The sequence below is a fragment of the Mesorhizobium sp. M0862 genome, assembly GCF_040319795.1.
In the GTDB taxonomy this organism is placed as follows: Bacteria; Pseudomonadota; Alphaproteobacteria; order Rhizobiales; family Rhizobiaceae; genus Mesorhizobium.
This window is the reverse complement of the sequence record NZ_JAMYOJ010000012.1, coordinates 1-56042: the sequence shown is the minus strand read 5'-3', so window position 1 is coordinate 56042 and position 56042 is coordinate 1. Positions and strand designations below refer to the sequence as shown.

The window sequence follows — 56042 nt, the reverse complement described above, 5'->3', positions numbered from 1 at the left end:
CGTTGCGCTCTATTCGGACGCATTGGAATCGATCGTCAACGTCATAGCCTCGGCCGCCGCCTATTGGGCGGTCCTGGTCAGCTACAAGCCGGCCGACCAGGACCATCCGTTCGGCCACCACAAGGCCGAGTATTTTTCGGCGGTGCTGGAAGGCGTGCTGATCGTGCTCGCCGCGCTTTTGATCCTCAACGAGGTCTGGCGCTCCTGGCAGACGCCGACCCCGCTCGAACAACCCTGGGAGGGCTTGGCGATCAACGGCGTCGCCACCGTCATCAACGCCTTCTGGGCCTGGACGCTGATCCGCGCCGGGCGCAGCGCAAAATCACCGGCGCTGGTCGCCGACGGCCGGCACATCATGACCGACGTCGTGACCTCGGTCGGCGTCTTCGGCGGCCTCGTCGGCGCTATCCTGACCGGTTGGCAGATCCTTGATCCGGCGCTTGCCGTCATCGTCGCGCTCAACATCCTGTGGCAGGGCTGGCACGTCATCGGCTCGTCGATGAACGGGCTGATGGACCGCGCAGTGGACACGACCGAACACATCCACATTCGCGACATCATCTCGGCCAATTGCAAGGGCGCGCTGGAGGTTCATGACCTCAAGACCCGCATCGCCGGCCGCGCCACCTTCATCGAGTTCCACCTGGTCGTCGACGCCGACATGACGGTCGGCGCCAGCCACGTCATTTGCGACCGCATCGAGGACGCGCTGAAGGCCGAAATCCCCTCGGTGCGCGTCACCATCCATGTCGAGCCGGACGACGAGGCGAAGCTGCCGAAAGGCACGACGGCGGTGCCGTTCGCGTGAGGCGAGTTACCACGTTTCGATAGTGAGATCTTTGATCCGCTCGAATTCCCGGATATTGCGGGTTATCAGCGTGAGGTCCCGAGCACGTGCCTGCCCGCCAATCAGCGCATCGTAGGGACCAATCGGGGTTCCCAGTGCCGCAAGCCCAGCACGAATCTCGCCGGCATGTCTCGCGTCGTCTCGGCCGAATTCAAGTACCGGGAACTGCAAAGCTTCGATGCGCGCCAGATTTTGGACCTTTCGCTGGCTCTTTTCAGCGCCGTAGTACAGCTCATGCAAAACGACCGCCGAGAGAGCAAAGTCTTGTGGTGCATGCCGTTTGAGCAAAGCCAGCAGACCCTCGTCGCCCGCGATGATCGCTATGACGGCATTGGTGTCGAGCAGGTAGGTCACTTAAAGAGGTCATCCAAAGCAGGTCGATCCTGACCATCCTGACGCTCCAGCGCTCCCTGGACGAAATCGTCGTCAACCGGTCCGATGACCTGGTCGAGCCATGCCCAATCCTGCGCAAGCGGCTCCAAGATGACAGTTTGCCCATGACGACGGATCGAAACCTCGTCTGCCTCGAACCGAAACTCCTTAGGCAAGCGCACAGCTTGTGACCGGCCTGACCAGAACACCTTTGCCTTGTCCATGTGCTATCCTCAAATGAGATATAGCAAAGATATATACCATGGTAGCGTCATAGACAAGATCGAACTCAACGAGTGCAGGCCGTCTGCGGCATAGCCTCCAAACGGTAGACCTTGTCATCGGACTTGGTCTTGCCATCCGCCGAGCACAGATCGACAATCGCCAGGCTGCTATTGGGGTTGGCCAGCATCAGGGTGCCGTTGGCGCCGCGCTTGAGGAAGATTTCCTTTTGCGCGATATCGCAGGAAAAGTTGCTCATCTTCGAACTGGCCGCGCAGCGCCATTGATCCGCTTCACCCTGGCAGGAATAGGTCTGCGTGACCTTCGTCCCGTTCTTCCTGGTGGTCACCGAGACGGCGACATCGGAGCCGTCGGGCCAGTTGGCGACATCGCCTGAGGCAAAGGAGGCGAGTTCGACCGGCCCGCGGAAGACCCGGATCGACTGCGTCACCTGGTCGGGATGCGAGGAGAGATGCGCGGCATCGTAGTCTCGCCCGAAGCAGAAGGGTTGGTCCGGTTTCAGTCGCTCGCGCAAGGGAGCCCCAAGCGCCGGATCGATCGGGTCGATCTTGGCGAATTCAGCCTGGCAGGTTGCGGCCGGCATCGGGTCGAGACGGAAATTATCGTCCTCCGAGCCCAGCGCCTGCCGGTCATATTCGGCTTCGCCCAGTTCGTCCTCCGATCCGGCGTCGAGATAGAGATCGGACGAGACATCGGTGAGGATCAGGCGGCCTTTGTCGTCGAGCTTCAGCGACGCCATGGTGCGGTCGCAGTCCATGCCGCAGCGGATCGGACCTGACTTGCCGTCCTCGGACTCGTGATTGCACCAGCCGCCGGCCCATTGCGGCGCCTTGGCGCCGCGCACCGTGGTGGTGAGAAAACCGTTGTAGGAGGTGTCGGCGTTTGCCATCGGCTCTTCGTTCGGATGGCTCACCGGATCATGGCCATAGAGGAAGAAGATCCGCGCCACCTTCTGCTTTGGATGCGCCTTGAGGTGCGCCGCATCATAGACGCGGCCGAAACACGCATCGGCGCCATTCGGGCTGAGTTCGGGTAATTTAAGCGCATCGCCGGCAAGGGCCGAACTTGCAAGCGCGCCGAGCAGCACGCAGCCAAATCCAGCGCTGGCAACAACCTTCCACTTCCTGAACGCCATGTGACCCCCTCCTCGCATCGACAGGACGTAACGTGAATTTATGCTAGTATCATGGCCGCAGCCACGCAATTTGCGGGGAGCGCCAAGCCGAGAGGATGCCATGCGTCGACGCGACATGTTCCGGGCCAGCCTTGCCGGTGCCGCCGGCCTGTTCGGGCTGAGCCGGGCCGCCGCCGTTGAAGACAGACCGAAGGTCGCCTATCACCTCAGCGACCTCGATAAGGTCAACTTCGTGCTCGGCAACATCAAGAACCACTATGAAGGCACCGGCGGCAATGTCGACATCGTGTTGGTCGTGCATGGTCCGGCCCTCGCCGGCTTCAAGTCGAAAGGCATATCGGCGGCGATCTCGGGACGCTTTGCCGGCCTTGTCCAACAGGGCCTTGAGCCGCATGCCTGCGGCAACACCATGCAAGGCATGGAGATCACGCTTGCCGACCTGCTCGAGGGCTTCCACGCCGCCGACAAGGGCGGCGTCGTCAAGCTCGCCGAACTGCAGCGCCAGGGCTACGCCTATCTCCGGCCCTGAGCCGCCACGGGCTTGAACGTGAAGGCCATGAGAGCCTACGAAGGGTGGCCAAACAGCCCGAAGGAAAGTGCTCATGACCGCGACCACCCTCGTCATCCCCGATCTTGCCGGCAAAGCGGTGCTGGTCACCGGCGCTTCGACCGGCATCGGTGCCGCCCTTGCACTGGCCTACGCCGCCCAGAAATGCCGGGTCGCCCTGCACTACAATTCGAGCCGGGAGGCCGCAGAAACGCTGGCCAAAAACATCCGCGACAGCGGCGGTGAGGTGTTCCTGACACAGGGCGACTTCTCACAGGCAGCCGATGTCGAGCGGGTAGTCGAGGAGAGCGCCGAAACATTCGGGCGGCTCGACGGGCTGATCAACAATGCCGGCGGCATGCTCGGCCGCGTGCCCTATGCGGAGCAGACCGAGGCGCACTACGACGCGGTGATGGACCTCAACGCCCGCTCGGTGCTGACGGCCTCGCGCAAGGCGATGCCATGGCTGAAGAAGCAGGGCGGCTTCATCGTCAACACCTCGTCGATCGCGGCGCGCAACGGCGCCGGCGGCGGCGCCGGGCTGTACGGTTCGGCCAAGGCCTTTGTCTCCAATGTGACGCGCGGCATGGCCAAGGAACTGATCGGCTTCGGCATCCGCGTCAACGCGGTGGCGCCGGGCACCATCGCGACACCCTTCCATGAGCGCTATTCCACCGACGAGCAGATGAAGGGCATGGTCGCCACCATTCCTCAAGGGCGTGCCGGCACGGCCGAAGACTGCGTCGGCGCTTATCTGTTTCTGTCCTCCGATCTTTTGAGCGGCTACATCACCGGTCAGGTCATCGAGGTGAACGGTGGCCAGTTGATGCCGTGAGCCGGCAATTGCATACTGCGTCTCGCAACCATGCATGTCGTGCGCACGTTTGCTGAGGTTGGAAGAAAGGGGAGAGGCAATGTACGGATTGATCGGAAAGATGCGGGCGGCGCGCGGCCAGCGCGACGCGATCATTGATGTGCTGCTCGCCTCGACCGGCGCCATGCCGGGTTGCCTGAGTTATGTCATCGCCCGCGACCCGGCCGATGCCGACGCGATCTGGGTGACCGAAGTGTGGACCGACGCCGCAAGCCACAAGGCTTCGCTGCAGCTGCCGGAGGTCCAGGCAGCGATCGCCAAGGCCCGGCCGATCATCGCCGGCTTCGAATTCCAGGTCGAGACCCATCCGGCCGGCGGTTTCGGCCTGCCCGCCATCAAGAACGAGTGACATCCCAACGCGGGGTCGGGGTCGTGAATTTCGTCCGAGACAGCGTTCGCATTTTTCTCTTCCAGGTCTAAGACCCAAACATGGACTCTTCGCCAGACCAACCGGCCGTCGAACGCATGGCGCGCATGCGTCCGGTTCGGCAGTGGCTGGTGCTGCTGATCGTCTCGCTGCTGTTCGCCGGCGCGCTGGAATACGCCGCACTGCCGGCGGCGCTGCTGATCGGCCCGATGCTGGCGGCGATCCTTGCCGGCACCAATGGCGCCACGGTGCGCGTGCCGCGGCCGCTGTTCGCCGCCGCCCAGGCCTTGGTCGGCTGTCTGGTCGCGGCGTCGATCTCCACCGACATTTTTTCGGTGTTCTACAAGGAATGGCCGCTGGTCCTTGTCGTGGTGCTGGCGACCCTTGCGGCGTCCAGCCTGCTTGGCTGGTTGATCAGCCGCTGGCGCATCCTGCCCGGCACCACCGCGGTCTGGGGCTCGTCGCCGGGTGCTGCCACTGCCATGGTGCTGATGGCCGGTGCCTTCGGCGCCGATCAGCGCCTCGTCGCCTTCATGCAGTATCTGCGCGTCATCTTCGTCTCGATGACGGCAGCACTCGTCGCCAAGATGTGGGTCGACACTTCCGGCATCGAGGTACCAGCCATCGTCTGGTTCCCGCCGATCGAACCGGCAGCCTTTGCCGCCACGCTCGGCGTGGCGCTGGTCGGCGGCCTGCTCGGCCGGTTGTGCCGGCTGCCGTCACCCTTCTTCCTCGGCACCTTCATCATCGGCACCATCGTCCATCTCGGCTTCGGCGTGGCGATGCAATTGCCGCCATGGCTGCTGGCGCTCTCCTATGCGATGGTCGGCTGGTCGATAGGGCTGAATTTTACCCGGGCGATCCTGCGTCATGCGACACGGGCGCTGCCGCAGATCGTCGGCTCTATCGTCGTGCTGATCGCCTTTTGCGGCGGGCTAGCCTGGCTGATCAGCCACGTCCTTGGTATCGATCCGCTGACCGCCTATCTCGCGACCAGCCCCGGCGGCATGGACAGCGTCGCCATCATTGCCGCCGCCGCGCAGAACGTCGACATATCCTTCGTCATGGCCTTGCAGTCGACCCGCTTCCTGGTCGTGCTCATCGCCGGGCCGAGCATAGCGCGGCTGGTGGCGAGAGCCGTCAGGGACTGAGATTCAAATATCCAGGGAAGAGGAAAAGTGCCCATGAAACGTCGTGTGAATGCCGTCGATCTCTCAGGCCGGGTCGCCGTGGTGACCGGCGGCGCGCAAGGCATCGGCCTTGCCGTCGCCCGGCGACTGCTGTCATCGGGTGCCAGCGTCGCCATCTGGGATGTGGACGAGACCGCCATGGCGAAGGCCGTTTCCGAACTCGCCCCGCTCGGCCGGGTCGAGGGTTTGCTGTGCGATCAATCGCTGATGGAGGCCGTCGACAGCGCCGCGACCGAAACCGAGCGCTCGCTTGGTCCGGTCGATCTGCTGGTAAACAATGCCGGCATCGCCGGACCGGCAGCGGCGGTGGCGGATTATGATCCTGCCGCCTGGCGCCAGATAATCGACATCGACCTCAACGGCGTCTTCTACTGCTGCAAGCGCCTGGTGCCCGGCATGATCGCGCGCAGCTACGGCCGCATCGTCAACATCGCCTCGGTCGCAGGCAAGGAAGGCAATCCGAATGCCGCCGCCTATTCCGCCGCCAAAGCCGGCGTGCTCGCGCTGACAAAATCGCTCGGTAAGGAACTGGCCGGCCACGACATCGCCGTCAATGCGCTGACCCCATCGCCCGCCCGCACCCGCATCCTCGAACAGCTCACTGAGGCCCAGGTCGCCTACATGCTGGGCAAGGTGCCGCGAGGCCGGTTCGTCGAAGTCGAAGAGGCGGCTGCGATGATCGCCTTCATGCTATCGGACGAAAATTCCTTCACCACCGGCGCAACGTTCGATCTCTCCGGCGGCCGCGCCACCTACTGAGAAGCGCTGCTGTTCCTCGCTGTCGCCGTCGCTGTCGGCCGCGAAGGACTAGATCATGATGAGATTTCGTTGAAATTTCATCATGATCTAACCCTTTGTTGGAGCATGATCTTTTCCAAAAACCGGTACCCACTTTTTGGGATCATGCTCTAAGAGCCGCCCAGCGTCGCGGCAAGCCGGTCGGGAAGGAAATCGACGAAGGCGCGAACCTTCGGCGACAAATGACGATTGGACGGCCACAGCAACCGGAACTGGCCGCGGCCGTCGACATGGTCGTCCAGCACCGTGCGCAGCAGGCCGTCACGCAGCGCCTCGCGGACCAGGAAATCGGGCATCGAGCTGATGCCGAGCCCGGCCATCGTGGCGCCCTTCAGCGCCTCCGTGTTGTTGCAGGTCAGCATCGAGCGGACCTGCGGCTCGGCGCTGCCGCCGATGAACGGCCAGCCTTGCAGCTTGCCGCTGTTGGGAAAGCGGAAGCGGATGCCGTAATGGTTCACGAGATCGTCCGGGCCGCTCGGGTTGCCGTGCTGCTCGATATAGGAGGGTGCCGCACACAACAGCAGCCGGAAGGGTGCAAGCGGCCGCGCCACCAGGCGCGAATCCGGCAGGTCGCCGCTGCGGATCGCGATGTCGACGCCTTCGTCGATGAGGTCGACGATGCGGTCGTTAAAGTCGATGTCGAGTTCGATTTCGGGATAGCGCGCCATGAACTCCGACAGCACCGGGAACAGCAAATGATAGGTCACGATCGGCGTCGAAACGCGCAGCCGCCCATGCGGTGTTTCGCGGCTCCGCGACAGCATCGCCTCGGCATCGTCGATGTCGTCGAGGATGCGCCGCACCCGCTCGTTGAACAGCTTGCCCTCTTCGGTCAACCCGATGCGGCGCGTGCTGCGCTGAAGCAACCTTACGCCGAGATCCTGCTCGAGCCTGGCGACGCTCTTGCCGACGGCCGATGCCGAGATGCCGAGCGTGCGGCCCGCAGCGATGAAGCTGCCGAACTCAGCCGTGCGGGCAAAGGCCAGGAGCCCATTGAGGCGTTCCATCGCATCTCTCCATTCGAGCGTTTCAGTCCGGTATATCTGGAGATTTAACACTATTCTTCTCGAAGTGTCGCGAGCCTATCTTCCCGTTACGACCGGCGCAGCAAGCTTGCGGCAGGCCGGCGGATCCTGGTTCAGATAGGAAATCCATGACCTCGAAGACCACAAACGGCGCGGTCGCGCCATGGCTTGTCCTGTTGTCGGTATGCCTTGCCGCCATGACAATGCCCTTGACCTTCACCGGCCCGGCCGTCGCGCTTTCCCGCATTGCGGCCGACCTCGGCGGCAGCCCGATCGCGCTCAACTGGGTGACCAACGCCTTCATGCTGACCTTCGCCGCCACCTTGATGGCATCAGGCGCGCTGGCCGACAATCATGGCCGCAAGCGGCTCTTCCTTGTTGGCCTCGCCACCTATGTGCTGGCATCGCTGGGATCGATGTTCGCCCCTGATATCGTCTGGTTCGATGTGCTCAGGGCTGCGCAAGGGCTCGGCAGTGCCGCCGCCTTTGCCGGCGGCGCCTCCGCTCTTGCCCAGGAATTCGATGGGCCATTGCGGCTGCGCGCCTTCTCCTTCCTCGGCACCAGTTTCGGCATCGGCCTCGCTTTTGGGCCGATCGCGTCGGGCCTGCTCATAGATGCTTTCGGCTGGCGATCGATCTTCGTCTTGGTGGCAGTGCTCGCGATTGCAGCCGCTTTGCTCGGCCTGCGCACCATCAGGGAATCGCGCGATCCGGATGCGACCGGCCTCGACTGGGCGGGAGCCGGCACCTTTACGATCGCGCTGGCATCGCTGACCTACGGCGTGCTGCAAGCGCCGCAGAGCGGCTGGACCGATCCCCTGGTGATCGCGCTTCTCGTGGCGGCCGCCCTTTGCTTTGCCGCTTTCGTCGTCGTCGAGCGGCGCGTGCGCCGGCCGATGCTCGATCTCTCGCTGTTCCGCTTTCCCCGCTTCGTCGGCGTCCAGTTCCTGGCGGCCGCTCCCGCCTATGGCTTCGTCGTCCTGCTGGTGCTGTTGCCGATCCGCTTCATCGGCATCGAGGGGATGAGCGAGATCAAGGCGGGGCAGTTGATGATCTGCCTGTCGGGACCGCTGTTGATCCTGCCACTGCTCGCCGGCCAGGTAGCGCGCTGGATCGCTCCGGCAACGATCTGCGGTGTCGGCCTGCTTGTGGCCGCCGGCGGCCTTGTCTGGCTGAGCCTGACACCGCCTGTCGCCGCAGCGCTGGTGGCGCCGCTGATCCTCATCGGCGTCGGCATCGCCTTGCCCTGGGGGCTGATGGACGGACTTGCCGTCGGCGTCGTGCCGAAAGAGCGTGCCGGCATGGCGGTCGGCATCTTCAACACCACCCGCGTCGCTTGCGAAGGCGTGGCGCTGGCGATCGTCATGGCAGTCCTGTCGGGTTTCACGGCAGCCCAACTGGCAGCTCAGGGAACGGCGTCTTCCCTGGATGCAACCGCCGCCGCGCAGCTGCTGGTGACCGGCAACATCGGCGAAGCGGCAGCCCGCTTGCCGGGTGCCGGAGCCACGGTCCTGGTCCAGGCCTATGAGATCGCGTTCGACAGGCTGCTGATCGTGCTGGCGGCAATCACCATCGTCACCGCCCTTGTCGTCTTTCTCGGCTTGCGCCGTGGATCGGCGGTGGAACACGAGACCATTGCTCTGCCGGTTTGCCAGGAAGGGTAGCTGAGCCGCGTCAGGAGATGACGAGGCTCGCTATGCGGTGGCCGTCCAGCACGAAGGTCATGTCACCCTCGCCGTTGAAGCCATTGCCTTTCACGGCAATGCGGACGCGGTAGCTGCCCTCGACCTCGGCGATGCGGACAATGCGAAGATTGGACTTCACGCCGATATTGTCCGACTGGTTCCAGCGCGCGATCTGCTGGCGGCCTTGGAAGGACCGCCCCCACTCGGTCAGGGACGCGTCGGCTGTGAACGTGTCGAGAACGGCTTCGCTATCACCCGCATTGGTGGCCTCGATAAAGCGGCGGATAGGTTCGGGTGTGGCCATCAATCGAGCCGGTGCATCAGATCGTCATCCAGCCAGCGGCCGAAGAAATAGACCAGCTGCTTGTGCCACCATGGCCAGTCATGACTGACATCGCCGCCCCAATAGTCGACCCAGGCGGGAATGGATTTGTCGCGCAGGATCTGTTCCAGCCTGCGCGTCTCGACCAGCATCCGCTCTTCCCAGGCGCCCTGCCCGCAGCAGAAGATCATCCTCAGCGCCTTCAGCCGGGCAAGCAGTTTTGGGTCCACGATGCCGGGCAGATAGTCGAGCGGCGAATTGTAGAAAATGTCGCCTTCCAGCACCTTGCCGAAGAAGTCGCCCGCCGAATAGACGCCCGACAGCGCGATGACGCCGCTGGCGAGTTCGGGAAAGCGAAAGACGAAGTTCGAGGAATGATAACCGCCCATCGAACAGCCGGTGAACAGCGGCTTTAATTTGCGCCCGCCATTGGTTTGCTCAGCGGTCGCCAGAAACTCCGGCAGCGCCTCCTCGCGCACATATCGGAAATAAGCCTCGTGGCGACCGATACGGTGGGCGGCGCCGGCATGCTTGTTGAAGAACGATTCCGAATCGACGCCGTCGACCGCAAACAGCTGGATGCGGCCGGTATCGATGAATTCGGCCAGCGCTCCAACCCCGCCGGAATCCTCGAACTGGTAGAACCGCCCCTGCGACGTCGGGAACACCACCACCGGCCGGCCGGCATGGCCGTAGCGCTTGTATTCCATGTCGCGGCCGAGGTTGCCGGAGAAATGCTTGTGATAGGAGATGTCCATCGCGTTCAAGCCTTTTCCGCGTGGATGTAGGCGACGGCCGCGCGCAGTGCTGCTTCGTCTTTCGAGCGCATCTGGTAGGCGTAATTTCCCATAGCGCGGCTGAAAACCTCTTCAATTGGCTGATGATGGACGATCTTGTCGCGATGCGCGGCTATCACGTCCTCATGGCTGTGCAAATAGTCGAGGCGCCGCTTGCGGCTGGCATAGGCGGTGAAATATTTGCCCTCGTAAGGCCCGCCGGCGGCATCCTTCACCACCATGTCCGCCCAGGCCGCGTAGACGTCGATGTCGAACGTGTAGTTGATCGCATCGGTCATCCAGGCGCCGGGCGGCCGCATGTTGACCTCAAGCGCGATGACGCGGTCGTCCTTGGTTTCGAACAGCTCGATGTGGAAGAAGCGCTCGCGCACGTCGAACGCTTTGAGGATCTTGCGGCCGGCTTCTTCGATCGCCGGTCGGACCTTGGGAAAGCAGGTGTAGCTCATGTGGCGGTCCTTGTTGACCACTTCCATGATGCTCTGGTCGTAGCGGTGGCTGGCCGCCAGCACCACCTCGCCGTCACGGTTGACCAGCCCATCGAAGGTCACCACCAGCCCCTCGATGAACTGCTCCATGACGAAGGTCACGTCCTCGGGCTTGTCTCTGAAGAACTGGTCAAGTTCCCTGGCGTTGGAAATCTTGAAGGTGTTCGAGGCGCCGGAACCGGAATCGGGCTTCACCACCACGGGATAGCCGACGCGGCGGATGAAGGTCATGGCACCGGCCCGGTCGGAGCATTTGCGCTGGGCGATGGTGTCGACGCCGCTCTTGCGAAAGAATGCACGCATGCGGCTCTTGCGCTTCAAATTCCTCACGAAATCGAGCTTGGTTCCGTAGATGTTGAAGTCGGTGCGGATGTTGGCTTCCAGCTCCAGCCAATGCTCGTTGAGGGACTCGAAGCGCTCGATGCGGCCCCATTTGTGGATGAAATGACCCATCGCCCGGAACACCGGATCGTAGTCCTCCATGTCGGCGATGCGGTAATATTCCGACAGGGCCACCTTCAGCTTGCCGTCCAGCGCCTCATAAGGCGCATCGCCAATGCCCAGCACCGTGGCGCCGGCCTTCTTCAGCCGGTCGCAGAAATCGGCGCCGTTGGCGGGAAAATGCGGCGAGAAGAAAACGAAATTCACGGATGACCCCTCAGACGGCGAAGCATTGCGGCCCCGGCTACACGCAAGTCTGGCGCATTTGCCGCGCATGGGGAAGAGTGCTCGCGAGTGGTGGAATGGCAGCCCACTTGCCTGTCCATGGCGGCTCCTGTATGAAACCCGCCATGAACACGCGCGTCTCCTCCGTCGCTTCCCGTCTGACCGGCTTTGCCGGCGAGACCGTGCGCGCGCTGGCATCGACCCTGCTTCTTCTCGGCCTTATCGGCGATCGCCGGGTTCGCTGAAGGAGCGCCCGGCGGTCGAACCGCCGCTTACGCGCACGCTCCTTGGCCAGTTCAGAAATTGGCAATTCACATCAAGCGAACGAAAATCTGATAAGGCGCTGCTCGCCCTGGAATCCGTCCGAAGACCGATCCGCGAGCCGCCGGGAGAACAAGACGATGAACGCACGAGAAGACATCCGCACCGGCGAAGCCGAAAGCGTAAAACGCGCGGCCGGCCACATGCCGGGCGCGGCCCGAAAATACCAGCCCTACCCGACGGTCGGTCTCACCGACCGCACCTGGCCCAACAAGGTCATCGACAAGGCACCGGTCTGGTGCTCGGTCGATTTGCGCGACGGCAACCAGGCGCTGATCGATCCGATGGGTCATGAGCGCAAGGCGCGCATGTTCGCCCTGCTGCTCGACATGGGTTTCAAGGAGATCGAGATCGGTTTCCCCTCGGCCTCGCAGACCGATTTCGATTTCGCCCGCTGGTGCATCGAGGAAGGCAATGTGCCGGCTGATGTTTCGCTACAGGTGCTGGTGCAGTGCCGTCCCGAACTCATCACCCGCACCTTCGAATCTCTGAAGGGCGCCACCAATCCGATCGTGCATTTCTACAATTCGACCAGCGAGTTGCAGCGTCGCGTCGTCTTCGAGAAGGATGTCGGCGGTATCAAGCGCATCGCCACCGACGCGGCCAAGATGATCACCGACATGGCGGCCAAGGCCGGCGGCGGTTATCGCTTCGAATATTCGCCCGAAAGCTTTACCGGCACCGAGCTCGAAGTCGCGCTGGAGATATGCAACGCCGTCACCGAGATCGTGAAGCCGACAGCCGACAACAGACTGATCATCAACCTGCCGTCGACGGTCGAGATGTCGACGCCCAACATCTATGCCGACCGGATCGAATGGATGTGCCGCAACCTGGACGACCGCGAGAACCTGCTGATCTCGCTGCACCCCCACAACGATCGCGGCACCGGCATCGCCACCACCGAGCTCGGCCTGATGGCGGGTGCGGACCGCGTCGAAGGCACGCTGTTCGGCAATGGCGAGCGCACCGGAAATGTCGACATCGTGACGCTGGCGCTCAACATGTACACGCAAGGCGTCGATCCCCATCTGGATTGCTCCGACATCAACCGGATGAAGGACGTCTACGAATATTCCAACCAGCTGAAGATCTCCGAGCGCCATCCCTATGTCGGCGAACTCGTCTACACCGCCTTTTCCGGCTCGCACCAGGACGCCATCAACAAGGGCATGAAGGCCTTGAAGAAGGCCAACACGCCGGTCTGGGAAGTGCCCTATCTGCCGATCGATCCGGCAGATGTCGGACGCAGCTACGAGGCGATCATCCGCATCAACTCGCAGTCGGGCAAAGGCGGCATCGCCTATGTACTGCAGGCCGATTACGGCCTCAATCTGCCGCGCAACCTGCAGATCGAGTTCAGCCAGGAGATCCAGGCGATCACCGACGCCGAAGGCAAGGAAGTGCCGGCAAAACGCATCCATGACCGCTTTATTGAAACCTATGTCGACCAGCCCGGCGCACGACTGAAGTTCCTCGACCATCACACCTATCCCGATACCGAGAAAAAGGGCCGGCGCGTGGTCGAGGCGGTGATCCTCGACAACGGCAAGGAGACGACAATCGCCGGCTCCGGCACCGGCCCGATCGACGGCTTCGTCGATGCGCTGTCGCGTCATGTTGGCGTCGACATGTCGGTGCTTGATTATTCCGAACATTCGCTCCAGCGCGGCTCGAACGCCTCGGCGATTTCCTATGTCGAGATGGAATATCCCGGCGGCAAGCTGTTCGGCGCCGGCATCAACACCAACATCGTCGCCGCCTCGCTGGAAGCCGTTGTTTCGGCCGCCAACCGGATAATCGGCCGCAAGGCCGGCTGATATTTTCCCGGGCGCCGAATGTCCGCGGCGCCCGGAAATCCCCCATTTGCCGAGGGAAATTCCGGTCTTTTGTGTCAACCACCGGCAACTATCCGGTGTGTTACGCGATCGCATAACATAAGCATGCTTGTATGGAAGTGCAGGCTCTATATGATTGCGCCTCAACCTGTGCCGACTTCGAGAGGATCGACACTTGCAGCATGCCACGCCTGCCGCCCCCGCAGTGCGCGAGACACTGGAGCGACTGCTCGCCAGCGAAACGTTCGGACGTTCCGAGCGCGCGCGCAAGTTGCTGCGCTATCTTGTTGAGCGCGAGCAGGCCGGCGAAGCCGACAGGCTCAAGGGTTTCTCCATCGCCATGGACGTCTTCGGCAAGGACGGCGATTTCGATTCGTCGACCGACGCCGTTGTCCGGGTGCAGGCAGGCCGGCTGCGCGAACTTCTCCAGCATTATTTCGCCAATGAAGGCATAGCCGAACCGGTTCGCATTGCCATTCCGCGCGGCGGCTACGTGCCGTCCTATGAGCTCAACGCCATACGCCTGCCGGTTGGGCAGGAGCCGCTTGCGGCGGCGGTAGCCGCCTTGCCCGGATCGCCCGACCAGGCGGCTCTTGACGCCGTTCCCGCTGCCGCGACAGCTTCGGGGGTTACAGAACCTGGGCCTTCGCTGGCGCGCCATCTCCAGTTCTTCTGGGTCGCCATGACGCTGGTCATTCTCATGCTGGGCGTGCTCATCCTGCGCCAGGGCAGCGGCGCATTGCTTGCCAGCAGCGATCCTACCGCGGTGGTCGAGACCGCGGGCGTAACGAGCAGCATCGCATCGCCGTCGATGGAGGCCCTGCCCCTCGTCTACATCGCGGTGAAGGCCACCGGCCCCGAGGCCGGCCGCGTCGCCGCTTCGCTGCGCGCCGGCCTTGCCGGTTTCGACACGATCGACTTCATCGGCCGCGACGCCGACAGCAAGCGCGATCCGAGCACCGACCCGACCAGCTTCGTTTTCGATGTCCTGCCGGGACCAATGGCAGGTGACGTGACGCTCGAACTGCAGAGCGTGGCGACCGGCCGCGTGCTTTTGTCCCGCAGTCTGACGGCCGCCGACAGCGCACCTGGCACCGTCGAGGATCGTATCGCCGCCATCCTCAGCTCGACCGTTCCCGCCTCCGGCCCGCTCTACAGCTACATCGAACAGAACGGCATTCAGACCGGGCTGACGAGCTGCCTGATCCTCAACGACAGATACTATCTCGACCAGAGCACCAGGACGCACGAGGCCGCCTATCGCTGCCTGGACAACCTCGCCGGCCAGGGTGCGAAATCGTCGTTGGTCTATTCGGAACTGGCCTCCCTGACCCTTGAGGCCGCCACCGATCATTACGCCTATCCGCCTGGCGCGACGGTCGAACAAGCAATGTCTTTCGCCCATCGCGCCATCCAGATGGGACCGACCAGCCCCTATGCGCACCGCGCCTATGGCTACCTCAATTCGCGCCTCGGCAACACCGAGGAATCGATCCGCTGGATGCGCAAGGCCTATGAGCTCAACCCCTACGACCTCGGCATGGCTGCCGCTTACGGCTATGGCCTGATCTTTGCCGGCAAATATGCCGAGGGAACACCCATCCTGACCCATGCCGTCGAGACGTTCAGCGGCCATCCGACATGGTGGGATTTTGGGCTTTTCGCCGGGCAATTCATGCTGGGCGACATGAACAAGGCCGCGATAGCCAGCGAGTCGCTGCGCACGACGGCGATGAAATCGCATTATCTGGCGGCGCGGCTGATCGGCGCCAAGGCTGCCGGCCGCGAACAGCTGGCAGCCAAGCTTCTGGATGAGCTGACCACCAAATTCCCGAAATTCGCCGCCGATCCGCGCGCGGCCTTCGCCGAGCGCAAATATCCCGCCGATCTGACCGACCGGCTGGTTGAGGCGCTGCGCGCCGCGGGCCTCGGCAACGCCAGCTAGTCTTTCCGGATCGCGAAAACTTTACTGGCCATCGGTCTGGACTGGGAGCAATCCAGCCTCGATTCGAATTTCCTCTCCAGTCTTGCAATAATCGCACATTTTCATGGTCTCATCCCTCTATGTTGCCGAGCGGGGCGCCGGGCCGAAGACGGTCGTCCTGCTGCATGGCTTCGGTGGTTGCCATGATATCTGGCGCGAGGTGACCGCGTCGCTAGGGCCCGATGTCAGGACCTTGGCCTACGATCTTCCGGGACACGGACTGTCTCTCGAATTTCCTGGCAGCGGCCCGGCCAAAACAGCGGCGCGAGCGGTTCTCGCCGATATCGCCGCACGCGGGATAGCAAGGGTGCATGTCGCCGGTCATTCGATGGGCGGCGCGGTCGCCTCCCTGATGGCGCTTGCCGAGCCTGAAAGGATAGGCTCGCTGACGCTTCTGGCGCCGGGCGGTGTTGGCCCCGAGATCAACGGACCGCTGTTGCGCCGCTACGCCGCGGCCGCCGACAGACGGGAAATCCGCGCCTGCCTTGCCGCCATGTCGGGACCGCGAAGCCCGCCGCCCGAACGCATCGTTGGCGTCCTGGCGGACCTACGCCGTCGCCCCGGCCAGTTGCGCAAGCTGATTGAGATATCGGCCGTCATGACCAGGAACGAGCGGCAGGGGGTCATACCCCGCGAACAGCTGGACACCCTCGACATGCCGGTGATGGTGGTTTGGGGAACGGACGATCCGGTGCTGCCCTTTACCCAGGCTGATTGTCTGCCGGCGCATTTTCATATTCATCACGTGCTCGATGCCGGCCATATGCTGGTCGAGGAAGTGCCTGATGTGGTCGCCCAGGCCGTGCGCCGAAACATGGCACGCCGCGGCAGGCGCCTGCGTCCGACATTCGAGGCCGCGGCGAGCTAACTTACTTGCGCCCCGCATCTCGCCAGTGCATTTTGCCGCCGCCTGTGTTAACTCGCAATTAACCATATCAGCGAGGCGACGCCGATGAAGGACACTGGCGAAAACATCACCCCCATCGACACCTCCCGCAAACTGTCCGACGCCGTTCGCGATGTGAAAAATGCCTTCGCCGATCGCGACGATGTCGTGGTCGACATGCGCGAGGCGCACCGGATGCGGCTTGATCTGCTCGCCGCCGAGCTCGCCCCGGTCTTTGCCGACGTGCCCGCCGACATGGACAATTTCGACTTCGTCGTCTCCTCCGGCCTGCAGCCCCGCCTGTGGATCGACGCCGTCAGCCATGTCGCCATGGGGCGCGACCGCCGCACCTACCGCTTTCTCAGGGATACCCGCATCGGCCGCGTCGTGCTCGCCGAATCGACCGATATGAAACCGGTCGCCGATCAGGTCACGCGCTATGTGGCGGAGCGTATCGTCGAGCGTCAGCGCATGATGGAGGGCGGTGTCGAGCCGGCCGTCGCCGACCTGAAACGCGCCGCCGTGCCGGAAGCTGAGCCGCCCTTGCAAGCAGCCGTGCCCCGCAGGGGCTGGTCGACGTTCCTTTCCGGTCTCGGCTTGGTCGCCGCCGGCGCGCTTGTTGGCCTGGCGGTGGCGGCCGCGCTGTTTTGGGATCGCCTGATGGCGATGAAGATCAGCTTCTGATCAACGATCTGGAGGCCTCGGTGTCTGCGCGCCGAGTTCAATGACCTGCAGGTCCGATGGCGGCAAGGCCGGCCCGGTCAGGCCGCGCCGCGTCAGGCGAATCAGCCAATTGCCCTTCTCCCCGTCAATATCGAGCAGATTGTACTGTGCCGCCGGGTTCTTGCTGCCTGGCGACTGCCCGGCGGCGGCGACGCCGACGACCGGAATCCTGGCGCCGCGCCCGCCGATGAAGAACAGCGACGGCAGATGCGAATGGCCGTGCAGCACGAGTTCGGCGCCATGCCTATGAACGGTCTTGTGGAAGCGGGAGATGCCGAACAGGCGCTTTTGCTGGGCGACGGCGCCGCGCACCGGCGGATGATGGATCATGATCACCCGCAACAGGCCGCGTTTGTTCGTTGCGTCGAGCACTGTCGCCAGCCTTTGCGCCTGACCTTCGAGGAAGAAGCCGTTGGCCATGAACGGCGCCGTGGCGCGCGCCGTCGAAACGCCGATCAGCGCGACATTGCCGCGTACGCGCAGATAGGGAAAAGCGTTGCGGTCGATCGGCGCAGTCACGCCGTCGCCGCTCATCCACGCCGCCCAGGAGCGGCAGACCTTGTCGAAGGCGCCCGGCACATAGGCGTCGTGGTTGCCCGGCACCACCGAGACATCCTCCGGCGAACCCAGCGTCTCAAGCCAGTGCTTGGCCATCTCGATCTCGCCGTCGAGCGCCAGATTGACCAGATCGCCGGTAACGGTGAGGTGGTCGGGTGTGCTCGCCTTCATGTCGGCGACGATGGTGTCGATGACGGCATCGTGCATATGGCGGCGGCGGTTGCGCTGCCAGTTGACGTAGCCGACGACGCGCTTGGACGCGAGTTCGCGATAGGTTACACCGGGAAGCGGCCCCAGATGGACATCGGAAATATGCGCGAGCCTGAACATCCTTCCTTCATAGGCGACGCGCTCCCCGCTTTCCACTCACTGTTTCCTGCCCATCCACGGTTTCGCTAGTCATGGCTATATCGGACCCGGAGCAGGCGTTTCGCCAGACCGGCTGGGCAGGCCTCAGGGCAAGGCTGTTCCATCTCTATTTCCTGCTGCGGCGGCCGATGACGCTGGGCGTGCGCGGCCTGATCCACGATCGCGCCTCGAACACTGTCTTCCTCATCCGCCACACCTACGTTCCCGGCTGGCAATTGCCGGGCGGGGGCGTCGAAGTCGGCGAGACGCTCGGTGAGGCGCTGGTGCGCGAACTGGCCGAGGAAGGCAACATCGCGCTGACAGCCCAGCCGGTGCTGAAATCGATGCATTTCAACCGCCGCTCCAGCCGCCGCGACCATGTCGGCCTCTATCTCATCGAAACCTTCAACCAGACCGCGCCGAAACTGCCGGACCACGAGATCGCCGAAGCAGGCTTCTTTCCGCTCGACCGCTTGCCGCATGGCACGACGCCGGCGACGCTGCGGCGGCTTGCCGAGGTTTTTGAAGGCGAGCCGGTATCGCCGTACTGGTAGGCTGTCAATCCGATGCTCACGCCGCCTGCCTGAACCGCGCCCGGTCGTGCGGCGCGCCATAGTCGAGCCCAGGCCCGACCGGCACGATGCGCGTCGGGTTGATGCTCTCGTGGCTGCCGTAATAGTGCATTTTGATGTGGTGCAGGTTCACCGTGCCGGCGATACCGGGCACCTGGTAGAGGTCGCGCAGATAGTTCGAAAGGTTCGGATAGTCGGCGATGCGGCGCAGATTGCATTTGAAATGGCCGACATAGACCGGGTCGAAACGCACCAGCGTGGTGAACAGCCGCCAATCGGCCTCGGTGACACGCTCGCCAGTGAGATAGCGCTGTTTTGACAGTCGGCCCTCCAGCGTGTCGAGCGCCGCGAACAGCTCGCCGAACGCCTCTTCATAGGCCGCTTGCGTGGTGGCAAAGCCGGCGCGGTAGACGCCGTTGTTGACGGCGGGAAAGACCAGCGCATTGACCTTGTCGATCTCGCCGCGCAGGCCTGGCGGATAGGAATCGAGAGCGGCATCGCCCCACTCGTCGAAGGCCGAATTGAGCATGCGGATGATTTCGGCGGATTCGTTGGAGACGATGGTCTCTTCCTTCTTGTCCCACAGCACCGGCACCGAAACCCGGCCCGAATAGGCTGGATCGGCCTTGGTGTAGATTTGGTGCAGGAAGTCGAGGCCGTAGAGCGTGTCGCCGGTGGCGCCATCCTCGGCCAAAAACGTCCAGCCCTCAGCACCGAGGAAATGATGTACGACTGAAACCGGGATGATGTCTTCTAGCTTCTTCAGCGCGCGAAAGATCAGCGTGCGGTGCGCCCACGGACAGGCGAGCGAGACATAAAGATGGTAGCGTCCGGGCTCGGCCTTGAAGCCGCGCGTACGACCTTGCGCCGGCGCGCCGTCGCGCGTGATCCAGTCACGCCACTGTGTCTCGGCGCGGATGAACCTGCCGCTGCTATCGACATTGGCCGGACGGTCCTGCCATTTGCCTTCGACCAGCAATCCCATACGAAATCTCCTTGCGTGCCTTGGCCAATGTAGTCGCAAGGCGGCAATGCCGAAGCCGTCATCTGCTGAACAGAGCGTCACTCGTATGAAACGCCGGATGAAAACAGCCGATTGCAGCCGCCGGAAATTGATGCTAGCGGACACTCCGCATGTTCGATCTTGGCTTGATCCGGTTTGACCGACGACGAAAGGGCGCCCGCGCTTAGAAAGCGCTGACTGGCGAACGCTGCCGCTTGCAGCAACCTTTCCTCTTTATCGGACCGCGAAGACCATGAGCCTTGCCGACGTGAAATACCTGCCGGAAACTCCGGCGCATGATCCCGAAATCGAAGCCATCAACGACGAAGCCTTTGGCCCCGGCCGTTTCGTGCTGGCCGCCTACAAGATCCGCGAGACCGGCGGCCACGAGCGCTCGCTGTCCTTTGTCGCCATGGATGGCGACATCGTCATTGCTTCGGTGCGCATGACCCGCATCGCCGCCGGCGCCGGCCGCGCGCTGATGCTCGGGCCGCTTGCCGTGCGGCCCGCCTTCAAAAATCTCGGCATCGGCCGCCGGCTCGTGGCGATCGCGCTGGAGGCGGCCGCCAAGGCCGGCGCGCCGGCGGTGATCCTTGTCGGCGACGAGCCTTATTACGGCCCGCTCGGCTTCAGAAAGATCCCCCGCGGCCAGATCTCCATGCCGCGCCCGGTCGACCTCGACCGGCTGCTGTCGCACGAGATCGTGCCCGGTGCCGTGGCGCGGCTCTCCGGCGAGGTCGGCCATGCCAGCCTTGCCAGGATCGCGGAGCAGGCACCAGTGATGGCCTGAGCTCCAGGATCGGTCACGGCACCGGTCGCGATGGATCCCCATTGGTCAGGTTGCACCATGGCGGCGACCTCCGTAGCATGACCCGGAACAGCACGGAGCATGCAGCATGAACCCGAACGGCCAGATTGCGATCGTAACCGGCGGCGGCTCCGGCCTCGGCGAGGCAACCGCCCGCGCGCTGGCCGACAAGGGCGCGCGCGTCGCCATTTTCGATATCGGCATCGACCGGGCATCGAAGGTGGCGGGCGACATTGGCGGCGCCGCCATCCAGTGCGATGTGAGCAGCGCCGACAGCGGTGCGGCCGCGGTCACCGAGGTGGAAAAGAGACTTGGGCCAGCGCGCATCCTGGTCAATTGCGCGGGCATTGCCATCGGCGTGAAGACGATCGGCAAGGATGGTCCACATCCGCTCGACCAGTACCGCAAGGTGATCGAGATCAATTTGATCGGCACCTTCAACATGATCCGCCTCGTCGCCGACCGTGCCGCCAAACTCGAACCGCTGCAGGGCGGCGAGCGCGGCGTCATCGTCAACACCGCGTCGGTGGCCGCCTATGATGGCCAGATCGGCCAGGCCGCCTATGCCGCATCCAAGGGCGGCGTCGTCGGCATGACGCTGCCGGTTGCCCGCGACCTGGCGCGCTCCGGCATTCGTGTCTGCACCATCGCGCCCGGCATCTTCAAGACGCCTATGATGGCCGGCATGCCGCAGGAGGTGCAGGATTCGCTCGGCGCGGCCGTGCCCTTCCCGTCCCGCCTCGGCGAGCCGTCCGAATATGCCGCGCTCGCCCTGCATATCGTCGAAAACCAGATGCTGAACGGCGAAACCATCCGCCTCGATGGGGCAATCCGCATGGCGCCGAAATAGACGGCCATGGCGGCCGGCGCAGTGAAGACCGGTCCGCTGGCCGGCCTGAAAGTCATCGAGATGGCTGGGCTCGGCCCGGTGCCTCTGGCCGGGCTGATGCTGTCGGAGATGGGCGCCGAGGTGCTGCGCATCGAGCGCACCGGTTCGGACCAACCCCTGCTGCCCCTCTCCGATGCGTACAATCTCGACCGTCACGGCCGCTCCATCCTGCGCGTCGACCTCAAGCAGGCCAAAGGAACGGAACTGCTGCTGCGCCTTGCCGAAAAGGCCGATCTGTTTGTCGAAGGCTTTCGCCCCGGTGTGATGGAGCGGCTTGGTCTCGGCCCGGATGCTGCATTGGCGCGCAATCCGGCGCTGATTTACGGCCGCATGACCGGCTTCGGCCAGGACGGGCCGCTCGCAGGTCGTGCCGGCCACGACATCACCTACCTCGCCTATTCGGGTGTGTTGCATGCCATCGGCCGGGAGGAAGGTCGGCCGGTGCCGCCGCTGAATCTGATCGCCGACAATGGCGGCGGCGCCATGATGCTGATCGCCGGGGTGCTTGCAGCGCTGTTCGAGCGCTCGCGCTCCGGCAAAGGCCAGGTGGTCGACGCGGCGATGGTCGAGGGCGCTTCGATGCTGGCGGCCCCCATACACGCCTTCATGTCGGCAGGTCTGTGGAGCGACCGGCGCGGCGCCAACCTGCTCGATTCTGGTGCGCCCTTCTACGACACCTATGAGACGGCGGACGCACGCCACGTTGCGGTCGGCTGCCTTGAGCCGCGCTTCTTCGCCGCATTCGCAAGGCTGCTGCCGCTCGGCGAGGATTTTGTCCGCGGCCAATACGACAAGGCGTTGTGGCCGGACATGCGCGCGGCCATTGCCGACCGGTTCCGGCAGAAGACACGCGACGACTGGGACGCGCTGTTTGCCGCAAGCGATGCCTGCGTGGCGCCGGTTCTGTCGCTGGCCGAAGCCAGGGATCATCCGCACAACCGGGCGCGTCACGCATTTGTGAAGGCCGGTGCGCTCGAGCGCCCCGCGCCCGCGCCACGCTTCTCGGCCTCGCAGCCGGCGCTTGCCGGCATGTCTGAAGATGACGATCAGCTGCCCCAGACCGTGCTGGCGCGCTTCGGCTTTTCGACAGCCGAGATCAAAGCGCTTGTCAAAGCCGGCATGATTGGCCAACAACTGGATTTAGAAAATCAACTTACCTGGTGAGCATTTTGGACCAGTCGAAGAAGGACGTCATTCGCGCGACGGACGCCGAGGCGATCAGGCTGGCCGCAACGCTGATCCGCAGCGCCCGTTTCGGCGCCCTCGCGGTGATCGAGCCGTCGACCGGCGCACCGCTGGCCTCCAGGGTCGGAGTCGCCACCGACATCGATGGCACGCCTCTGATCCTTGTCTCGGCGCTGTCAGCCCATACCGGCGCCATCCTTGCCGAGCCGCGCTGCTCGCTGCTTGTCGGCGAACCCGGCAAGGGCGATCCGCTGGCGCATCCCAGGATAACGCTGGTCTGCCGGGCGCAGCCGCTGGAACGCGGGTCGAGCGCGCATGCCCGCGCCGAGCGGCGCTATCTCAACCGCCATCCCAAGGCAAAGCTCTATGCCGAGCTCGGCGATTTCTCGATCTTTCGGCTCGAGCCGGAGCGCGCCAGCCTGAATGGCGGCTTCGGCAAGGCCTACCTGCTCGACCGTGCCGATCTCATCACCGAGGGGGCGATCGTCGACGAGCTGGCCGCCAGCGAACAATCCGCTCTCGACCACATGAATGCCGACCATCTCGACGCCATCGCCGTCTATGCCCATCATTTCGCCAGGGTTGAAGGTGATGGTTGGACCATGACCGGCTTCGATGCCGATGGCATGGACCTGGCATCGGGCGACACCGTTTGCAGGGTCTATTTTCCGCAGCCGTTGAAGACCGCGCGCGACCTGCGGCCGGTTCTGGTCGACATGGCCAAAGCCGGTCGTGCGCCAGCTACGCAAGGATAATCGTCATGAATCAAAAGCACGTCTTGAGATTTGGGCGAAATGATCTACGATTCAGACGACGCTGAATCAGCAGCGTGATCCATAGCTGAATTATAGCAGCCAACGCTATTTGCCCCCATAGCGTTTGGATGAGCAGGAAAACATGGGGCATCGATGGTCTCGACCAAACTAATCGCCAATGCCGAATCGGCGGCGACATTTCTGACCCTTATGGGCAACGAAAAGCGGCTCTTGATCATGAGCTATCTGGCCGACGGTGAAATGTCGGTCGGCGCCATCGCCGAAAAGGTGATGCTCAGCCAGTCCGCTTTGTCGCAACATCTGGCCAAGCTCAGGGCGCTCGATCTTGTCGAGACCCGCCGCGACCGGCAGATGATCTACTATTCCTGCAAGTCCGAAGCCGTGCGCGAACTGTTGCGCATGCTGGACGGCATTTTCGGGATAGGCGACTTGTCCCAAATGGCAACGCGTCTGCGCCGCGCCGGGACTTGACCTGCAGGGCTTGACTGGCGGCTCCGATCGCTCCTTACCTCGCTGACGATTTTTCGCCGGCCGAGGTATTGATGGATCCGATCCAGATCGACGACGCGCGCGATCCGCGGGTCGCCGCCTATCTCGACATCCGCGAGCGCGATCTCACCGGCCGCCATGGCCGGTTCGTTGCCGAAGGCAAGGTGGTGCTGGACGTCCTGCTGTCAGCCGGACGCTTTGCTGCGGAGTCGGTCCTGGTCCTCGAAAACCGGCTGGCCGGGCTCGACGACATCCTGCGCAAGGCCCCTGCCGACCTGCCGGTCTACGTTGCGGCAAGCGCCGTCATGGACAGGATCGCCGGCTTCCACATGCATCGCGGTATATTGGCGATCGGCAGCAAGGGCACGCCACAGCCCGCCGAGGCCTTGCTCGACACCTTGCCTGCCGAAGCGTTGATCGTCGTTCTCATCGGCATCGCCAACCATGACAATATCGGATCGATCTTCCGCAATGCCGCCGCCTTCGGCGCCGATGCCGTCTTCGTCGACGCCACCTGTTGCGACCCACTGTATCGCAAGGCGATCCGCGTCTCCGTCGGCGCCGCGTTGAAGGTGCCCTTTGCGTCCTTCGGCGACACTGAAGCTTTCATCGCGAAGCTCGGCGAGTTGGGCTTCGGCCAGGTCGCTTTGTCGCCGCGTGGTGAGGCTGACATTCGCGATGCCGCGCGACCGAAACGACTGGCGCTCTATCTCGGCACCGAAGGCGAGGGCCTCCCGGAGAGCCTGCTTGCCCGCCTGCGGACGGTGCGGATCGCGATGTCGGAAGGGTTCGACAGCCTGAATGTTGCTGCCGCGTCAGCCATTGCGCTGCACCATTTTTCGCCCTGATAGGCGTAGTCAGGCAATTTCAAGCCGAGGCTTGAAACTCAGCTCGGCAAATCTGCCTTCTGCAACGCCCGGACGCGATCGGCCAGGCTGGTGGTTCCTGACCGCGTTTCCTGCGGCGCCGCCAGCGCCTTGGCGATCGGTGAATCCGGTCCTTCGAGCTTGGCCGTCAAATGGACGACCTCAGCCGCCAGATTGTTCATCTGTTCGCGCAAGGCAGAACCGGCATCATTGCCATTGCCGGGGCCATTCCCGGGCTTCGCGGATCCAGAACCGCCAAGCTCCGCCTTCATCCGCTTGTTTTCGCGGGCCAGCGTCGTCAGCCTGGCTTCGAGCCGCTCTCGGTCGCCTTCGAGCTTGGCGAGCGTCTTGTCCATGTCCTCGTTCCTGGCGCGGGCACTGTCTTGCACACCAACCAGGCCAGCAGCCGCAGCGGCTCCCGTAGCCTCGCCCTTCACCCGCTCGCGAAGCCGGGCCAGTTCCTTTTCGCGGCGATCGAGCTTGTCCTCGCGATCGGCGAGCGTGGCGAGCAGGCGCTCGAGCTTTCTGTCGAGCTCGGCGGTTCTTTTCTTTTCGGCCTTCAAGGCATCGCGCGTGGCCTTGCCTTCGGCGACGACTTCCTGATGGCGCTTGTCGGCCTCCTTGCGCTGGCCGCGCAGCACTGAAATGTCGTTGGCGAGTTTTTCCAGCTCGGATTCGCGCGCCACCAGTTCGATCTGACGATTGCTGGAGGAGAAGGACGCGTCGTCGTACATATGCTCGAGCTTTTCCAGCTCGAGCGCGCGCTTTTCCATCATGCGCTCTGTTTGTGCAAGCCTGTCAGACAGCTGTTGTATCTGCTGCTCGCGATGCAGGAGCAATTCGTTTTTTTCCCCGAGCTCCGAAAGCGCCTGCTTCTTGTCATTGCGCTCGACCGCCAGGCCCTTCAGCGCCTCGCGGCCGCGATTGATTTCGACGAGTTGCTCATTCGCCTGCTCACGCAGCGTCTTGATGCTGATTTCGAGCCGGCGCGTCGTCATGGCGAACTCGGCCCGCAAGCTGTCCTTGTCGGCCTGGATCTCGGCCAGCGTTCGCGGCACCGACGCCTCGACACGCTTGCGTGTCAGCGCGACCGCCCGCCGCCAGATGGCCGGCGCGACCAGCAGCGCCAGAAAGCCTGCGCACAGAAAGCCGAGGGCGAAGAACAGGATCGACTGAACCAAGGTGACTACCCGTTACGGGCGGGCCGCTATCCGGCAACCGCCAAGTCTGGACTTTGCCATGTTCGCATGACGCAAATCCAGCGCTGCGGCAAGGGTTTGCCGCAGCTGCACCGGGTCAGAATCTGTTGATCGGGTCGAAGTGTGGTCGGAATCGCTCAGAATGGATTCCAGGTCGGCCTCTGCGTCAGCTTCAGATAGCCGAGATTGACGCCAAGCCGCGCGCCGACGCCGGTGCGGATCGGCACCAGCAGCACCCTGTTGTTCTGCAGCACGTTGAAGCCGACGCCGGCCACGACATAGGCCGAACCGGCAACGCCGCCGAACCGATTGTAGAGATTGCTGACGTCGTCGAGGTTATAGACGAGCATCATCACCCGCGATCCCTCGCCGCCGAAATCCCAACCGAGCGAAGGCCCTTGCCAGAACACCTTATGGTCGCCGGCATTCTTGGTGTAGAGCGTACCTTCGCCATAGGTCAGGCCGCCAATCAGCGCGCCGGATCCCTCTTCGCCGAGCAGATAGCCATTGGGCAGGCCGTAGGAGGCAAAAATCTTCTCGACGACGGTGGCGAGACCGCCCGACGTCGCGCCGAAGAACTTGTGACCGGAATCGACGATCTCCTGAGCGGTGTATTCCTGTGCCCGCGACGCAGAGGTTGAGAAAGCGAGAGCGCCCATGAGGGCAATCGCCATGAAGAAGACGCGGACAAACGTCCGGTCGTAAAATCGGGAAACCATGCTTCCAATCTCCGTCAGGGAGCACTTTCGCCGACGCCTCGCACCCCGTCCGGCTCTTTAGGCGGCCGTTAAGGATGACTGTTACGGGCAAACTATGCCGTAATCCTTTTTCAACCATTAACCTCCCACATGAACATGGCGGTTCGAAGGCTGTTTCTGACGGTCTGCGCGGGCTCCCATCCTGTGCAAAGATGCCGTTTTTCTCACAAGAATTGTGGATTGTTGCTGCACGCTCGGGCGCTGTGTATTCAGAATGCCTGGGGGGAGAGAGCGTGATTCGGGTGGTGAGCGTGGCTGTCGGCCGCGCGGCCACCAGGATGTGAATTTTAGCAGGGATTTTTCGCCGATGGCTGAGCTTTTCTCTCTCTCCGCACCCGATCTCGCAGCCTTGTTGTGCAGCCGAGTCTGCCACGACATCATTTCGCCGGTCGGCGCCATCAACAACGGCCTTGAACTCCTGGACGAGGGCGGCGCCGACGAAGACGCCATGAAACTGATCCGGCAGAGCGCCAGAAACGCTTCGGCCCGCCTGCAATTCGCCCGCATCGCCTTCGGTGCCGCCGGTTCGGCGGGCATGATGATCGACACCGGCGATGCCGAGTCCGTCGCCATCGCCTTCCTGAAGAACGAGAAGCCGGAATTGATCTGGAACGGGGTTCGCGCCCTGCTGCCCAAGAACAAGGTCAAGCTGCTGCTCAATTTGCTGCTCGTCGCCAATGCCGCCATCCCGCGCGGTGGCAGATTGGTGGTCACGCTGGAAAACCTCGACACCGAGCCGCGCTTTGCGCTTGCCGCAAGCGGCCCGATGCTGCGCGTGCCGCCGAAATTCCTCGAGCTCCATTCCGGCAACAAGCCCGAGGAGCCTATCGACGCCCATACCGTCCAGCCCTACTACACGCTGCTGCTGGCGCGTGAGGCCAACATGACGATCTCGATTCACGCGACCGCCGAAGAGATCGTGCTGTCCGCGGCCTGAGCGAAGCCGCTCGGCAGGACGTCCGAGCATCAAGAACAATCAAGTATCTTTTCCCGCTGATATTTGCGGCAATTCAGAACAGGCAAGTTTCATTGCCGGCAACGCCCCTGCAGAATGGGGCTGCAAACGACATGTTTGTAAAAACTTTACCTAACGGCTTTTCTGCTTCTTTACCAGATCGGACTAGTGTGCATCCCGATACCCGGATGCCGCCGGTTCGCCCCATGGCAAAGAGGACCCGGAAATGAAGCGCTGCATGTTTGTCGACGATTCGAGCGTCATCAGGAAGGTTGCAAAACGGATTCTTGGCGGCTCCGACATGGTGGTGATCGAAGCGGCAACTGGACTTGATGCTGTCGAGATGTGCGCTGCCGAGATGCCTGATGTGATTGTCGTCGACGGCGCCCTGCCGGACATGCAAGCGGTCGACGTCATTCGCCAGGTTCGCGCCATGGAGAGCACGATCAAACCGCAGATTCTGATCTCACTGGTCGAGGTCGATGTTGCCTCGATCATGAAGGCAAAGCGCGCCGGCGCCCAGGGTTATCTGTTGAAGCCGTTCAACCGGCCGCAACTGCTCGAACGTTTTCGTACCTTGAAGGTTGCCGCCTGACTCGGCACGTCCTCGGCCAAGAAGGACAGCAAAAAACCCGGCCTGAGCCGGGTTTTTTGCGTTGATTCAATTGGATGATGTTCGCTCAGGCGCTGACGCGGATGTCTTCCGGCTCGCGCAGCACATAGCCGCGACCCCAGACCGTCTCGATGTAGTTCTGGCCACCGGATGCTGCGTCGAGCTTCTTGCGCAGCTTGCAAATGAAGACGTCGATGATCTTCAGTTCCGGTTCGTCCATGCCGCCATAAAGGTGGTTGAGGAACATTTCCTTGGTCAGCGTGGTGCCCTTGCGCAGCGAGAGCAACTCCAGCATCTGGTATTCCTTGCCGGTCAGATGCACGCGCTGGCCGCCGACTTCGACGGTCTTGGCGTCGAGATTGACCACCAGATCGCCGGTGGTGATGACCGACTGGGCATGGCCCTTGGAACGGCGCACGATGGCATGAATGCGGGCGACCAGCTCGTCCTTGTGGAACGGCTTGGTCATATAGTCGTCGGCGCCGAAGCCCAGGCCGCGCACCTTGTCCTCTATGCCGGCCATGCCGGACAGGATCAGGATCGGCGTCTTCACCTTGGACAGGCGAAGTGTCCGCAAGACTTCGTAGCCGGACATATCGGGAAGGTTGAGGTCGAGAAGAATGATATCGTAATCATAAAGTTTACCGAGATCGACACCTTCTTCGCCGAGGTCGGTCGTGTAAACATTAAAACTTTCAGATTTGAGCATCAGCTCGATGCTCTGAGCGGTTGCACTGTCGTCTTCTATCAGCAGAACGCGCATTTCATTCCCCTTTTCTGCCGCCGGACCATGTCACGACCCATCCGGGACCGGAGCAGTGATTGCCTGAACAGAGGCTGCCATCGAATGGTTAACAAAACCTAATTCCGCACCAAGGACGGTACCAGATTTTTTAACCCCTTTCTACACCCTCTTGAATCTAATGATGAATCACAGAACCAAATCGCTAATGCTACACATTAATAAGTCGGACTAAGTGACTCTAGGGACTCGCTGGCCGGCTTCCGTATCGGGAGCCGGAATTTTTACCCGGCCTTAAGTCCTCGCCCTTATGATTAACAATGCGCGTAAACGAATGGTTACCGCCGGCAAAAAACTTTAGGGATTTGTTTCCCATAGTTCGGGGAATGCCGGTGGATACGGGCGGCGCCAGGCCCTGGCGGGCGGATTGGACGATATGTGCAGGTGTGCGTTTCCGGGAGTACCGAATCATGAAGTCACGTGAAAACCTCGTTCGGCTGAAGCAATTTCAGGTGAATGAGAAGCGGCGGCAGCTGCTGCAGCTCGACATGATGATCGCCGAGTTCGAGCGCATGGCCGTTGAACTGGAGCTTCAGATCACCGCCGAGGAGAAGAAGGCCGGCATCACCGACATCAATCATTTTGCCTATCCGACCTTCGCCAAGGCGGCGCGTCTGCGCCGTGATAACCTCAGAAACTCTCAAAGCGACCTCGCCCAGCAGCGAAGCGCTGCCGAATCATTACTCGGCGAAGCTGAAGCGGAGCTTTCCAAGGCCGAGATGCTGGAATCGCGCGACACCAAGATCCGCGACGCGGAACTCGGCGGTCGCAGCGCCATGATCGGCTGACGGCAGGGTTTTAACCCGACCGGCGCCGCCTGACGCCGCGCTTTGCTTTGCGTGTAGCGCGCCAAAGGCTCCGGCGCTGCTGATCCGGCCGTAAGGCGGCCGCAGCTTCAGGCCCGTGTCAAATCCCCGTCCTGGTTCGCCGCCGCCCTCGCCCGCGCTTGCTTGATGTCAGGCACATGCTCTTCCGACCAGGAGCGTATCTGGGTGAGCAGCCCCGCCAGGTTCTGGCCAAGTTCGGTCAATTCATATTCGACCCGCGGCGGGATCACCGGAAAGATTTCGCGCCGCACAAGCCCGTCGCGCTCGAGGACGCGCAGCGTCTGCGTCAGCATTTTAGGCGTGATGCCTTCGAGCTTACGCGCCAGTTCGCCGTTGCGCATCCGGCCACGGCGCAGCGCACAAACCGTCAGATAAACCCATTTGCTGGCCAGCATCTCGAGCACGGCGTGCGAAGGACACGTCCGCTGGAAGGCGTCATAGCCGGAGCCGCAATCATTATCACTATCCATTAGGTGCCTATATATGGAAAAGGTACATACTGGACAAGGGAATATTACTATCCAAATGATAGTGGCACGGAAACCCCAGCAGGAGCCTCCCATGCGTGCCGTTGTCCAGAATTCAGTCGGCGGACCCGACGTCCTCGTCATCGCCGATCGCCCCGCGCCCTCGCCCAAGTCAGGCGAAGTGCTCGTGCGCGTGCATGCCGCCGGCATCAATCCGGTCGATGGCTCGGTGCGCGCCGGTTACTATCCTTTGCTGGGCGAACCGCCCTTCAGTTTGGGCTGGGATATTTCAGGCACGGTCGAGGCGGTGGGCCCAGGCGTCGATGGCGGCCTCAAGGTCGGTGACGCCGTGTTCGGCATGCCGCATTTTCCCAAGCAGGCCGCGGCCTATGCGGAACTCGCTGTGGCGCCGGCCGATGAAATCGCACCGAAGCCCCAAGGCATCGACCACAATCATGCCAGCGCGCTGCCGCTGGCCGGCCTGACCGCCTGGCAAGGCCTTGTCCGCCATGGCGGCCTGAAGCGCGGCCAGCGCGTGTTGATCCATGCCGCGGCCGGCGGCGTCGGGCATCTGGCGGTGCAGATCGCCAAGGCGCACGGCGCTTGTGTCATCGCCACCGCCAGCCCGAAGAAACTCGATTTCGTCCGCTCGCTCGGCGCCGATGAAGTGGTCGACTACACCAAGCGAGATTTCACCGCCGAGGTCAGCGACGTCGACCTGGTGCTGGAGCCGATGGGCGGCGACCATGCCGACCAATCGCTGACAGTCCTGAAGGACGGTGGGGTCCTGGTGTCGCTGCTCAATGTCCACGACACCACCCGAGCCAAGGCTGCTGCGCGTGGGATCCGCGTCGAGCGCATGTCCGTCGTGCCCGACCGTGAAGGCCTCGTCGAACTTGGCAAACTGGTCGATGCGGGAAAGCTTGCGGTCCATGTGGCAAAGGCGTTTCCGCTCGAACAGGCGGGCGCCGCGCACGCTTTTCTCGCCACTAGGCCGATCGGCAAGGTGGTGCTGGCGGTCTGAAGCAGGCATTACCGACAGGCAAAAGGGCGCGGTTACCGCGCCCTTTTCTGTTGTGGTCCTGGCTCTAGTGCCGGTATTGCTGGATGCGCGTCGTGCGCAGCCCGGCAAGGCCGTATTCGTCGATCGACGCTTGCCAGGACAGGAATTCCTCGGTGGTCAGCTTGTAGCGCTGGCATGCCTCGTCGAGGCTCAAAAGCCCGCCGCGCACCGCAGCAACCACTTCCGCCTTGCGCCGGATAACCCAGCGACGTGTATTCGTCGGCGGAAGATCGGCAATCGTAAGAGGGCTGCCGTCAGGCCCGATAACATATTTGACTCGCGGTCTAACAAGATCGGTCATCGTACTCTCTACTAAAAACTCAAAGACCCAATCCCCACCACATTACCGCCACAGCTTTAAAAATTGCCTAAGCGAACCCTAATGAGTAGGTAAGGATCATGAACGCCGCGTTAGTCTTTTTATCGGCATTTGAGGCAACTGCGGGCAGACGCGCGATTCTCCCGCAAAATCGGCATCGCCGCAAAGCTGGCGCCACCGGTGTGGTTGACCTATATTCGCGCCACTGCCATTGAAGCGCCGCGCAGAACGAAAGAACCATGAACAGCCTCGACCTTCCCGCCAGCCCGCAAAACACCCGCATCGTCGTCGCCATGTCGGGCGGTGTGGATTCGTCTGTCGTTGCCGGCCTTTTGAAGCGCGAAGGCTATGATGTCGTCGGCGTCACGCTGCAGCTCTACGACCATGGCGCCGCAACGCACCGGGCCGGGTCGTGCTGCGCCGGCCAGGACATTGACGATGCCCGCCGCGTTTCCGAGACACTGGGCATTCCGCATTACGTGCTCGACTATGAGGAGCGCTTCCGCAAGGCGGTCATCGACCCGTTCGCCGAGAGCTATGTCGCCGGCGAAACGCCCATTCCGTGCGTCTCTTGCAATCAGACGGTGAAGTTCGCCGACCTTTTGGCCACCGCCAAGGACCTTGGCGCCGATGCGCTCGCCACCGGCCACTATATCCGCTCCGGGGCCAATGGCGCCCACCGCGCGCTATTCCGGCCCGTCGATGCCGACCGCGACCAGAGCTATTTCCTGTTTGCCACCACGCAAGCGCAGATCGACTATCTGCGCTTTCCGCTGGGTGGGTTGTCAAAGCCTGCGGTGCGGGCCATCGCCGAAGAAATGGGGCTGACCGTTGCCGCCAAGCAGGACAGTCAGGACATCTGCTTCGTGCCGCAGGGCAAATATTCCGACATCATCGCCAAGCTGAAGCCATCTGCCGCCAACCCAGGCGACATCGTCCATATCGACGGCCGCGTGCTCGGTCGCCATGACGGCATCCTGCGCTATACGATCGGCCAGCGCCGCGGCATCGGCATCGCCTCGGGCGAGCCGCTTTACGTCGTCCATCTCGACGCCGACCGGGCCCGTGTCATCGTCGGCCCGCGGGAGGCGCTGGAGACGCACAAGATCTATCTGCGCAACATGAACTGGCTGGGCGATCGCGCGCTGTCCGACATTCCGGTCGCCGGCATGGAGCTGTTCGCCAAGGTGCGCTCGACGCGGCCGCCGCGCCCGGCCGTGCTGCATCACCGCGCCGGCAGCACCTTTGTCGAACTGGTCGACGGCGAGTCCGGCATCGCGCCGGGACAGGCCTGCGTGCTCTATTCCGACGACGGCAACGAAGCCCGCGTCTTCGGCGGCGGCTTCATCGAGCGCTCCGAGCGCGGCGCCGAGGCCGAAGCCATGCTCAGCCGGCTCGCAGCCAGGCCGGCGCAGATTCCCGCAGAGTAAACACTACCCTCTCGGAGACAGTTTTAGTTTCCGTCTGCCTTCAGAGCAGGGTTTCGAAACGGTCTCAGGACTTTGTGTGCGTGACTGTACCCGCCGTCAGGATGCGCAGCACCCTGATGGCTTCCTCGCCGCTGGTGCGCGGCTCGGCCCGGGTCTCGATACACTGGATGAAGTGCTCGAGCTCGCGCGTCAGCGGCATCCCCTGGCCGACCGCGACATAGGACGGCTCGTTGGTGGTGAAGGCCCACTGGCCGCTGTCCTGCCACACCGCGTGGCGGTAGACGGCCAGCTTGCGCTCCCATGGCTCGACATCGTCGAACACCGCCATTGCCTTGGTGCCAACCACGGTCAGCCGCCGCTCGCGATAAGGGTTGAGCCGCGAGGTGAAGAGATGGCTGCGCAGCCCGTTGGGAAAACGCATGTGCAGATGCGCGAAATCGCTGAGACTGTCGAGGAGTGCCGCCCCCTCGCCCCTGACCTCGATCGGCTCGGTGCCGGTGATGGCCAGGATCATCGACAAATCGTGCGGCGCCAGATCCCACAGTGCGTCGTTCTCGGTGTGGAATTTGCCGAGGCCGAGCCGGTGCGAGTGGATGTAGCGGACCTCGCCGAGCTCGCCATTCTCGATCAGCGCCTTCAGCGTCTCGAAGGCGGGATGGAAGCGCAAGACATGGCCGACCATGAACACGCGGCCATTGTCCCTGGCCGCCTGCACGGCGCGCTCGGCGTCGGGCACGGTCAACGCAATCGGCTTTTCCACCAGCACGTCCTTGCCGGCCTCAGCGGCGCGCACGGCAAGATCGGCATGGAATTGCGGCGGCAGCGCCATGACGATGGCGTCGATATCATCACGCACGAACAGCTGGTCGGGCTCGATCGCCAGGCAATCCTGCTCGCTGGCAAAGCCTTCGGCCCGCGCCCGATTGGCATCGGAAACCGCATGCAGCGCGCCGAGCGCCTTGAGGGTGCGGATGTGGTTGCTTCCCCAGTATCCGCAACCGAGGACTGCAATGCGCGGCTTCATCAGCTTCAAACTCTAATTTCTTGGCCGAGACATAGCGGCGTGCCCCGTCGAACTCAACCCCGGTGGCTTACCGGAGATGCCAGCCCGGCAGCGCTTTTACCGGCCACAATATGCCGGCGCCCCTCGCGCATCGATGCTTGACAGGCTCGCCCTCCCAACCTTATATCCGCGCGACCTTGGCGAACGCCTCGAAATGCCTTTCGATTTAAGGCGGATTTCGGGCCTTTCGCCGCCCTGGCGGGGTAGCTCAGTTGGTTAGAGCACGGGAATCATAATCCTGGGGTCGGGGGTTCAAGTCCCTCTCCCGCTACCACCTTCAAAGTCCAAACAATTCTCCGGTCCCCTCATGGCTCCCTGCAACCCCAGCGTTTGCAGGGTGTGTGGCCAAAAGCTAGGGAGTGCCGCAGCGTTCTGAGCGTGAAAATTCTCTCTGAATGCCCCATCATTCTCCGATGCTGGGGAGTAGCCCCAAAAAATCCCCAGGTTTTGGCGACAGCAATATCAATGCGTTAGCGCCGGCCGTGCTGCGGGCCGTTTTGCGGTTCGCTCGCCTGTCAAGAAAGACCACAACCAAGGCGCCGCTCGCCAGGTTCGGCTTGCGCTAAAGCGATCATCCGCCGCCAGTTCTCGAATGACCGCAGTTCGCCGGAAGCGGACTGACCGCTCTTGGCCCCGGGGAGCGCAAGAAAAACCACAATTGATATGCGTCTTCTATCAACCAATAACGGCATCCCTAATGAAATGCCCCGCGACAAACCGCTCCACGTAGTCGCTCCAGAATCTGGAAATCAGGTTCCCGGGGAATCGCCGTCCACGCAGATTTTCGTCGACTGCCACAATGATGACCCGGAGCAACCCTATAGCATCCGGACGGGTCAGGATTGCCTCCAGTACCGAGCTGACATGCCTGTCACGCTTTTCCGGAATTTCTGCGTTCCACAACTGGACAATGAACTCTACAGCGACCCCCACAAGTGAGTGCGCTTCGACGGTTTTCCGGGAAATGACCTCCACGAGCGACCTGAACTGAACGGAGTCGAAGCCGATCTGCGATGCGGCGAACAAGTCCGCGGCGCCGGCAGACACGAAGCCGATCCGCTTGCTGCCGAGGTTGGCAATCAAGTCGACATAGTCGCCCTGCCACAGTTGCTTCTGGTCCAGAAACAGCATGAGAAGCGGTTGGGTCCAAGACACCCGTTGGGCGCCGATAATGGTCGCGAACCCGCGAAGCCGGCGATCTTCGATGATGGTCGGCATGTTCGTTGCCGCTGCGGTAGCGGCGGTGTCGAAGCTGGAGCCTGAGAAGAACTCTTTGAAGTCGTCGGCCTGCGGATGGTCTACATGCTCGGTAGGGATGACCTCAGTGTGCGTCCGTACCCATTCAAGAAGTTCGGCGGCGGCCTTTGAGAGGGACTCCTTGTACTCCTTCGGCACGTCGATCATCGCGAACTTGTCGCCGTGAGCCTCAAGGGATCCACTCTTCTCCCCGATGCCACGTTTGGCTTCGTCCGCGCGCATGATGAGCGCATCCAAGGTTGCCTGAACCACTTTGATTTTAACGGGCAGCAACGAGATTAGCGGGAGAAGACCGATCTCATCCCACAGCGACAGCGTGAGCGCATCGACCAGGATTTCAGAAGCACCTCGCAGGCTGTCGAACGCAAGCTGACGCTCTTCATGAGCGCCAATGCACGTATCGAGCAGCGCCCCGGAATTGAATCGGAGCCCGCGCGATGCGTCTATAGGATCAAGGCCTAGCATCTTGGCTACGCCATCTACGGGCATGAGATTGGTCGTGTAGAGCCTGGTTGCCTCCTCGACGGTTCGGGCACGCTGGCGGGCTTGCTCGAATATCGGTTCAAAGGCTTCTTTGCTACCAAGGTCGATATGGTACTGGCCCAATGATCGACTGCCGGGGAAAAGCGTCGCGTGCTGATCCATCGACCGATGTAGCAAGTCGAGGTACTTGTGTTTGATCTCCGTGATGGTCCAGGTGACCGGCTGCCCAATGCCTTCGGCGAGCGTGACCTTCTCACCTTTCTTCTTACCTATTAGTTGAGTTGCGAAGGGATGAGTTGGCGAAAGGACGTTCGATGCCGGCGCGGCTCCAGCTTCAATCCTGTAAGACGTCTTCACCCCGTGTTCGTTTTCGAGGAAGGCAACAGTTTCTTCTGCGACGATTTTCGGATGCAGGAAACTTCCGCCCTTCGAATTGAGCAGGAAGAGCGACGTGTACATCATGTGCAATCGCTCGCTGCTGCCCCAATGTCGCTGCAGCGTTGCGTATCCGATCTGCATAGCGTCCTTGCGGCGGCCGTACCGATCGAATAGCAGGGCTTCCTCCAAAAGGTCTTCTGCCTCGCCTTGATCACCCATCGGGGCACGCTTGGCCCAAGCGCGTACTCGATTTTCTTTGCTGTCGCGAATGCATAGGCGCGCCCAGTCGAGACGGGAGCGCAGGTCACCTGGATTGATGTTGAGCGCTGTATCAAGCGCCTTCAAAGCTTTTGGCAGAAGGCCAGAGCGCTCGTAGATTGCCGCCCCGAGGCGAAGAAGCTCGGGAGACTTGAGCGCGCCGGGCAGCAGTGAATCAAACAGAGCACGCGCGTCCGCCCTTCGGTCCGCGCGGTACAATGCGAAGAGACGACGTTTCAAGATCTCCGACGGCCGATCAAGCCCATACAGACCATCCAGAAGGTCGGCGGCCTCCGACCACCTGTTGTCGTCAGCATAGGCATCAGCGAGTATGAAGCGATCCATAGGCGATAAATCGGTGCGGCTGCCGAAGGCGGCTAGGCGCTTTCTTGCCTGTTCAAGCGCGACCGTGTCGCCTAGACGTCGCGCGATTTCAGCAACACGGTTCTCGAACGAGATGTTCGCTGCAAACTGTTTGCGGAATTCGTCGGCGAGCGGTATGGCCTCGGAGGGCGAGCCCGACTGGAATTTCTGAAGCACAAGCATTTCTGCTGCGCTGGCTTTGCTGTCGTCAGTTGTGGCGAGTTCCAGTGCGCGGTTGGCGAACCCTTCCACGCTCGGCCAGTCCTTTGCTGACAAGGCGACCGAGCCCGCAAGCAGAAAGTCTTCAGGATCCTTGCTCTCTTTGAGTACTGGCTCCATCGCATTCTGGGCTGCGGCGTATTCGCCGCGTCGGACAAACGCGAGCGTTGCGCGCTGGGCAATTGATGGCGCAATGGGGTCCAGCTTGTGAGCTTCGAGGATCAAGGCTTCAGCCTGCTCGTCAAGACCAAGAAGTCGGTAAGCGGACGACAGATTGGCGGCAAAGAAAATCCACCGCCTCTTGTCTGGTCGCTTCTTGGCCTCATGCCAGGCGCGTTCGAGCTGGCCACGGGCCTCATCCACCTCAAGCGCCTGAGTCTCACTCATCGGAGCGCCCATCTTGAGTTCGACGTTGTCTTCAAACTGGCCGAGGATCGCCTGACCGACGGTGCCGTACTTCTGCCAATCCTGCTTGGCGATGCCCTTCGCCACTCGGATTGCATCGACGTGACGGTTCGCCTCGGCGTATCTGCGAACAAGCGAGCTGGCCACCTCGACTTCATGTACGAGGTCGCTGACCTCGGCTTCCAGTACATCGGGCGCAAATTCTGGCGGAGCGGCCTCCAGCAGAAGAGTCGCAGCGAAGCGGTCACGCTCCATGGCCAAGGCTGTTTTGGCCTCGTCGTAGGCGAGCTGATTTTTCCCGCGCAGCAAGGCTGCGCGGGCTTTGTATACGTGGCTATCGGCAGTATCTGGCTCGACGTCTGCGGCTGTATCGAAAGCGATCGCGGCGCTCTCGAGTTCGTCGGCTTGCGCGAGTGCCGAGCCGAGATTGGCGTATGCCCTGAACCTTTGATGCGGATGAGCGCCCGCGGGAAGTTCCGCTACAAGGCTACGCAATTGCTCTACCAGCAGTTCGCCACTGCCGGCACGAAGCTGATCGCGGAACAAGTCGAGCTTGCCGGTTACAACCGGGTCGCCCGCTGCGTTCTTGTTCTCACGCTCCATTGCCGCTTCAAAGCTCGCAAGAGCCGACTGCATCGTGGACTGAAGATCCCGGAAGGACTCCGCCTTGGGCCGTCGAGGATTAAGCGTATTCGCCGTGGGTACCTGGTTCTGAAGTATAAGCTCCTGAACCACGTCGTCGAAGTCGAGCGTCCGACGCACTATGTCATCCCACGACCAGACCTGAACGCGGAACAAGCCCTCTGCTTCGTTGACGGCGCTAAGTTCCTGGGCCTTGCGCTGCAGCTTCGGATCGCGATCGCCCCCATAGGCAACGACAAAGATGTCCAGCTTTGGCGTGTAGGTCTTCGCTTCGTTGACTTCGTCGATCAGCTCTTTTTCGGTGAAAGCTCTTGGTCCGTCGGATTCGCTCGCTTTGCACTGTACTGCGGCATGAGTGTAACCGTTCCGATAGTCGCGCCCGGTGATATCTGCCCCGTGCTGCTTGTGTCCCTTGCGACCATGAGCCTCGGCATAGTCATCCTTCCAGTAGCGGCGGATGAGCTTGAGAACGAAGTTCTGGAATGGCAGTTCTCCCTTGATGCGAGTGTGCTGAATCTCTGACGCTGTAACCATGTAAAAAACCGACCTTAGCGAATGAGAACAAATGTAGAATACCGGCGGTCCAAACGCCAGTCTAACTGAACGAGATTTGGTGCAGGTGGCCGTGGACTGGCGGCTGTCGGACACCGCGTTACCGAAGCCAACATTGATCTATGCAACGCTAACCTCGATCGGCCCAAACCTGGCATAGAGGCAAGACCCGTCTTTCGCGGCACGACGTCCGTACAGCGGGGATTGAGCGTTTCTACAAAACGCGGAGAGTGTTATTGCTTTTCACTATGAGCAGAGCCAGACCAACAAGAACAACAAATCCAATCCATTTCGAAGACCTCGACCCCAAGCGTTTCGAGGACTTGATCCGTGAGCTGATCTATGACTTCCGGGATTGGCAAACGATAGAGGCCACCGGCAAGGGCGGGGGCGATGACGGCTTTGATATCAGAGCCTACGAACTCGCCACGACAACCACCATTGACGATGACGGTAACGAGGTTGTCCGCCCAATGGACGGCTACGCGTGGATGATCCAGTGCAAGCGCGAAAAAGCAATTCCCCCCAGCAAGATAAAGAAAATCCTGGAGGACATCGCTCCAGACAATCCGCCATACGGGTATATCTTGGCTGCAGCGACAAACTTCTCGAAGAAGGCTTACGACACCTTCCGCGATGAGCTTACCAAGTTGGGTGTCTTAGAGTTCTATCTTTGGGGCAACGCGACGCTCGAAACTGAGCTCCATCAACCGAAGAACGATAGAATCCTATTCACATTCTTCGGGATATCGAACGTCCTGCGGAGAAGATCGCGCGCTACAGAAATCAGGTCCGAAGTCACAAACAAGAACCGCGTTATGCGAGTGCTCGGAGATAGTCCCGCGCGCTCTTGGATTCTATTACAAGATTCGAAGGATAGGCACTATCCGTATGAATCCAAGTACACGGATTTTGCCGAAAGACCCCGTTGGAAGGGCCTTGAGGTTGTCGAACTTCACCCACGTGGCGTGATCGTATCAATGAAACGGTGCTATGCGTACTTTGATGAGTCGGAGAAGACCTTTGATCTCGCAGAGCCGCCAATAGTGCTTCGAAACCCATACGATAGAACGCGCGACACAGAAAGCGACCGAGAAGAACGAAAGAAACTTGATCTTGTCATGGATTATTGGGAAAGGCTGCGTCAGAAGAACCAAGCAATGTATCATCTAAACGGCATCATTCGTTATGAGGATATGCTTGTGATCGACGATAAAGGCGATAGCTGGAACGAGGTTCCACACATATTTGTCGACTACGTAGATGGGTCTCCAGTGTCCGGTACGCTTGCGTTCTTAGAAAAAGGAAAGCGGGAAATCGGGCTAGATGGTTTCTCCCGAGAGGCTGTCTTCCCCAAGTCTTTTCCTGAACCTGAGTTTGGAAAAATCTACGACGAGGAAGGGTTGGCGTTGCCCCAAGGGCTCTGTGAGCAGTATGTGAACTTCCGCGGCGGCGACCTGGACAAACTGTTCGATGTTGACGGACGATTTGCGCACCTGAAACCAAGCGATGTTGCTGTCGTTCGGTTCGGACAAAAAGACGACCGTTTCGTCCAGATCACTCATCGGTACGAATTGTCGGGCGACGATCTACTACGGGATCACCCCCAGATGGTTTGGCAGGTGAAGCAACACATCGGTCGAGATCCATTGGCGGATGATGTGATCCAAATCCTGGAGTGCCGCAGCTGTTACAAGCATCAATGGGAAGGCGCGCATTAGCCTTGTCCAACTAGCTTTGGAGTCTCCGGAATCGGTTCCATCCAGGCGACGTAAGCGACTGGGATGAGGCGCGTTGCTGGCATTCGCAACGCGGACAATGTAGGTCACCGTTGGGCCAAAACCAGATCTTCACAACCAGCAGGCATTGTGCCGTTGGCGCTCCCACTCAACGGGAAACCCGCGCACCAGCGGCTGCAATTGCATCGTCGGCGACTGCCGCCCGTCGAGGACTGCCTCAACCAGGTCCGGCGCCAACAGCGTCAGTCGAAGCATGTGGGAGACGAACGACCGGTCGAGTTTTTCAGCCGTAGCGAGTTCGCTGATCGTCGCGTATTGCCCTGATTCCAGCTTATGCTGCCAGTGGAATGCCTGGACGAGGGCTCTCAGCAGCGTGTTGTCGATTCGCGGTCGCGAATGTGCCCAAGCCTCTGCTCCAGCCGGGGACATGACAACTTTGCGACCGCCACGCTTGCGGATCGCCATCGGGATGGAGACCGTTAGCAAACTGCCGTCGCGGCTGATCTCGCGGTTGTTCTTCATGCTGCCCTATCCAGGTTTGGTCGTTCCCGAAGCTCGGCGATGACACTGGCAATGCCCTCGGTGCGAAGGCGGATAGTGATGCCGTCTACAGCGACGTCGATGCGCTCTACCAGCAGTTGGATGATGCGGGCCTGCTCGGCGGGAAAGAGTTCCTCCCAGAGAGCATCGAACTTAACCAGGGCGTCGCGCACCTCGGTCTCGCTGATCTCGTCGCTGTTGCTGCGCGCCGCCGCCCAGGTCTTCACAATCATCTCTGGCGAGCGCAACAGGACGCGGACCTCATCAATGACTGCCGCCTCGATCTCGCCAGCAGGCAGGCGCCGTACCGAGCAGGTTTCCGGCCCGAGCTTCTGCACGCTGGTGGTTACATAGTATCTGTACAGACGCCCCTTCTTGCGCGTGTGTGCCGGGGTCATGGCACAGCCATTGGGTGCGTAGATCAGGCCTCTGAGCAATGCCGGCGTTTGCCTGCGGCAGTGCCCTGCCCGCTTGCGCGCTGGCTCGGCGATGATCGAGCGGACATTGTCCCAGAGATCCTGCGAGATGAGCGGCTGGTGCTCACCGGGATAGCTCGTGCCCTTGTGCACGGCGTCGCCGATATACACCCGGTTGCTGAGGAGCTTGTAGAGCAGGCCTTTGTCAAAGGCCTTCCCGTTCTTACGCCTGAGGCCTTCCGCATTAAGGGTTCGCGCCAGGATGGTCGCGGAGCCTACTTGCAGGAACCGTTGGAAGATCGAGCGGACAATGGCAGCCTCCTCATCCTGGATGAGGAGCTTCCGATTCTCGACTCGGTAGCCGAATGGCACGTTGCCGCCCATCCACATTCCCTTTCGCCTGGATGCGGCGAACTTGTCCCTGATGCGCTCACCGATCACCTCGCGCTCGAACTGGGCGAAGGAAAGCAGTATGTTCAAAGTCAGTCTGCCCATTGACGTCGTGGTGCTGAAGGACTGGGTCACCGAGACGAAGGTGACATCGTTGGCGTCGAACACATCGACGAGCTTGGAAAAGTCCATCAACGAGCGAGACAGCCGGTCAATCTTGTAGACGACAATGACATCGACCAAACCGGCTTCTACATCACGCAGCAGTCGCTTCAGGCCGGGCCGCTCCAGCGTGGCGCCGGAGATGCCGCCATCGTCGTAGCGGTCCGGCACCAGCGCCCAGCCCTCCGCCCGCTGGCTGACCACATAGGCCTCGCAGGACTCGCGCTGGGCATGCAACGAGCTAAATTCCATGTCGAGGCCCTCTTCCGAGGACTTGCGTGTGTAGACCGCGCAGCGCAGTTTTCGAACGACCGGCTTCGACGTTGGGGCAGCGGCTTTCATCGGCCTGCTCCCTTCTGACTGCGCAGTCCGAAAAACAGCCAGCCGTTCCAGCGAGTGCCGGTGATCGCCCGGGCGATTGCTGAGAGCGATTTATACGGCCTACCATCATATTCGTAGCTGTCGGCCAGCACCGTCGCGCAATGCTCGACGCCTTGCCATTCGCGCATCAGCTTCGTGCCGGCGACAGGTCGGTTACCAGAGCGCGTACCGCGCCCGCCCGAGCGGGGCTCCAGATCTTCAGCCAGTGCGGCCAACCGCTTCAGCGTCTCCGGCTTCAGCCCGCCATAAGCGAGTTCCTGGATCCGGTAAGCCAGTCTGCTCTCCAGGAATTTGCGATTGTAGGGTGGTGGCTCCGCGGCGAAGAGATCGCGCCACATTCCCTTTAGGGCAACGATGTCCATCGTCTTGATCGCTGCCAGCCTGCCGATCACCGCGTCCGTCACGCCCCGTCCTCCACTGGTTCGAGTTCGGCTGCATGACCGCTCTGGTTGACGGCGAAGTCCACGAAACTATTCTCCCGGTCGCCAGATATTCTCGTTGACTGGCGGGCCCGCAGACGCCTCACGCCCACCGCCAGGATGGCAGCGAGTTCAGCCAGGCGCTCGGCGGCTGTCATTCGTTCTGGAGAAAGAGAGTTCACGCTGCTCGCCGCCTCTGTTTAGAAACGGAGGTAAGCGTGTCTACTTGAGAAGAATAGCAATTTCAGAGGCTTACGGAACAATCGCTAAAAAGAAAGTATCCCAGCGAAAGGATTAGAAAACCACAAAATCCGGATTCCAATGATGCCGCGCGGCCGCGTGGCTAACCTCATTCGGTGAATGATTCGCGCGCACCATCTAGCCAAGGGAACGGCCTGCCCGGAGATGCACTCCCGCTGCCGGAGGCCGTAAGGCGCTTTGTCCCTAACGACCTTTGGGAAACCTATGCAACCGCGATCAGGCGCCGTGCTTCGTTTCCCCAACGTATTGTCACATACTCCACCTGGATCGAGGGAGAAGCGGCGGCTGCAAAAAATCGTCCGGCCGTTCTGGCGCTTGAAGCCCAGGCGGCGAAGGATAAGGCTTGGGCAACCATTCAACGGGTCTTCCTAGCAAGACTGACCGAAGGTGCCCTGATCGCCTATGTCAGACGCGAGTTCCCTTTTGGAAAATGGGATCCGCTCCCACCGGATTCATGGCGGGCGCTCCTTATCACTGACTGGCGCCGGGGAACAGCGGAAGGTGGAGGGTTGAGATTAGCTGACCTTCATATCGCCCCGGGTGGCCCGAGCTATAGTGAGGAATCTGCTTCCCGGCTGATCAGCGCAGAAGAAACTCCCGCCCTTGCAGCCGCGGCTGTCCCGTATGCTGAACGCCAGCTGCAACTGACGATCGATAACCGGACCTCGAAGATTATAATCATAGGTGTGGGCGAGCTGACCGGCGCCGACTACCGGCTTGTCGCGGTGCTTGCCGAAATAGCAAAACAGGACGTCGTCCAACATCTCCCACCAGAAGAGCACCGCTTTGTGAACGTGCAGCAGCTCACCAAGCAGCTGAAGATGACTGATGGCAGCCTTTATCGAAGAGTGAGCAAGTGTCGCAAGGCGATCGCTGATATGGCTGCCGCGGCGTTCGGCGAGCCCGTTTCCAAAGAGCTCGTGATTGAGAACTCGCCGTGGCACGGGTTCCGACTCAACCCCAACATCCGAATTATCGCTTCGACGGGGGACTGAGGGCCCCGACCATATTCCGTCGGCAGACGGACCATGTCTCCCGCCCGTCGATGTTGATATTTCTAGGTTTTTTGTAATCGCTCGGCCATGTCTATCTTTCCGGCCGTCCATAATCCTGGGTCCGCCAATACTGCAAAATCTTCGCGTCAGTAACCAGCGTGTGCCCCTGTACGGCAGCACGCACGGGCGTGAAGGAGCCGCACATGCCGGATCAAACGACCGCTTCTCGGCAGGAGAAGCCGATACGCCACCTCAATCAAATCGACCTCTCTCGGCGCTGGAGTCTCAGCCCACGGACCCTGGAAAGGTGGCGGTGGATGGCTCAGGGGCCGAGCTTCCTCAAGGTGGGCGGCCGTGTCGTCTACCGCCTCGAAGACATTGAGGCTTTCGAAGCCCGCGGTCTCCACCTCATCGAGAAGGACCGCCGCTGATGGCTCGAGTCCATGAACGCGACCGGCTTGATAGGCATGCCTTTCTTCGCACGGTTTCTCGGCGACGCGCAGAACCGACTTTGTTTGCGATGGGGTTCGCCAGGCTTCGCCAGCGTGCCGGAGCGAAAGAGTTCGTAATGCGCCTTGCTCCGCTGATGGGTACTCCAGGCCACCAGGAACCACGTCGGTTCGGCTCCCACGGGAAGGGCTGGAAGTCATGAACATCACGCATCGCGAAATCACGACGACGCTCTCAGAAGCTGAATTCTGCAGCTGGCTGAGCGTAGCAGCCCCGGGCAACGTCATCGAATATCACCGCGGCTTTCTTGTTCTCGATGCCGCCCAGCCTTGCCGAGAGAAGCTTGCGCTGAAAAGACAACAGGAGCTCATCCAGCTGCGCCGCCGCGCCTACTGGGCAGCCGAACGGGAACTGGTGCATCTCGTCCAGCGGCGGCTGGCGCCCTGCCGGTTCTCCTATCTCGCCATCAAGCGCTCGTCACAGCTTGGCTCATCCGCGCCGGACCAGATGGTGAAGCCGTGCCGATCCGGAAATGCTACGGCGGCCGAGCTCCAGGTTCGTCTGCTGCGGTCCCGCTACGCGCTGTCAGTGCCACTCGCTATCTCCGTTGCGGAACTCGCCTTCTCGAATGGGGGCGTGGCATGAGCACAATTCACCGTGCCGCCGCGGTTGCAAAAGCGCTCGGTGGAACTGTGGTTGGTCCGCACTGCATCATCGCACCGGGCCCGGGCCACTCGCGCGCAGACAGGTCGATGTCGGTGATGCTCGATTCTGACGCCGCCGACGGTTTCCGGGTCAACAGTTTTGCAGGCGACGACTGGCGCATCTGCCGTGATCATGTCCGGCAAATGCTCGGCATTCCGGGTAGCGGACATCACCGTCTGAACGCACAATTGTCCCGCCCTGGGCCGGCGACCATCCCCGCGTCTGACAACTCACGCATCGATATCGCGCAAAGGCTGTGGCGGGAGGCGATGTCGATAGGCGGCACACTGGCGGCGGTCTACCTGCTCGATCGCGGGCTCGGGCTTGCCGATGAAGTCCTGGACGGCCATGCGCTCCGGTTCCACGGTGCCTGCCCTTTCAGGCTTCAGGACAGAACCACGGTGCGGCTGCCTTCAATGCTGACTGCGATGGTCGACATTCGCACGAATGAGTTCTGCGGCGTGCACAGGACCGCTCTGAAGCCGGATGGCAGGGGCAAGGCTGAAGTCCCAGGTCTTGGCAACCCGAAGAAGATGCTGGGCCGGGCCGCCGGCGCCTGCGTGAAACTCTCCGCGGACGAGAACGTGGGTATCGGCCTCCATGTCGCCGAGGGGATCGAGACCGCCCTGGCCTGCATGGCCATGGGCTTCCGGCCGATGTGGGTGGCTTTGTCGGCAGGCGGAATTGCGAAGTTTCCCCTGCTTGCCGGTATCGAAGCTCTGACCGTCCTCACCGATCACGACGCCACTGGGATAGCCGCAGCTGCCGAGTGTGCGAGCCGCTGGGACGGCGCCGGCAAGGACGTGACCAGAATTATACCGGCACTCGAAGGCAGCGATTTTGCTGACGGGCAACGACCATGACGCATTCACCCGAACAGCTGCTCGAATCCATAAACGCGACACGCCTTGTTGGAGCATCAGCCGCCGATGCCGGGGAGCAGCGCCCTGCCCTGAAGTGGTTCGCCTCACACGAGTTCACATCGATGACACTGAAGCCGCGGGACTTCATCCTGGAGCCGATCATTCGCACAGGAAGTTTGGCCATGTTGTCGGCGTTCCGAGGCGTCGGCAAAACTCAGGTGGCGATCGGCATCGCCCATGCCGCCGCGACCGGAGGCGCGTTCTTGAATTGGCGGGCACCGGTGCCTCGTGATGTGCTCTACGTCGACGGCGAAATGCCGGGCGCAGACCTGCAGGAGCGACTTCGCATGTTCAGCCAGGTCAGCTCCGGGCGGCTGCGCATCTTGCCAATGGACGAGCAGGAGATCGGTGTCAGTCTCAATCTCTCGCAGACGGAGTCGCAGGAGCGGCTGGAAGCGATTCTCGGGCCGACAGAGCTACTCATCCTAGACAATCGCTCAACGCTGACGAGCGGCGGCCGCGAAAACGAAGCTGAAAGTTGGGACACGATGCAATCGTGGCAACTAAAGCTCCGTCGTCGAGGCGTCAGCGTTCTGTTGATTGAGCATGAGGGCCGCGGTGGAAATCCGCGTGGCACAAGCAAGCGCGAAGACGTCCTGGACACGCTCATCACATTGAAGCACCCGGACGACTACTCGATCGAGGATGGTGCGCGCTTCGAGGTTCACTTGGGCAAGGCGCGCGGCGTGTTCGGTGAGGCCGCAAAGCCCTTCGAGGCAAAGCTGGAAATTCGCGATGGTGAGGCCCAGTGGACAGTCAAGGATCTCCAGGATGTCGAAGCCGATCTCGTCATGACCATGACGGGCGACGGCGCAAGCGTACGCGACATTGCGGCGGCAACCGGGTTGAGCAAATCTAAGGTCAATCGTATCCAGGCGAGATCGAAAGCAACACAGCCTTCGACCAGCGAGCGTTGAATTGCAGGTGTCCCACTGTCCCACTCCCTAGACAGTGGGACAGTGGGACAGCCGTACCTCAATGCTGCGAGCTATAAAGGAGCGACAGGCTCTGCCACCTTCCAACGATGACGATGCAAGGGTCCGTGCCTCGTGCAAGGAGGAGGCATTACTTCGCGTGGCCATCGCGGCATGAGGTGCTAGCGCATCTATCGCCTGCGAAGACCAAGAGAGCTGTATTAAGCAACTCGGCGGATTCACGCGACCACAGCTGAAGGCTTCTAATACGCAATGGCTTTTCATCCAAGTGCGCGGCAGCCCCCGGGTGGGCACAATGAGATAGAGGCGGTCAGTTGTATGAAGACCAAAAAGGTCTATTAATGGTCCGCGCTCACGGTCGCAGTGCGGGTCGGTTGAGCTGGATAACTTGGTGACACTCCAAACGCTTTGACTTAAATCGCTGCCGTAGCAGCGAAGAGTTTGTCGATTGGGAGAAGTCGTGATTACTCCCGAAGAAGATTATTACGTCCTGTCTAGCTTATCGCCAAGTCCGGTGCAGAAGCGCCTGGCTCTCTTTGTCGTTCTCAGCATATTGGCCGTCTATGTCTCCATAGTTTCCGGACTGACCGCGAATTTCCATCCAGGTGCGGTCGGCCCTTTTACCCCGATTTATTCGACAGCAATGATCGTGAACGAGCTAATCACCGCGATCCTTCTCTTCGCCCAGTTTTCAATTTTACGCTCGCGAGCGACCTTGATGATCGCAAGCGGGTATCTCTTCAACGCGCTCATCCTGATCCCGTGGTTCCTGGCGGTTCCGGGAGCATTCGCGCCAGACGGCATGATTGGCGGTTATCAGAGCACCTCAGCGCTCTACCTCTTCTGGCATCTTGGATTTGCTCTCCTCACAATCGCGTATGCCCTGTCAAAGGATGCTGCTCCCAGCAGACGGTACTGGCTAGGTACTGTTCGAGAGGCGATAACCTATAGTGTTGCCTTAACCGTAACAGCCGTCTCGGCACTGACATTCCTCTCCATAGCGGGTGAACCGCTATTGCCAGTCGTGATCAGCGGTGCCCGGAATCTTACGTCGCTCTGGGTATGGTTCGTCGGCGCGCCTGTCGTGCTGACATCGATGGCGGCCCTCGTTGTGCTCTGGGTTCGGCGACGCTCTTTGCTTGATCTTTGGTTGGTTGTCATAATGGTGACGTATGTCATCGACCCAATTCTGGCTTATTACCCGGATCCGCGCCGCTTTAGCGTAGGTTGGTATGCTGTCCGGACCTTTGGGCTGTTCGCCGGTGGTGTCGTCCTAATCGTCCTGCTATACGAGACATCGGCTCTCTACGCTCAGCTAGTCGGCGCGGTCCGAGCGCAACGACGCGAGCGTGAAGCCCGTCTCATGACTGGTGACGCCGTCGCGGCCACGATCGCCCATGAGGTAAAGCAACCTCTATCGGGCATGATAACAAGCGCCGATGCGGGCTTGCGCTTTCTCAATCATCCCGTGCCCGATCTGCAGGAAGCGAAAACGGCATTCAGGCAGATTATCGCCGGTGGCCATCGCGCGGCAGCAGTCATTGAGGGTATTAGAACGATCTTCAAGAAAGAAGATCGGATGAGCGCTTCACTCGACCTCAACGACCTTGTCAGGGAAACTCTCGCCCTGGTGAGAGAGGGGCTGGCGAAACACCGGATACTGGTTGAAGCCGAGCTGGATGAACGCCTGCCACAAATAACAGGTGATCGAATCCAGCTACAGCAAGTGCTCGTAAACCTGATCACGAACGCCATCGATTCGATGACCACCGTCGAGGGAGCGCGGGTCCTGTCCGTGAGATCCGAGATACATGACGATGGTAATGTAATGATATCGGTCGCGGACACCGGGAGAGGAATTGGTCCGCAAGACATCGATCGAATATTCAACCCGCTCTTCACAACAAAGCCCGACGGCATGGGGATGGGCCTGTCGATCTGCAGATCGATCATCGAAGCCCACGATGGGCGGTTGTGGGCTGCCCCGAACACACCCCGGGGTGCTATATTTCATTTTAGCTCAATTCGCTCTGTCTCCGCATGACGAGGATCCGTTGTGGCCAAAGTCGCACCGAAGAGTTTGCAGCCGACCTGGGAGGCCGAGCCTGCTATCTATGTGATCGATGATGACGCCGGAGTCCGCGACTCGCTCGGCCTGTTATTCCGGTCGGTCGGTTTGCGCGCCGAACTATTCCGTTCGGCGAACGAACTCCTGCAAAGCAAGCTGCCTCAGATTCCGAGTTGCCTGGTTCTCGACGTACGCCTACCCGGGTTGAGCGGCTTTGAGCTTCATGCAGAGTTGACTAAGGCCAATGTCCATATTCCCATCATCTTCATCACTGCACACGGCGACATTCCGATGTCCGTGAGGGCTATGAAAGCCGGCGCCGTAGACTTCATCACCAAGCCGTTTCGCGACCAGGACATGCTGGATGCCGTCACCGCCGCGATCGCCTGCGACCGGGCCAGGCTGGAGACCGAGCGCGCACGGCTGGACTTACAGGGCCTATTCGACAGCCTGACATCGCGCGAACAAGAGGTGATGGCGCTCGTCGCTACCGGCCTAATGAACAAACAAGTCGCGGCTCAAATCGGCCTCAGCGAGATTACTGTCAAAATTCATCGCGGTCATGCGATGAAGAAAATGCATGCGAGGTCCCTTGCAGACCTGGTCAGAATGGCTGAGGCGCTCGGCATTTAATCGAGCAAGCGTCGTAGCCTAATATCTATGTATGACTTTCGCACGCTGCTAACTCGCACCATTGTATAATGCACACTGATGGACCAATCGCTTGCGTGACGCGCCCGTTATTTCAATCATCGACGATGACGAATTGAACCGTGTCGGAACTGCGAGCCTTGTTCGGTCGCTTGGCTTGGTCGCTCACGCCTTTCCATCTGCACATTCGTTCTTGCATTCGCAGCAACTGACACAAACGTCGTGTTTGATTTCAGACGTGCAGATGCCCGAGATGAGCGGAATCCAGTTGCAAGACGCTTTGCACGCGCGCGGGCACAACATTCCGATTATCCTCATTACGGCGTATCCTGACGACAGAGTCCGCGCTCAGGCGTTTGCTCGAGGCGCCGTCTGCTTTTTGAGCAAGCCCTTTGACGGCGAAACGTTGTCTCGCTGCCTCGCCGTTGCATTGAAAAACAATGCGAGTGAGAGCGAGTAGAGCGTCGTTCATCGCCGGGTCGATCAGGCCGGCAGTCCGCAAGGTCCAATTGTCGAAACGAATGCATTCAACCGCGGGACGCTCGGTCTGGCTCAGCCAATAAACTTTGGTATGAGCGCCATAAACTAACACGCGGTCATGACCAACCTACGTTCGATGGAGCGCGCGCCGGAGTGAGAGCACAACAGAAGTGTTCAACCACTCTAATGGCATCGCGCAAAGAAGGAGATTGATCATGTCCACCGCATCACCGGCGCCAAATCGGCGCGACTTTCTCGCCACATCGGCCACCGCATTGCTTGCCGCTTCGGCAGGCGCGGCCGCGTTCAACTTCACCTCGGCTCAGCATGCGGCCGCGGCCGAATCCAGTTCAATCCGCCCTTTCACCGTCGGCTTCCCGCAGGGGGAGGTCGACGAGCTACGCCGGCGCATCGCCGCCACGCGCTGGCCCGAACGCGAATTGGTTGCCGAAGCATCTTCCCGGCGGACTTCGGCGACATTGGCGGCCGGCGCCACACAAGGCGTGCAACTCGGCACAATGCAGAAACTCGTCCAGTACTGGGCAACCGAATACGATTGGAACAAGTGTGAGGCGCATCTAAAGTCTCTCCCACATTTCATCACAGAGATTGACGGCCTCGACATCCACTTCATCCACGTGAAGTCCAAGCATCAGGGCGCGCTGCCGGTCATCATCACGCACGGCTGGCCCGGTTCGGTCATCGAACTGCTGAAGGTCATCGATCCGCTCACGAATCCCACTGCGCATGACGGAACGGCGGCCGACGCGTTCGACGTGGTGATCCCGTCAATGCCGGGCTACGGCTTTTCCGCCAAGCCGACTGAGCCCGGCTGGGATCCGACGCGCATCGCGAAAGCGTGGACCGTGCTGATGAAGCGCCTCGGCTACAACCGGTTTGTCGCACAGGGCGGTGACTGGGGGGCCCTCATCACCGAAAAGATGGCGCTGATGGCGCCTCCCGAGTTGATCGCCATCCACACCAATATGCCAGCGACCATTCCGCCCGAGATTGTTAAGGCGCTTGCTGCCGGCAGCCCGCCTCCCGCTGATCTCGGACCCGACGAAAGGCGTGCTTACGAACAGGTCGCCTTTTTCTACAAGTTCGGCCTGGGCTACGCCAACGAGATGGCGCTTCGTCCGCAGACGCTCTATGGGCTCGTCGATTCACCGGCCGGCTTGGCCTCATGGATTCTTGATCACGACGCGGACAGTTATGCGCTGATAGCCCGCTCCTTCGATGGAGAGCCGGAGGGCCTTACCCCCGATGACATCCTCGACAACATCACGCTCTATTGGCTGACCAATACTGCTGTCTCGTCAGCCCGGCTCTATTGGGAACACCGGCAAACGGCGAAGGCGGGCTTCTTCGACGCCAAGGGTATCACCATTCCCGTCGGCGTGAGCGCGAATCCCAGCGAAATCTACACGGCACCGAAGAGCTGGACGGAGCGCGCGTTCCCGAAGCTCCTGCATTACGGTCGGCCGCCCAAGGGCTGCCATTTCGCGGCATGGGAACAGCCAAAGTACTTCACCGACGATGTGCGCGCCACGTTCAAGACCTTGCGGACGGCGTGAAGTGTTGGGTGGGGATGGCGCGCCGGATGTGCGCGTCATCCACCGCCTCGCGATATCTGCGTAGCGCATCTCCAAAAGGAGAGAATGCAATGAGCAGCCTCATCATCAAGACGCTCGCCGCACTCGCGACTTGCACCCTGTTTGCCACTGGTGCGTTCGCCCAAAGCACGGTTGTGCCCATCGACAACGAGCCCGCACCGAAGCTGGTCGTGGAGCCGCCGCTTCCCGGTCCGTTGGCCGGGGGCGTCGTGTTCATCCCGTACCGGGTGGAAAACTTGCGCATCCTGCCTGTGGGTGGGCCGGCCGCGCGCAACGTGTCTCCACGGGTCGGACACCTGCATCTCACCGTCGACGACCTGCCTTGGGCATGGGCGGACTACGGTCAGAGCGACACCATTATCCTGGTGGGCATGCCGCGCGGCCAGCACAAGGTGCTGATCGAACTAGTGGACGCTGAAGGCAACGTCTTCACCAAGCAAACGGTGACGTTCCATTCTCCGGGCAAAAAGGTTCAGCCGTGAAGCTCTACAAGTCGGCGACCGTGCTGGCATTCGCGCCAAAGTGGAACCGTACAAATCAATGTCAGCGATCTGCGTCGTGAGCATCGCATACAGATACCCGTGGCAAATGCCGCGTGAGTCTCGACCCGGCTGAGTTTGCGGGTCGGCCATCGCGAGCAGCGCAGCACCATGTGCCGGGGTGCAGCGGGAACCGTTCATCGGCATGCTGGGAACTATAACAGAAAGGAATTTTCGATATGGCTGAGAAACTACTCTTCACTGGTAAGACTCACAATACTAGCGGTCGCGATGGCGGAGCGCGCAGTAGCGACGGCCAACTGGACATCAAGCTAAAGCAGCCCCACCCGGCTGCCGAAAACCTATTCGGTGCCGCCTGGTCTGCCTGCTACATGGGAGCTATCGAGGTCGCCGCCTCCGACAGAAAGATCAAGCTTCCGGCGGGTACCGCAGTCGATGCCGAGATTGAGCTGAACTCAGACGCCGGCTCCTACTTTCTGCGCGCGCGCCTCAACGTCAGCGTCCCGGGCGTCGACCGTGCGGTTGCGCGAGAACTGCTCGATGCGGCACACAGCATTTGCCCGTACTCCAAGGCAACACACGGCAACATCAACGTTGCGACCAATCTCCTCTGATCCGGATCGGTTGGGTCTGCCCCAGTGAATGGGTAGACCCAACTCGGCGTGGACAGATAACGGCCAACGCTGCCGGACCGCAATGCGCCGCATGCCGCCCTGGGACACTAGCTTTGCCACTTCCCGGAGACAGACTTCCGGCGACAATAATCACGCCGACGGGAAATCAATGCCGTCGATCACCGCCCCTACCAAGAGTATCGAAATTTGACTCCCTAGGCAGTGGGACAGGGCGACAACCGCGTGTCGATGCTGCGGTGGGACAGTGGGACAGCTTGTCGTCGTGAAGGATCAGCTGCGGTCTTCCTTCGGGTATGTTCTTAGGGAAGCCGAGCGCTATTCCGCGCCCAGGCTATAAAGGAGGGACGGGCTTCTGCGACTCGCAATGATGACGATGCCCGACCAGGGACACGAGGAACAGTGTTGAATGACGATCGTGCTGGGTCATACGCGGGTCTGGGCCGAAAGGGCCCTGGTTTGCTGTCTATGAATGGCGGCTCTGCGCCCAATGTCGGTCATTGAGCAAGCCATAGTTGCATCCGAAAGCGGACACTTCCGCCAACGGCCACCTTTGCGCTTACCGGCTATCCCAACGGAGCAACAGGCGGTTACGCTCGACGCCGCTCGGCGCCTCGGTAATCGACGCTCTTCAAAATTCAGACTGGACCGGTGCCCCTACTGACGAAGCCAGTAGCACTAACGCCTTCCCGCCCTGGGCCGCGTTCGCTATGTCTGGCCGCGCCGTCCGCCTTGGATCCACCTGATGTGCCCAGGACAGCTTGTATGCCCACAAGCTAATATGCTACCTTGCACAATGCGCGGATTGCTGGCACTTGGAATGCTGGTTTTGGCGGCTACAACAGCAGCCGCAGGTGAGCAGTTGTTCGACTCCATCGCCGCCGGCGACAAGGGTGCCGTGGAGCAAGCCCTGGCAGGCGGTGCCGACGTCGACAGCCGGGCGCGCGACCAGGCAACGCTGCTCATCGCTGCAGCGCTCGATAACCAGCCGGAAATCGCCGACTTCTTGCTGGCCAAGGGTGCCGACATCATGGCGCGTAACTCGGGCGGCTTTACCCCGCTTCATGCGGCGGCCTTCTCGGGCAGCCTGCCGATCGCCAAGCTGCTGCTGGAAAAAGGCGCGGTGCTCGACGATGCCGCCAACAAGGCGGGTGCTACGCCGTTGCTGGTGGCCGGCGAGGAAAACCACATTGAACTGGCCGAGTTCCTCATTGCGAAAGGTGCCAATGTGAACCATGCCGAGGGGCATGGCTACATGCCGATAACGCGCGCATTCTGGAAGGGCAACACGGATATCATACGACTTTTCAAACGCCATGGTGCTACCTGCCAAGCCAAAATTCTTGGCGAGGCGAACGCGGCGAAGTGCGCCGAGATCCACGATTAACGGAGGATACAGATGAGCACGATGATCAAGCCACGACTGGTTCGGAGTTTGGGGACGGCTGCCCTGGTCGCGGTAGCTGTGGTCGCCGGCGCGGGATCGGCATGTGCCGACGATTCGGTAAACACCGGCTATTTTGGTGGTGTGGCGATCATGGGCTACGACACGGTCGCTTACTTCACTGACGGCAAGGCCGTGAAGGGCTCCGAAGAGTTCACTTATGAATGGCTGGGGACACCTTGGCATTTCGCCAGCAAGAAACACCAGGAAATGTTCATGAGCGAACCGGTCAAGTACGCTCCTCAATATGGCGGGTACTGCGCCGGCGAAGTCGTGGGCGGAGGGGTCACGGTCAATGTCGATCCTGAGGCATTTAAGATTATCGACGGCAAGCTCTACCTGATCTACGACGTCGACAATGCGGATGATTTCGCCGCGCATGCAGCTGAAAATATCCCGAAAGCCGATGCCAACTGGCCGAAGGTCGCGGCCAATTTGGAACTCGATCACTATCATTGAGACGCGCGTGTGCGTCTACCGAACCACGGTGAAGTGAAACACCTTGCTTGTATTGGCATAGGAGTAGCTTTTGCCGGCTGCGTTGTTGCGTCTGTAGACGGGACCACAGTCGGGGCGACCGAACAGGTTCTCGCTCTGCTCGCACAACAGATCGCCATCGACGTAGACGGTCTCGGTGACTAGCCGCGTCGTAGAGCGGAAGGCCGCCTTGCCGTCGCTTCCGATCTGAAGGAAGGCTGGTTGGAGACCGGGTTCGATCTGGCCTTGCAGTGTATGGCCAATGACGAGGGACGCGATCTCGGCACCCTTTAACTGGTCCTGTTCGGCCGGGGTAAAGCCGAAGCGCCATTGGGGTAGGCCCGCCTGGCGCAGTGCGGCGACGAGTATCGCCAGATCCTGCGGATTCCGAAAATGTGCATGAGTCATCTCCCACCCAGCCAAAGAGTCCACGTAGCTGGACCCTGCTACGAGGCGGAGCCCCTCGGCGATTGCGGCTTTCGCATCCGGTAGGCGGCCGCCGCGGACATACGCCGCAGCGAGCGTAAACCGAAAGTTGCCAACCGTGGACGCATCGTCGCGTGTGTGCTCGAGAGTCTCGATCGCTTTCTCGACATTGCTCTGGAGCAGAAAAACCAGCCCAGCAGTTTCCCGGTTGATCGCTGAGAGGTCGGGGTCGAGCCTGAGCGCCGTCTCGACCGCAGTGGCTGCCTCGGCATGATTGCCGGCGTATAACTGAACATATCCAAGGGCTGCTTGCGCCTCTGCATCGCCCGGACCGATTGAAACAGCCTTCTTGGCAGAGGCAATCGCATCTTCGTAGCGGCGATTCACGACCTGCATGATCCCAAGAATAGCATAGGGCGACGAAAGGTCAGGGTCGAGTTCCAAAGCTCGGCTCGCCTTCTCATAGGCTCTCTTTCGTGCTGGCGCGCTCTGGATGACGTCGTTGAAGGCCTCCCGCCAGATATAGACTGTGGTGCGCGCGTCGGCCGCGAAGGCTTCGGCAAAGGCGGGGTCAAGCTCCTCCGCCTTGTCGTAGAGCGCAAGCGCCTCCCGCAGCCCGGCCTGCAGGACGCTGCGTGACGCCGTCTCGGCTTGTAGATAGTAATCATAGGCCTCGAGATTGCTCGTCGGCGGCCGCGCCATGCGCTCGCTTTCCGCTGCCGAAGGTTGCATGCCAAGCGCCTTGGCGATCTCGCCGCTCATCTCGTGCTGGACGGCAAA

At 61.4% G+C, this 56042-nt stretch carries 57 protein-coding genes and 1 tRNA gene (1 of these 58 running past the window's edge); 37 read left to right on the top strand and 21 right to left on the bottom strand.

Translation table 11 applies throughout. From position 1 onward, the window contains the following. Nucleotides 1-808, top strand: partial view of a cation diffusion facilitator family transporter gene (locus NKI15_RS18965; RefSeq protein WP_196813813.1) — the 3' portion only. 122 nt of this gene lie to the left of the window's left edge; 808 of the gene's 930 nt are visible here — the last part of the coding sequence; its start codon lies off the left edge, out of view; the stop codon is at nt 806-808. Nucleotides 809-814: 6 nt separating this feature from the next. Here NKI15_RS18965 and NKI15_RS18960 read toward each other — a convergent pair whose 3' ends face one another. From NKI15_RS18960 to NKI15_RS18950, 3 genes are all read right to left on the bottom strand, one after another. After that, entirely contained in the window at nt 815-1201 is a 387-nt protein-coding gene (locus NKI15_RS18960; protein ID WP_352513959.1) for a type II toxin-antitoxin system VapC family toxin, read from the bottom strand. Continuing rightward, on the bottom strand, nt 1198-1443 hold the full coding sequence (locus NKI15_RS18955; RefSeq protein WP_023724992.1) for an antitoxin: 246 nt from the start codon (nt 1441-1443) through the stop codon (nt 1198-1200). Before NKI15_RS18955 ends, NKI15_RS18960 begins: the two co-directional genes overlap by 4 nt. A 65-nt stretch (nt 1444-1508) precedes the next feature. Continuing rightward, nucleotides 1509-2597 (bottom strand): hypothetical protein, encoded by a 1089-nt coding sequence (locus NKI15_RS18950; RefSeq protein WP_352513960.1) that lies wholly within the window; start codon nt 2595-2597, stop codon nt 1509-1511. A 100-nt stretch (nt 2598-2697) separates the two neighbouring features. Here NKI15_RS18950 and NKI15_RS18945 point away from each other — a divergent pair, with 100 nt between their 5' ends. The 5 genes from NKI15_RS18945 (at nt 2698) to NKI15_RS18925 (ending at nt 6334) form a co-directional block, all read left to right on the top strand. Beyond that, a complete protein-coding gene (locus NKI15_RS18945) occupies nt 2698-3126 on the top strand; it encodes a DsrE family protein (RefSeq protein ID WP_023711111.1) in 429 nt (142 codons plus the stop codon). 73 nt (nt 3127-3199) lie between these two features. Next, entirely contained in the window at nt 3200-3979 is a 780-nt protein-coding gene (locus NKI15_RS18940; protein WP_023686180.1) for an SDR family NAD(P)-dependent oxidoreductase, read from the top strand. Nucleotides 3980-4058: 79 nt separating this feature from the next. Beyond that, complete coding sequence (locus NKI15_RS18935) at nt 4059-4367, top strand: putative quinol monooxygenase (RefSeq protein ID WP_352886578.1); 309 nt, start codon at nt 4059-4061, stop codon at nt 4365-4367. An 80-nt stretch (nt 4368-4447) separates the two neighbouring features. Next, nucleotides 4448-5536, top strand: coding sequence for an AbrB family transcriptional regulator (locus NKI15_RS18930; RefSeq protein WP_023711109.1), 1089 nt, complete (start codon nt 4448-4450; stop codon nt 5534-5536). A 45-nt stretch (nt 5537-5581) separates the two neighbouring features. Then, a complete protein-coding gene (locus NKI15_RS18925) occupies nt 5582-6334 on the top strand; it encodes an SDR family NAD(P)-dependent oxidoreductase (protein WP_023734989.1) in 753 nt (250 codons plus the stop codon). Between the two features lie 149 nt (nt 6335-6483). On the opposite strand, the gene NKI15_RS18920 is transcribed toward NKI15_RS18925, so the two are convergent. Continuing rightward, a complete protein-coding gene (locus NKI15_RS18920) occupies nt 6484-7380 on the bottom strand; it encodes a LysR family transcriptional regulator (protein ID WP_023733384.1) in 897 nt (298 codons plus the stop codon). Between the two features lie 146 nt (nt 7381-7526). Between NKI15_RS18920 and NKI15_RS18915 the strand changes: the two genes are divergently transcribed. Next, complete coding sequence (locus NKI15_RS18915) at nt 7527-9062, top strand: MFS transporter (RefSeq protein ID WP_352513961.1); 1536 nt, start codon at nt 7527-7529, stop codon at nt 9060-9062. A gap of 10 nt (nt 9063-9072) precedes the next feature. Here NKI15_RS18915 and NKI15_RS18910 read toward each other — a convergent pair whose 3' ends face one another. The 3 genes from NKI15_RS18910 to NKI15_RS18900 are packed head-to-tail and all read right to left on the bottom strand — an operon-like array spanning nt 9073 to nt 11335. Beyond that, nucleotides 9073-9387 carry a nuclear transport factor 2 family protein gene (locus NKI15_RS18910; RefSeq protein ID WP_352513962.1) on the bottom strand — a complete coding sequence of 105 codons (315 nt, stop codon included), beginning with the start codon at nt 9385-9387 and terminating at the stop codon, nt 9073-9075. After that, nucleotides 9387-10163, bottom strand: coding sequence for an esterase family protein (locus NKI15_RS18905; RefSeq protein ID WP_352886652.1), 777 nt, complete (start codon nt 10161-10163; stop codon nt 9387-9389). Before NKI15_RS18905 ends, NKI15_RS18910 begins: the two co-directional genes overlap by 1 nt. A gap of 5 nt (nt 10164-10168) precedes the next feature. Next, the gene (locus NKI15_RS18900; RefSeq protein ID WP_352513963.1) at nt 10169-11335 is read right to left on the bottom strand and encodes an ATP-grasp domain-containing protein; all 1167 of its coding nucleotides are present in this window, start codon (nt 11333-11335) and stop codon (nt 10169-10171) included. A gap of 482 nt (nt 11336-11817) precedes the next feature. Between NKI15_RS18900 and leuA the strand changes: the two genes are divergently transcribed. The 4 genes from leuA (at nt 11818) to NKI15_RS18880 (ending at nt 17066) form a co-directional block, all read left to right on the top strand. Further along, the gene (gene leuA, locus NKI15_RS18895) at nt 11818-13494 is read left to right on the top strand and encodes a 2-isopropylmalate synthase (RefSeq protein WP_023683640.1); all 1677 of its coding nucleotides are present in this window, start codon (nt 11818-11820) and stop codon (nt 13492-13494) included. Between the two features lie 193 nt (nt 13495-13687). Beyond that, a complete protein-coding gene (locus tag NKI15_RS18890) occupies nt 13688-15457 on the top strand; it encodes a tetratricopeptide repeat protein (RefSeq protein ID WP_023669961.1) in 1770 nt (589 codons plus the stop codon). Nucleotides 15458-15560: 103 nt separating this feature from the next. Beyond that, nucleotides 15561-16364: an alpha/beta fold hydrolase gene (locus NKI15_RS18885; RefSeq protein ID WP_023686188.1), complete on the top strand. Its 804-nt coding sequence runs from the start codon at nt 15561-15563 to the stop codon at nt 16362-16364. An 84-nt stretch (nt 16365-16448) separates the two neighbouring features. Then, on the top strand, nt 16449-17066 hold the full coding sequence (locus tag NKI15_RS18880; RefSeq protein ID WP_023733389.1) for a hypothetical protein: 618 nt from the start codon (nt 16449-16451) through the stop codon (nt 17064-17066). Here NKI15_RS18880 and NKI15_RS18875 read toward each other — a convergent pair whose 3' ends face one another. Next, complete coding sequence (locus tag NKI15_RS18875) at nt 17067-17993, bottom strand: metallophosphoesterase family protein (RefSeq protein WP_023683636.1); 927 nt, start codon at nt 17991-17993, stop codon at nt 17067-17069. It abuts the gene before it with no gap. A 71-nt stretch (nt 17994-18064) separates the two neighbouring features. Here NKI15_RS18875 and NKI15_RS18870 point away from each other — a divergent pair, with 71 nt between their 5' ends. Further along, on the top strand, nt 18065-18565 hold the full coding sequence (locus tag NKI15_RS18870) for an NUDIX domain-containing protein (protein ID WP_031195394.1): 501 nt from the start codon (nt 18065-18067) through the stop codon (nt 18563-18565). Nucleotides 18566-18581: 16 nt separating this feature from the next. On the opposite strand, the gene NKI15_RS18865 is transcribed toward NKI15_RS18870, so the two are convergent. Beyond that, nucleotides 18582-19568: a glutathione S-transferase family protein gene (locus NKI15_RS18865; RefSeq protein ID WP_023699707.1), complete on the bottom strand. Its 987-nt coding sequence runs from the start codon at nt 19566-19568 to the stop codon at nt 18582-18584. A 271-nt stretch (nt 19569-19839) separates the two neighbouring features. Between NKI15_RS18865 and NKI15_RS18860 the strand changes: the two genes are divergently transcribed. The 6 genes from NKI15_RS18860 to NKI15_RS18835 all read left to right on the top strand — a co-directional run bounded on the left by NKI15_RS18860 (nt 19840) and on the right by NKI15_RS18835 (nt 24581). Continuing rightward, a complete protein-coding gene (locus NKI15_RS18860; RefSeq protein ID WP_023669955.1) occupies nt 19840-20376 on the top strand; it encodes a GNAT family N-acetyltransferase in 537 nt (178 codons plus the stop codon). A gap of 106 nt (nt 20377-20482) precedes the next feature. Next, nucleotides 20483-21244: a 3-hydroxyacyl-CoA dehydrogenase gene (locus NKI15_RS18855; RefSeq protein ID WP_023705950.1), complete on the top strand. Its 762-nt coding sequence runs from the start codon at nt 20483-20485 to the stop codon at nt 21242-21244. 6 nt (nt 21245-21250) lie between these two features. Further along, nucleotides 21251-22447: a CaiB/BaiF CoA transferase family protein gene (locus NKI15_RS18850; RefSeq protein ID WP_352513964.1), complete on the top strand. Its 1197-nt coding sequence runs from the start codon at nt 21251-21253 to the stop codon at nt 22445-22447. Nucleotides 22448-22452: 5 nt separating this feature from the next. Beyond that, nucleotides 22453-23223 (top strand): HugZ family pyridoxamine 5'-phosphate oxidase, encoded by a 771-nt coding sequence (locus NKI15_RS18845; protein ID WP_352514047.1) that lies wholly within the window; start codon nt 22453-22455, stop codon nt 23221-23223. 153 nt (nt 23224-23376) lie between these two features. Next, the gene (locus tag NKI15_RS18840) at nt 23377-23715 is read left to right on the top strand and encodes an ArsR/SmtB family transcription factor (protein WP_023669951.1); all 339 of its coding nucleotides are present in this window, start codon (nt 23377-23379) and stop codon (nt 23713-23715) included. A 71-nt stretch (nt 23716-23786) separates the two neighbouring features. Continuing rightward, nucleotides 23787-24581 carry a TrmH family RNA methyltransferase gene (locus NKI15_RS18835; RefSeq protein WP_023683629.1) on the top strand — a complete coding sequence of 265 codons (795 nt, stop codon included), beginning with the start codon at nt 23787-23789 and terminating at the stop codon, nt 24579-24581. Nucleotides 24582-24619: 38 nt separating this feature from the next. On the opposite strand, the gene NKI15_RS18830 is transcribed toward NKI15_RS18835, so the two are convergent. Both NKI15_RS18830 and NKI15_RS18825 read right to left on the bottom strand, forming a co-directional pair. Beyond that, nucleotides 24620-25780 (bottom strand): coiled-coil domain-containing protein, encoded by a 1161-nt coding sequence (locus NKI15_RS18830; RefSeq protein ID WP_352886571.1) that lies wholly within the window; start codon nt 25778-25780, stop codon nt 24620-24622. Between the two features lie 155 nt (nt 25781-25935). Beyond that, nucleotides 25936-26472 carry a DUF1134 domain-containing protein gene (locus tag NKI15_RS18825; protein ID WP_245259859.1) on the bottom strand — a complete coding sequence of 179 codons (537 nt, stop codon included), beginning with the start codon at nt 26470-26472 and terminating at the stop codon, nt 25936-25938. A 391-nt stretch (nt 26473-26863) separates the two neighbouring features. On the opposite strand from NKI15_RS18825, the gene chpT reads away from it, so the two are divergent. Then, nucleotides 26864-27493: a histidine phosphotransferase ChpT gene (gene chpT / locus NKI15_RS18820; RefSeq protein WP_023669947.1), complete on the top strand. Its 630-nt coding sequence runs from the start codon at nt 26864-26866 to the stop codon at nt 27491-27493. Nucleotides 27494-27737: 244 nt separating this feature from the next. Next, nucleotides 27738-28106, top strand: coding sequence for a response regulator transcription factor (locus NKI15_RS18815; RefSeq protein ID WP_023669946.1), 369 nt, complete (start codon nt 27738-27740; stop codon nt 28104-28106). A gap of 85 nt (nt 28107-28191) precedes the next feature. Here NKI15_RS18815 and ctrA read toward each other — a convergent pair whose 3' ends face one another. Next, nucleotides 28192-28887 (bottom strand): response regulator transcription factor CtrA, encoded by a 696-nt coding sequence (gene ctrA, locus NKI15_RS18810; protein WP_006203583.1) that lies wholly within the window; start codon nt 28885-28887, stop codon nt 28192-28194. A 449-nt stretch (nt 28888-29336) separates the two neighbouring features. Here ctrA and NKI15_RS18805 point away from each other — a divergent pair, with 449 nt between their 5' ends. After that, nucleotides 29337-29714 (top strand): flagellar export protein FliJ, encoded by a 378-nt coding sequence (locus tag NKI15_RS18805; RefSeq protein WP_023669945.1) that lies wholly within the window; start codon nt 29337-29339, stop codon nt 29712-29714. 107 nt (nt 29715-29821) lie between these two features. Here the strand turns inward: NKI15_RS18805 and NKI15_RS18800 are convergent, their stop codons facing one another. Further along, a complete protein-coding gene (locus tag NKI15_RS18800) occupies nt 29822-30223 on the bottom strand; it encodes a winged helix-turn-helix transcriptional regulator (protein WP_023669944.1) in 402 nt (133 codons plus the stop codon). 91 nt (nt 30224-30314) lie between these two features. Here NKI15_RS18800 and NKI15_RS18795 point away from each other — a divergent pair, with 91 nt between their 5' ends. Then, on the top strand, nt 30315-31244 hold the full coding sequence (locus tag NKI15_RS18795; protein ID WP_352886569.1) for an NADP-dependent oxidoreductase: 930 nt from the start codon (nt 30315-30317) through the stop codon (nt 31242-31244). Between the two features lie 64 nt (nt 31245-31308). Here NKI15_RS18795 and sciP read toward each other — a convergent pair whose 3' ends face one another. Next, nucleotides 31309-31584: a CtrA inhibitor SciP gene (gene sciP / locus NKI15_RS18790; protein WP_013529904.1), complete on the bottom strand. Its 276-nt coding sequence runs from the start codon at nt 31582-31584 to the stop codon at nt 31309-31311. Between the two features lie 257 nt (nt 31585-31841). Here sciP and mnmA point away from each other — a divergent pair, with 257 nt between their 5' ends. Next, the gene (gene mnmA / locus NKI15_RS18785; RefSeq protein ID WP_352536598.1) at nt 31842-33032 is read left to right on the top strand and encodes a tRNA 2-thiouridine(34) synthase MnmA; all 1191 of its coding nucleotides are present in this window, start codon (nt 31842-31844) and stop codon (nt 33030-33032) included. Nucleotides 33033-33096: 64 nt separating this feature from the next. Here the strand turns inward: mnmA and NKI15_RS18780 are convergent, their stop codons facing one another. Further along, the gene (locus NKI15_RS18780) at nt 33097-34056 is read right to left on the bottom strand and encodes a Gfo/Idh/MocA family protein (RefSeq protein ID WP_023748133.1); all 960 of its coding nucleotides are present in this window, start codon (nt 34054-34056) and stop codon (nt 33097-33099) included. Between the two features lie 236 nt (nt 34057-34292). Between NKI15_RS18780 and NKI15_RS18775 the strand changes: the two genes are divergently transcribed. Continuing rightward, a tRNA-Met gene (locus NKI15_RS18775) sits at nt 34293-34369 on the top strand. Nucleotides 34370-34770: 401 nt separating this feature from the next. On the opposite strand, the gene NKI15_RS18770 is transcribed toward NKI15_RS18775, so the two are convergent. Continuing rightward, nucleotides 34771-38634: a PIN domain-containing protein gene (locus tag NKI15_RS18770; protein WP_352886566.1), complete on the bottom strand. Its 3864-nt coding sequence runs from the start codon at nt 38632-38634 to the stop codon at nt 34771-34773. 266 nt (nt 38635-38900) lie between these two features. Here NKI15_RS18770 and NKI15_RS18765 point away from each other — a divergent pair, with 266 nt between their 5' ends. Then, nucleotides 38901-40373, top strand: a complete 1473-nt coding sequence (locus NKI15_RS18765; RefSeq protein WP_352886564.1) for a restriction endonuclease — start codon at nt 38901-38903, stop codon at nt 40371-40373. 10 nt (nt 40374-40383) lie between these two features. Here NKI15_RS18765 and NKI15_RS18760 read toward each other — a convergent pair whose 3' ends face one another. From NKI15_RS18760 to NKI15_RS18745, 4 genes are read right to left on the bottom strand one after another with little or no spacing between them, the layout of a single operon-like run. Continuing rightward, nucleotides 40384-40506 carry a hypothetical protein gene (locus tag NKI15_RS18760; protein WP_352886562.1) on the bottom strand — a complete coding sequence of 41 codons (123 nt, stop codon included), beginning with the start codon at nt 40504-40506 and terminating at the stop codon, nt 40384-40386. Beyond that, the gene (locus NKI15_RS18755) at nt 40503-40913 is read right to left on the bottom strand and encodes a hypothetical protein (protein WP_352886559.1); all 411 of its coding nucleotides are present in this window, start codon (nt 40911-40913) and stop codon (nt 40503-40505) included. The genes NKI15_RS18760 and NKI15_RS18755 overlap by 4 nt, the downstream gene beginning before the upstream one ends. After that, nucleotides 40910-42241 (bottom strand): recombinase family protein, encoded by a 1332-nt coding sequence (locus NKI15_RS18750; protein ID WP_352886556.1) that lies wholly within the window; start codon nt 42239-42241, stop codon nt 40910-40912. Before NKI15_RS18750 ends, NKI15_RS18755 begins: the two co-directional genes overlap by 4 nt. Next, nucleotides 42238-42684, bottom strand: a complete 447-nt coding sequence (locus NKI15_RS18745) for a DUF2924 domain-containing protein (RefSeq protein ID WP_352544998.1) — start codon at nt 42682-42684, stop codon at nt 42238-42240. The genes NKI15_RS18750 and NKI15_RS18745 overlap by 4 nt, the downstream gene beginning before the upstream one ends. A 371-nt stretch (nt 42685-43055) precedes the next feature. Between NKI15_RS18745 and NKI15_RS18740 the strand changes: the two genes are divergently transcribed. From NKI15_RS18740 to NKI15_RS18685, 12 genes are all read left to right on the top strand, one after another. Then, entirely contained in the window at nt 43056-43955 is a 900-nt protein-coding gene (locus NKI15_RS18740; protein ID WP_352886552.1) for a hypothetical protein, read from the top strand. Nucleotides 43956-44603: 648 nt separating this feature from the next. After that, entirely contained in the window at nt 44604-45050 is a 447-nt protein-coding gene (locus NKI15_RS18735; protein WP_352886549.1) for a hypothetical protein, read from the top strand. A gap of 107 nt (nt 45051-45157) precedes the next feature. Next, nucleotides 45158-45973: a DUF7146 domain-containing protein gene (locus tag NKI15_RS18730; protein WP_352886546.1), complete on the top strand. Its 816-nt coding sequence runs from the start codon at nt 45158-45160 to the stop codon at nt 45971-45973. Then, the gene (locus tag NKI15_RS18725) at nt 45970-46950 is read left to right on the top strand and encodes an AAA family ATPase (RefSeq protein ID WP_352886544.1); all 981 of its coding nucleotides are present in this window, start codon (nt 45970-45972) and stop codon (nt 46948-46950) included. Before NKI15_RS18730 ends, NKI15_RS18725 begins: the two co-directional genes overlap by 4 nt. Nucleotides 46951-47428: 478 nt before the next feature. Then, nucleotides 47429-49012, top strand: a complete 1584-nt coding sequence (locus NKI15_RS18720; RefSeq protein ID WP_352886541.1) for a sensor histidine kinase — start codon at nt 47429-47431, stop codon at nt 49010-49012. Nucleotides 49013-49024: 12 nt separating this feature from the next. After that, entirely contained in the window at nt 49025-49669 is a 645-nt protein-coding gene (locus NKI15_RS18715; protein ID WP_352886538.1) for a response regulator transcription factor, read from the top strand. Nucleotides 49670-49760: 91 nt separating this feature from the next. Further along, nucleotides 49761-50147, top strand: coding sequence for a response regulator transcription factor (locus tag NKI15_RS18710; protein WP_352886535.1), 387 nt, complete (start codon nt 49761-49763; stop codon nt 50145-50147). Nucleotides 50148-50382: 235 nt separating this feature from the next. After that, the gene (locus NKI15_RS18705) at nt 50383-51744 is read left to right on the top strand and encodes an epoxide hydrolase family protein (protein ID WP_352886648.1); all 1362 of its coding nucleotides are present in this window, start codon (nt 50383-50385) and stop codon (nt 51742-51744) included. A gap of 89 nt (nt 51745-51833) precedes the next feature. After that, a complete protein-coding gene (locus tag NKI15_RS18700; protein ID WP_352886532.1) occupies nt 51834-52265 on the top strand; it encodes a DUF6130 family protein in 432 nt (143 codons plus the stop codon). A gap of 236 nt (nt 52266-52501) precedes the next feature. Continuing rightward, a complete protein-coding gene (locus NKI15_RS18695; protein WP_352886530.1) occupies nt 52502-52897 on the top strand; it encodes an Ohr family peroxiredoxin in 396 nt (131 codons plus the stop codon). 814 nt (nt 52898-53711) lie between these two features. Continuing rightward, nucleotides 53712-54302 (top strand): ankyrin repeat domain-containing protein, encoded by a 591-nt coding sequence (locus tag NKI15_RS18690; protein WP_023695862.1) that lies wholly within the window; start codon nt 53712-53714, stop codon nt 54300-54302. A gap of 12 nt (nt 54303-54314) precedes the next feature. Further along, entirely contained in the window at nt 54315-54818 is a 504-nt protein-coding gene (locus tag NKI15_RS18685) for a YHS domain-containing (seleno)protein (RefSeq protein ID WP_023707420.1), read from the top strand. 15 nt (nt 54819-54833) lie between these two features. Here the strand turns inward: NKI15_RS18685 and NKI15_RS18680 are convergent. After that, nucleotides 54834-56042: tetratricopeptide repeat protein (locus NKI15_RS18680; protein ID WP_352886527.1), on the bottom strand; the 1209-nt coding region annotated here is incomplete at its 5' end.

Coding starts and splice junctions, on each gene's coding strand:
- NKI15_RS18955 (WP_023724992.1), bottom strand. CDS start 1,443: ATGGACAAGGCAAAGGTGTTCTGGTCAGGCCGGTCACAAGCTGTGCGC.
- NKI15_RS18950 (WP_352513960.1), bottom strand. CDS start 2,597: ATGGCGTTCAGGAAGTGGAAGGTTGTTGCCAGCGCTGGATTTGGCTGC.
- NKI15_RS18945 (WP_023711111.1), top strand. CDS start 2,698: ATGCGTCGACGCGACATGTTCCGGGCCAGCCTTGCCGGTGCCGCCGGC.
- NKI15_RS18940 (WP_023686180.1), top strand. CDS start 3,200: ATGACCGCGACCACCCTCGTCATCCCCGATCTTGCCGGCAAAGCGGTG.
- NKI15_RS18935 (WP_352886578.1), top strand. CDS start 4,059: ATGTACGGATTGATCGGAAAGATGCGGGCGGCGCGCGGCCAGCGCGAC.
- NKI15_RS18930 (WP_023711109.1), top strand. CDS start 4,448: ATGGACTCTTCGCCAGACCAACCGGCCGTCGAACGCATGGCGCGCATG.
- NKI15_RS18920 (WP_023733384.1), bottom strand. CDS start 7,380: ATGGAACGCCTCAATGGGCTCCTGGCCTTTGCCCGCACGGCTGAGTTC.
- NKI15_RS18915 (WP_352513961.1), top strand. CDS start 7,527: ATGACCTCGAAGACCACAAACGGCGCGGTCGCGCCATGGCTTGTCCTG.
- NKI15_RS18910 (WP_352513962.1), bottom strand. CDS start 9,387: ATGGCCACACCCGAACCTATCCGCCGCTTTATCGAGGCCACCAATGCG.
- NKI15_RS18905 (WP_352886652.1), bottom strand. CDS start 10,163: ATGGACATCTCCTATCACAAGCATTTCTCCGGCAACCTCGGCCGCGAC.
- leuA (WP_023683640.1), top strand. CDS start 11,818: ATGCCGGGCGCGGCCCGAAAATACCAGCCCTACCCGACGGTCGGTCTC.
- NKI15_RS18885 (WP_023686188.1), top strand. CDS start 15,561: ATGGTCTCATCCCTCTATGTTGCCGAGCGGGGCGCCGGGCCGAAGACG.
- NKI15_RS18880 (WP_023733389.1), top strand. CDS start 16,449: ATGAAGGACACTGGCGAAAACATCACCCCCATCGACACCTCCCGCAAA.
- NKI15_RS18875 (WP_023683636.1), bottom strand. CDS start 17,993: ATGTTCAGGCTCGCGCATATTTCCGATGTCCATCTGGGGCCGCTTCCC.
- NKI15_RS18870 (WP_031195394.1), top strand. CDS start 18,065: ATGGCTATATCGGACCCGGAGCAGGCGTTTCGCCAGACCGGCTGGGCA.
- NKI15_RS18865 (WP_023699707.1), bottom strand. CDS start 19,568: ATGGGATTGCTGGTCGAAGGCAAATGGCAGGACCGTCCGGCCAATGTC.
- NKI15_RS18860 (WP_023669955.1), top strand. CDS start 19,840: ATGAGCCTTGCCGACGTGAAATACCTGCCGGAAACTCCGGCGCATGAT.
- NKI15_RS18855 (WP_023705950.1), top strand. CDS start 20,483: ATGAACCCGAACGGCCAGATTGCGATCGTAACCGGCGGCGGCTCCGGC.
- NKI15_RS18850 (WP_352513964.1), top strand. CDS start 21,251: ATGGCGGCCGGCGCAGTGAAGACCGGTCCGCTGGCCGGCCTGAAAGTC.
- NKI15_RS18840 (WP_023669951.1), top strand. CDS start 23,377: ATGGTCTCGACCAAACTAATCGCCAATGCCGAATCGGCGGCGACATTT.
- NKI15_RS18835 (WP_023683629.1), top strand. CDS start 23,787: ATGGATCCGATCCAGATCGACGACGCGCGCGATCCGCGGGTCGCCGCC.
- NKI15_RS18825 (WP_245259859.1), bottom strand. CDS start 26,472: ATGGCGATTGCCCTCATGGGCGCTCTCGCTTTCTCAACCTCTGCGTCG.
- chpT (WP_023669947.1), top strand. CDS start 26,864: ATGGCTGAGCTTTTCTCTCTCTCCGCACCCGATCTCGCAGCCTTGTTG.
- NKI15_RS18815 (WP_023669946.1), top strand. CDS start 27,738: ATGAAGCGCTGCATGTTTGTCGACGATTCGAGCGTCATCAGGAAGGTT.
- ctrA (WP_006203583.1), bottom strand. CDS start 28,887: ATGCGCGTTCTGCTGATAGAAGACGACAGTGCAACCGCTCAGAGCATC.
- NKI15_RS18805 (WP_023669945.1), top strand. CDS start 29,337: ATGAAGTCACGTGAAAACCTCGTTCGGCTGAAGCAATTTCAGGTGAAT.
- NKI15_RS18800 (WP_023669944.1), bottom strand. CDS start 30,223: ATGGATAGTGATAATGATTGCGGCTCCGGCTATGACGCCTTCCAGCGG.
- NKI15_RS18795 (WP_352886569.1), top strand. CDS start 30,315: ATGCGTGCCGTTGTCCAGAATTCAGTCGGCGGACCCGACGTCCTCGTC.
- sciP (WP_013529904.1), bottom strand. CDS start 31,584: ATGACCGATCTTGTTAGACCGCGAGTCAAATATGTTATCGGGCCTGAC.
- mnmA (WP_352536598.1), top strand. CDS start 31,842: ATGAACAGCCTCGACCTTCCCGCCAGCCCGCAAAACACCCGCATCGTC.
- NKI15_RS18780 (WP_023748133.1), bottom strand. CDS start 34,056: ATGAAGCCGCGCATTGCAGTCCTCGGTTGCGGATACTGGGGAAGCAAC.
- NKI15_RS18770 (WP_352886566.1), bottom strand. CDS start 38,634: ATGGTTACAGCGTCAGAGATTCAGCACACTCGCATCAAGGGAGAACTG.
- NKI15_RS18765 (WP_352886564.1), top strand. CDS start 38,901: ATGAGCAGAGCCAGACCAACAAGAACAACAAATCCAATCCATTTCGAA.
- NKI15_RS18755 (WP_352886559.1), bottom strand. CDS start 40,913: ATGAAGAACAACCGCGAGATCAGCCGCGACGGCAGTTTGCTAACGGTC.
- NKI15_RS18750 (WP_352886556.1), bottom strand. CDS start 42,241: ATGAAAGCCGCTGCCCCAACGTCGAAGCCGGTCGTTCGAAAACTGCGC.
- NKI15_RS18735 (WP_352886549.1), top strand. CDS start 44,604: ATGAACATCACGCATCGCGAAATCACGACGACGCTCTCAGAAGCTGAA.
- NKI15_RS18730 (WP_352886546.1), top strand. CDS start 45,158: ATGTCGGTGATGCTCGATTCTGACGCCGCCGACGGTTTCCGGGTCAAC.
- NKI15_RS18725 (WP_352886544.1), top strand. CDS start 45,970: ATGACGCATTCACCCGAACAGCTGCTCGAATCCATAAACGCGACACGC.
- NKI15_RS18705 (WP_352886648.1), top strand. CDS start 50,383: ATGTCCACCGCATCACCGGCGCCAAATCGGCGCGACTTTCTCGCCACA.
- NKI15_RS18700 (WP_352886532.1), top strand. CDS start 51,834: ATGAGCAGCCTCATCATCAAGACGCTCGCCGCACTCGCGACTTGCACC.
- NKI15_RS18695 (WP_352886530.1), top strand. CDS start 52,502: ATGGCTGAGAAACTACTCTTCACTGGTAAGACTCACAATACTAGCGGT.
- NKI15_RS18690 (WP_023695862.1), top strand. CDS start 53,712: ATGCGCGGATTGCTGGCACTTGGAATGCTGGTTTTGGCGGCTACAACA.
- NKI15_RS18685 (WP_023707420.1), top strand. CDS start 54,315: ATGAGCACGATGATCAAGCCACGACTGGTTCGGAGTTTGGGGACGGCT.